We start from the raw sequence: 57,671 nt of genomic DNA, 5'->3' as shown, positions 1-57,671 counted from the left end.
TTCATTCGCTGCATTGATATTTACTTTCGAAGCGGAACTTTCAGACGAAGAAGTTGACGCCGCGGCTGGTTGCTCATATACCGGTGGTTCTTCTCCTGCGATCGGTACATAGACGACAGATTCATCCTGCAGTCTTTGCGCATGGTTCAACAACCTAGTGTCAGCGGCCTCCGTGTAACCTCCTGCTTTGTCGACTGCATCAAGCAAGCGATCACCTTCTTGCATCGAATAGAGTCCGGGATGTTTTACAGCACCTTTTACATCTACAAGAATAGCAACGGAGACCGCTTCAGCCACTAACTCGATCGGTGCTTCCACTTCTTTATTTTCTTCAGTAGTTTCAATTGGTTCAAATAGGGATTGTCCACGTTCTTCGGAAAGTTGGTCCGACGGTTCTCGGGGAAAGAACCAAACAGTGGAAAGTACAGCGAACGCTGCAATAGGAATGATCAATGTACGCCATTTTTCGGTAAAGAATGAACGGATAAACAACAATCCTTTCTTTCAGCACCGTATGGAGTCCCCTTCACTATACCCGATTGTGAAATACTATGGAAGACTTATTTCCGGACTTGGAAGAATATTCTTTCACTTTCTTCTTCAGGTGCTTCATCTTCCCAATCTGCAAAAATACGCTCAATATGAAATCCAACTTCTTCAAGCATTTGAACATATTCAGGTATCGCAAATGTTCGTTGCATATGTACTTCGTCAAAACGCTGATAAGAACCATCTTCCTGTCTTACGAAAAACGCCAACTCAGAATAAATAGAGTGAGTCTCGTCACCAGGAGCTGTTTGCCAAATATATGAAATACGTTGATTATCGAAAACAAAAGGACCTTCAAGGAAGATTTCATCCATTTTCTCTAACGAGTGCACATCAAATAGCAACACGCCACCTGTAGCAAGCGATTCATATACGCGGCGGAATGTTTCTAAGACATCTGCTTGTTTAATTACATAGTTTATGGAATCGATCGATATGACAGCTGCATCAAATGTCTCTTCTACGTCTAGTCGCTGCATCGGTTGCTCGATCAATGTAATATCAAGAGAAAGTGATTCTGCACGACGCGAAGCAACTTCGAGCATATCAGCGGAAAGATCGATACCGGTGACATGTGCTCCTTTTTTTGCGAGCATGGCGGACAGCAAGCCAGTTCCGCAACCAATATCCAATACTTTTTTCCCTGAAACGCCAGCAGACGCCAAATCGAGTAACTCGACATAGGCGTCATACGGGATATCATTCATTAGTTCGTCATAAATAGATGCGAACGCTGAATAGGAAGAACTCATACTTCATCCTCAACGTTTAATAACTGTGCGTCTCCCCATAACTTTTCTAAGTTATAGAATCCACGTTCATCTCTGTGGAATACATGAACGACTACATCTAGAAGATCGACTAAAATCCAACGACCTGCGTCGAATCCTTCTAAACGCTTCACTGGATAGCCTTCTTTTGAAGCTGCATCTGCTACTTCACGCGCGATCGCTTGTACTTGTCTTTCAGAGTTTGCATGACAAATGATGAATTGATCAGCAATTAGTGAAATTCCCTCCATGTTTAATACTACGATATCTTCTGCTTTCTTACTATCTACTGCTTCATAAGCTAATTCTAATAATGTTGGCATACTTCACTGTTCCTTTCTTCTACGTACATGGTCATTATAACAATCAAATGAATGAGGAAAAATGACTGCGTATCGCTGAACTAAAAATTTAAATGTGTGCTGGATACATTCGGTCATTTGATCTTCCAGCGGTTCTCCGTCAATACGTTGGCGAAGTTCTTCGATCCCCGGAAACTTTCTTCCTGGTTCAATTAAATCTGCAATATAAATTACTTTCTCTAGGTCGCTCATCCCAGCACGTCCTGTCGTATGGAAACGGACTGCCTGCAAGATGTCGTGATCTTCTACTCCGTAACGCTCTTTCGCAAGCATAGCTCCAACTGGCGCATGCCATAGTTCAGAGTGATACTGCGCATAGAGCTCGTAGTCTTCGTCACGCTTTAATAATTCGAGTAACTCGTCTTTATCCATAAATTTGGCATAATCATGAAATAGGCCAGCAATTTCAGCCTTTTCTACTGATACACCCACTTCTTCCGCTAACTTCTTTGCAGTTTCCGTGACACGTAACACATGTTCATAGCGTGCTTTTGGTAAGCGTTGTTCCAGATCAATTCGAACTTGTTGAAGATCCATATAATCTCTCCTCTCGAATATAAGCTTCGACAGAGGAAGGAATCAAAAGTTGCACAGTTCCTCCTTCTGCAAAACGCTGGCGGATCAATGTGGATGACAAATCAAGTTGAGGTGTTTCCACTAGTTGTACCGGGATTGCAGAAGCGTTAGTAGCACCTGGGCGCTTTACACCGACAAACGTAATAATATCGAGTAAATCTTCAATCCGATACCATGTCGGCAACTGATCGATCATATCCCCACCAATGATAAAATGAAAGTGAACATCGGGTTCGTCCAAAACTAATTGAGACATCGTATCGTATGTAAATGATACTCCGCCACGCTCAATTTCATACGAAGATGCACGCAAGCCTTCCACTTCATCTGCCGCTAGCTTCACCATTTGTAGACGTTGCTCTGCTGTTGCATCGCCCGTCGTAAGCTTATGCGGCGGGACTGCAGTAGGCATCAGCCATACTTCGTCCAGCTGCAGTGCATGACGCACTTCATTGGCGATCATTAAATGTCCAGTGTGCGGCGGATTGAAAGTTCCGCCCAAAATGCCAATTCGCTTCATCTGATTCTCCTTACGGTAATTGTATGCGTTTTTTCTCTGTCGATTCTCTGTATAAAACAATTGTGCTGCCGATGATTTGAACTACGTGAATACCCTTATACGCGCCAATCTTTTCAGCAATTTCTTTTTTGTCCTCGTCGCAGTTCTGAAGGACGCTTACTTTGAGTAGTTCACGTGCTTCTAGCGCTTCATCGATTTGAGCGAGGATTGCATCTGTCAGACCACTTTTCCCAATTTGGAATAATGAATCTAAATGATGTGCTTCGCTTCTTAAAAAACTTTTTTGTTTACCTGTTAACATGTTTACCCGCCAACTTTCATTGTAATCGTATCTGTCATTCTTTTCGTGTCAGGATAGACGCCTGTCCACTTGTCAAAAGCTAACGCGCCTTGATGGACGAACATTCCTACGCCATTCATCGTCTTGGCACCTGCTTGTTTTGCTTGTCGTAAAAATTCGGTTTCAAGCGGATTATAAATAATATCCGCCACTACGACACCACTTGCGATATTCTTTGGATCAAGTGGAATCCCTTCTTGCGCAAAGTTCATACCGACTGAAGTAGTTTGGACGACCAGTCCGAACTCCCCAAGACGTTCTTCTGCATCTTCAATAGATAGCGCATGACCGTCATCCATCGCTGTCGCCAGTTCTGCGGCCCTTGAAGCGGTCCTATTCGTGAAATAGAGTGGTCCATAGCCAGCTGACTGCAAAGCAAAGGCGATACCTCTAGCCGCTCCGCCAGCTCCTATAAGTAATACAGGACCTGTAACTGATTCGGAAAACTCCTCCAAAGACTTCACAAAACCTGCACCATCTGTATTGGCACCGATTAGTTTACCTTGATCGGTTTGGTAGACTGTATTCACCGCATTCATGACCCTCGCTGATTGATCCACTTCATCAAGGAAAGGAATAATTGCTTGTTTATGGGGTACTGTCACATTCCAACCGCTGCATCCGAGTGTACGCAAACTGTTGATCGTTTGTTCCAAGCTTCCCGCTGTTGCATGAATCGGTATATACGTCGCGTCCAAATCGTTTTCATCAAACCACTGATCGTGCATGACCGGTGACATCGATTGCGCGATCGGATCGCCTACTACCGCATACCATTTTTTCAATTGGTCATTCCTCCTAGCCCTATTAAATCAATGAAGGTCTGATTACGACATTCACACCTTTTGGTGCATGTACAGCCACTTTTACATTCGCATGCTGAATCGTAATCCAGCCAAGACCTGAAATAACTATGTCTGTCTTTGCTTCCTTAATCGAAAATTCATGGCGCACAAGTGGCGGCAAATTTTCGAGGGATGCAGGTCCAGGTGGAGAAAGCATGTCACCTAGATGATTTTTAAATAGCTCATCTGCATTTTCAAGCTTTGTCCGATGAACCGGTAATGCATTCGCTGCGTAAATATTGAATGAAGAACGTCCACCTTGAATGAAATCAAAACGTGCCAGTCCACCAATGAACAAAGTCTGTTCCGCATTCAGTTGATAGACTTTCGGCTTCAACTCTTTTTTCGGTGTAATTAATTTTAAATCGTGCGCATCTAAGTGATGGGCCATTTGGTGATCATTGATGATCCCTGGTGTATCCATCAGCATTTTTCCATCGTCCAATGGAATTTCTACTACATCAAGCGTTGTTCCAGGGAAATAAGACGTCGTAATGACATCCTCCATACCCGTCGCATCTTTGATGATCCGATTAATAAACGTAGATTTCCCTACATTCGTACAACCGACTACATAGACGTCTTTACCTTTACGGTATTTCTCGATTGCGTCGAGTGCTTCACTCATGCCGTTCCCTTTTACAGCAGAAACGAGCAAGACGTCAATCGGTTTTAAGCCAAGCTTTGCCGCTTCTGCCTTCATCCAATTCTTCACTCGTTGCGGATTAATCGCTTTCGGCAAAATATCTGCTTTATTACCGATCAACAAGATGTCTTTCTTGCCTACAAAGCGATGCAGGCCATTAATCCAGCTACCGTTGAAATCAAAGATATCCACGACTTTGACGATTAAACCTTGTTTCTCACCGATTCCATTTAGAATCGCTAAAAAATCGTCTCCTGATAAGGAAACTGGCTGTAGTTCATTATAGTTCCGTAATTTAAAACAACGCTGGCAAATAACATCTTCCTTCTCTAAAGAAGCAGGTGGTGCATAGCCTTCTGCAGTTTTATCGGTTGTTTGGATTGTAATACCGCATCCAATACATTTGATCAATTCCAAATTTAGTCCTCCCACGTAAGTAATCCTTTTCTTCTAAACCTTGCCATAATCCGTCGTTCAATCGCGCGGTTGAACTTCGTGATTGGCGCATCGGAACTTGCCACAGGGACGACCAATATCGTCTGTAACCCCACTCGATTCGCACCCAAGACATCTGTCAATAATTGATCACCAATCATAACGATTTCTTTTTTAGGCAATCCTAACGTAGCCATTGCTTGATAAAATGATCTCTTCAACGGCTTTCGCGCTTCGCAAATATACGGGATGCCTAACGGGTCACAAAAGTGACTAACGCGCTCTATATGGTTATTGGAAACAACTGTAATTTGTAAACCGGCATCGCGCATTGATTTGAACCATGCCATAATATCTTCCGTGGCATCTGCACGATCCCATTCAACGAGTGTATTGTCTAAATCCGTAATGATGCCCTTAATACCATTTTCAATCAGGTCTTCCGGTTTGATCAAAAATACTGATTTAACATATGCGCTCGGTAAAAAACGATTTAACACATTATCCTCTCCGCCCTACAACAAATTCTTGTCTGATTATAACATAGTTGTGTACTATGCACGCACAACTATGTCTGATTTTATCGCTTTTCTTGTCAGTGATAGACCATCCGTTGTTTGCATAGAGTAAACTACCAATAATCGGAGGTGGTCACATGAGCGGGTTTTTCCTGGCCGTCATGCAATTATGGTTAGAGATCCCCGCGCTAATCGGATACATCAGAGGTCAAGCTTTCCTTCGTCCGTTGTCCAAGAAGGAAGAAGCCGAATGCCTGAGACGATTAGCTGAAGGCGATGAAAGTGCACGAGATGAACTTATCGAACACAATATGCGTTTGGTCGCCCATATCGTCAAGAAGTTTCAACCGAAGCATGAACTGCTTGATGATTATATTTCAATCGGGGCGATTGGTCTGATGAAAGCCGTCAATAGCTTTACGCCAGACCGTAAAACAAAGCTTGCTACGTATGCTGCGCGCTGTATCGAAAATGAAATACTTATGTATTTACGAACACAGAAAAAGGTACAAAAAGATGTCTCCCTCTACGAACCAATCGGCATGGATAAAGACGGCCAATCCTTGGAAATCGCAGACCTCCTTCAAACAAACGACATACCTCCACAAACAACCGTAGAACAAAACGAACAAAAAGAGCGGCTATACCGACATTTGAACAAGCTAGATTCACGGGAGCTCGAAATCATCCAAAGACGATACGGCTTGTTAGACGATCAGCCGATGACCCAAAAAGAAATCGCAGAGCAATTAAATATTTCCAGAAGTTATGTTTCACGAATCGAGAAGCGGGCAATCGTCAAATTGTATCAATCGTTCAAGCATGAATATCAATAATACAAAAAGCGTTTCCGATCGTGCAACCTTGGGCCACAGCCCCCGCACACCGGAAACGCTTTAATTTTATTCTTAGTCAGCTTTAACCTCGCGTAAAATAATTAGTGCCAATAGTGCAGTGACGATAAATACTCCACCCATTAAGAATCCCATTGAATGTCCCTCCTCTCAACCAAACGAACTGCTGGTCTGTCTACTTAGTCATTTTATCATAGAACGATCAAAGTTTCGAGATGACACGCAAAACTATCTGTGACGAGTGTTTGGCAGCAAGCGGTAGAAATTCTTCGAAACTGACTGTGGATTCTTTTCCGGCAATATCAGATAGTGCACGGATTACTACACAACGTGTATTGAATTGATAACAAACTTGAGCAACAGCCGCAGCTTCCATTTCTACTGCGATCACTCGTGGAAATCTACTTTTAACTTGTAACACTTTTTCAGGATCATCCATGAAAGTATCAGCTGAAGCGATCGTACCTACACAATGTTCATATGTATCTAATTCAATGACGGCTTCTCTAGCGAAACCAATTAGTGTAGAATCTGAAGGGAAACTTGCAGGAAGTTGTGGTACTTGTCCTAGCTCGTATCCGAATGCGGTTACATCGACATCATGATGCAGGACATAATCCGATATGACAATCGTTCCTACTTCGAGTTCAGGATTTGTTCCACCCGCAGAACCTGTATTCAAGACTACGTCCGGTTTGTAGTTTTGTAGTAGGATTGTTGTTGCCATGGCAGCGTTTACTTTACCAATGCCACTCTTCGTCACAATCACTTGGTGCTTACCTACCTTACCTTCGATAAACTCACAGTTGCCGATCGTTGTAATCTTCCCAAGACCGATTTCTCTGCGCAATATTTCAACTTCTTCCTCCATTGCTCCTACGATTGCTATTTTCATTTATGCCCTCTCCTCTTTTTCACTAACTAGAATGTGCTGCAAAAAAGCAGCACATCGGTAGTTTGATATCCTTACTTCAATACATCCATTTTCACTGGTTTCCAGCCTTGACCGTCAACCCACTCTAGATATACTTTATATTTTTTGGAATTATCTTTACTTCTGACAATACCTTCTGATTTTTGAGGACTTCCTCCATTTTGAATGCGATCAAAATATAACTGATCTTCAGACAGTCCTGTCGCATAGGAGATGGCTTTCTTTTTTTCATTCCAATCGTCGGATTGACCATCGTACTTCGAGACGTGCTCGCCTGTTTGCTTTGTACCAACAGGTTTCCAGTCAGGATTTACAATAGCTTTCTTACCGGAATCAGAAGAAGTTTCTTTCTTCGGTTGCTCTTTTTTTGGTTGTTCCTTTTTCGGCTGTTCTTTTTTCGGTTCTTCTACTTTAGGTGCTTCCGGTTCTTCCACAACTTCATTTACCACTTCGTTAGTTTCTTCAGGAGCTTGAACTTCTGGCTCTTCCACTTCTGTTGGTTCAGAATCTTCCGTATCAGGCTTGTCCGTATCATCTTCATCATCTAAAACAATAGGTTCAATTGGTGCTGTATCGGACTGAGTAGATTCTTCGGGCTTTTCAATCGCTACTTCATTTTTGTCGTCATCACCTGTTATAAAAATAATAGCAACCACTGCAATCAGAAAAACTACGACGCCTATTGAAATATTCAATGCTCTATTCACTTTGTTTGCTTTACTACCTTGTTTTCTTGATGATCTTGAATACTTTGGACCTTCATCTGGCATTTTTGACGACTCCTTTACTATGAAATGAAACACAAATCCCGTAGTGGGAATTGATCAAAATAAGCAATACCGTCTTCTACAAATAAGAAGACGGTACGTGTGTCACTTTATCTCGAGTATCTCTACTGACATTTCACCGCCGGGAGTTTGAATCCTAACTTTTTCGTCTTTCTTACGACCAATTAATGCTTTTGCAATTGGTGAGTCGTTTGAGATCATACCTTCTAGAGGATTCGCTTCTGCTGATCCTACAATTGTATATGTCTCTTTGTCACCGTCAGGAATTTCTCTGAATGTGACCGTCTTACCTAATTGAACTTCATCCGTATTTAATTCATTTTCAGTAATAATGACTGCATTGCGAATCATTCCTTCAATAGAAGAAATCTTCCCTTCGACAAATGCCTGGTCTTCTTTCGCTGAATCGTACTCGGAGTTTTCCGATAAATCACCGTAACTACGTGCGATTTTGATTCTTTCTACTACTTCCACACGTTTAACCGTTTTCAAATACTCTAATTCTTCTTCTAACTTTGCTTTACCTGCAGCTGTCATTGGAAACTTTTTTTCTGAAACCATTTAATAACACTCCTCAAATTTCTGTTCATAAAAAATACTATGCCACACTAACTTTAATTATGTGACATAGTGGAACTATTTTAGTTTTAACTTTTCTTCTTTTCATTCCTTTTACTCGTCTGAACGAAAAAAAGCCCTTGCATGTCTTGCGCACATCCTCATTTACTTATATAAACAGGCGGATGTTGAATTGATTTAAAATTATGTCATCATCATATTATACTTCATCGACAGATGCAAGAATTGTTTTTATCTTCGTTACCATTAAATCAATCGCAACCGCGTTCTCGCCGCCTTCGGGAATGATTATATTAGCATACTTTTTTGTAGGTTCAATGAATTGATTGTGCATAGGACGAACAACCGTCATATATTGTTCTACGACAGAATCTACCGTCCGTCCACGATCATGGATGTCCCGTAAAATACGACGAATAATTCGTATATCTGAATCGGTATCAACAAACAACTTAATATCCATAAGATCACGCAAACGTTCATCTTCTAAGACTAATATTCCTTCAAGAATGATAACGTCTTGTGACTCTACCACTTCTTTTTCAGTCGCCCGTGTGTGCAAAGTATAATCATATGTCGGCTTTTCGATTGACTGTCTGTTGATCAACTGATGGATATGTTGAATCAGTAAATCTGTATCGAACGCTAGCGGATGATCATAATTCGTTTGTAATCTTTCATTAAATGCCAAATGTGATTGATCTTTATAGTAATCGTCTTGTTCAATGACAACGACTGAATGACCTTGGAATACTTCATGTATCTTTTTGGTGACACTAGTTTTTCCGGATCCTGAACCTCCGGTAATACCGATCACGACAGGTTTTTTCTTCACAACTATTCCCCTTTACGGTCTACTCTTCACTACTTTTTCACGGCTATCAAAATGCCGTCACCTATTGGTAACAATGACGTTTCATACTGTTCATTGCGCATCGCCCAGCTCGTGAATTGCTGCAAATTTCGAATCATTGTTCGGTTACGTTTTGGTATGTCTGCATCTTCCAACAGCACCATACCATGCATAAACATATTATCACAATAAATTACACCTAACGCACCAACAAGAGGACTGTATTTGTCGAAAAACTTTCGATATTGTCCTTTTGCTGCATCTATGAACAGTGCATCAAATGGTTGCTGTTGTAATGTCGTTTCATCCAGTTCCAGTGCATCTGCATGAATGATTGTGATGCGCTCTCGCAATCCGCTACGCTCAATGTTCTCGACTGCTTTCTCATAACGTTCCGTGTCGCGCTCGACTGTATAAATGATTGCGTCCGGAAACGCTTTTGCTAATCGAATAGCCGAATAGCCGATCGCACTTCCGATTTCGAGTATACGCTTAGGTTGCTGGATTTTCAGCAACCCGATCAACGTATAAAGACCTGCATCATCCATGATTGGCACACGGTGTTCTTCAGCGTAGCGTTCCATTTCAAGGATGAGCGGCTCTTTTCCTTCTGCAAAGCGGCTAATGTACGCAGTGTAGTCCGTCATATACACTTCCCCTTTACAACGTATTATTTATACTGGCTATCAATAAATTCGGCTTTGTTTTTCAAGTGTTCTTCATACGTTTTGGCATAGTGATTGTTACCGTCTTTATCTGCTAGGAAGAATAGATATCCTGTTTTAGACGGTTCAACTGTCGCCTGTAAGGAAGCTGTTCCAGCATTTGCAATCGGGCCGGGCGGTAATCCTTTATTTTTATACGTATTATAGACATTGTCCACTTTTAGATCTTCGTTCATCACGCGGGCTTTGTGTTCGCCCAGTGCATATAGAACGGTTGGATCGGTCTGCAATGGCATACCTTGTGCAATGCGGTTATTGAAGATACTCGCAATCGTTTGACGATCCGTTTCGCCTGTTGCTTCTTTTTCCAACAATGAAGCAAATGTCAGCATTTTATGGACTGAACGACTTTTCTTCAGTTCTTCATCTTCTGGTGCCCAGTAGGCTTTATACGGAATGACGTTCTGTACAGTCGCATCTACCATCGTATCCACAACTTCTTTTACAGTCGGTTTTTCTTCATAGAATGGATAAGTAGCTGGGAATAAATAACCTTCTAGAGCATAGCGGATATTTTCATTTAGAATTTCATCCGTTATCACTTCTGGATACTTCGTCATATATTCTGCAATGACTTGTTCGTCCGTCACGTACTTCATAAACTGTTCTGAAGTAATTGTCGTCTTTTCACTCGTTTTTTCTGCAATTTGATCAAGTGTTAAACCTTCCGGAATCACAAGCGTAAATGCTGGCGTTCGGTAGACTACACCTGTTTTTAGACTCTCGATTAATTCATCAGGCGTCATCGACTGTGACAAGCCATATGTTCCTGCTTGGAAATCTGCTTCGTTATTTACTTTTGCGTAGTATTTAAAGATCCGTGCACTTTTAATAATACCCGACTTTTCCAGTTTTTCAGAAATTGTATCCAAACCTGAACCTATTGGAATTTCTACTTCTATTACTTTTTCCGAATACGGATCAACGGGTTGCAACGCGCCTTTTATGTATGTATAGACTGAAAAGCCTCCTACTATCCCTACAACCAATACAATCGCAACAATCCAAAGTACTATTTTTCTAACGGTTCTCACTTCTTCCTTTTGCTCCAACATTCGTTCAAACATGACATCTTTTTTTCTTTGGGGCTCTTTTTCCACAAGCCTCACCTCTTCTTCCGCTATGGATCAATTAACTAAAAAAGACGGAACGGTCAGCACCATTCCGCCCGTCACATACTATTATCGTTTACTCGTCTTCTTCTTCAAGGAATGTGTTCAAAACTTCTTCGATCATATCCCATTCTTCATCGGACTCAATTTCAAGAAGTGAACCACCATCTTGTCCTTCTTCAGTCGGAATGAATGCGGACGCGTGGATTTCAACTTCCTCGTCATCGTCTCTCTCTTCGCCGTCTAAAATATGATACAGGACGTATGATCTTTCATATTCTTTTGAATCAAATGTTAAAATTACTTCACATACGTGCTCTTCGCCGTTCTCATCTACGATTGTCATGTTCTCTTGTCCGTGTTCCATTGTGTAATCACCTCTAAATTTTTTGTGAATCTAAATATCCTTGCAAAATCATAACTGCTGCCATTTTGTCTATGACTTCTTTACGTTTTTTTCGACTCACATCGGCATCGATTAAAACGCGTTCTGCAGCCATAGTCGTTAATCTTTCATCCCATAATACAACAGGTAAACCGAACTTTTCTCGCAATTTCTCTGCGTACTGTTCGGAAGCTTCGCCGCGGGGCCCAATGGTATTATTCATATTCTTCGGGTACCCGACGACAAATTTTGTCACTTCGTATTCTTCTATTAGCTGTTTGACTCGTTTCATCCCGAAAGAACCTACCGCCTCATCAATTTTGATCGTTTCGATTCCTTGGGCTGTCCAACCGAGACTGTCACTTATCGCAATGCCGACTGTTTTTGAGCCGACATCCAATCCCATAGTTCTCATTCGGATTTGCCTCTATTCTCCCGAATGTAGAACTTGACTAATTCTTCTAGAATTTCATCTCGTTCCAGTTTCCGAATCAGACTACGAGCGTCTTCGTGGCGTGGAATATAGGCTGGATCTCCAGATAGTAAATAGCCGACCATCTGATTAATCGGGTTGTACCCTTTTTCTTCTAATGATTTGTAAACGTGGAGCATGACTGATTTGACTTCTTCCTCCATTGACTCCTCAGGAAAGTTGAACTTCATCGTTTCATCTGATGAACTCATACTCGACACCCCGCTTTCCGATTTCCATTTATGTGTATAACGAATTAACTTCTTACTATAAAAAGGTCGTATAGATTAAACATCGTACATCTTATCTATTTCCCTAACATAATCGCTCTACATAATGGTTAAACAGATTTTACATAATCATACACGGATTGAAGCGCATCATCAAGTTTTGACGCATCTTTTGCTCCAGCCATTGCCATGTCTGGGCGACCGCCACCTTTTCCGCCACAGAGAGATGCAACATGGTTGACGATTTTTCCTGCGTGGTAGTTGCTACCTTTTAAATCATCGGTAACTCCCGCTGCCAGCATGACTTTCCCATCCGTTACTGTACCAAGTACAATGACGCCTTTGGAAGTTTTTTGTTTCATTTCATCGATTAATTGACGTAAACCGTTGTTGTCTTTCACTTCTACATTTGCAGAAATAACTGTGACGTCTTCGATTTGCTGAGCTGTTTCCATAACGCTTGCCAATTGACTGTTGCCCATCTTCGCTTGCAGTGATTCGTTTTCTCGCTGAAGTTCTTTAAAGTCTGCTAGAATCGATTCAACTTTTGTGACGACCGTTTTTGGAGTTGCTTTAGCCGTTGTTGCTACTTGATCGATGACCGCTTGATCTTCTTTGAATGAACGGAAAGCTTGTCCACCCGTAAATGCTTCAATGCGTCGAGTACCTGCACCGATTCCGCCTTCAGAAACGATTTTGAATACGTTAATATCGGACGTATTGCGAACGTGGCATCCTCCACATAGCTCGATTGAGTAATCTCCGACTTTGACGACGCGTACGATATCACCGTATTTCTCGCCGAACAATGCCATCGCACCCATTTCTTTCGCTTCAGCTATCGGTGATACCATTGTGTTGACTGGCGTACCTGCCCAAATTTGTTCATTGACTTGGAATTCGATGCGCTCTAGTTCTTCTTTTGTAACTTGTCCAAAATGGGAGAAGTCAAAGCGAAGACGATCCGGGCCAACATATGATCCTGCTTGATTGACGTGTTCACCAAGGACATCTTTTAACGCACGATGTAATAAGTGTGTAGCTGTATGATTCTTCACTGTCAGATTGCGGGAGAACTCGTCTACTTTAGCGACGACTGTTACTCCTTCATTCAATTCACCTGAACTGATAAAGACGGTGTGCAAGTTCTGTCCATTAGGGGCTTTTTTGACATCACGAACTTCTGCCGTGAACGACTCGTTTGAGATCGTGCCTTTATCCGCTACTTGACCGCCACTTTCTGCATAAAACGGTGTCTGATCCAAAATAATTTGTACCGTTTCACCTTCAGATGCATGTGCGATACGTTGACCGTCTTGCACAAGTACACTGACGATCGCATTCGTTTCTAGTTGACTATAGCCAATGAACTCACTTGCCTCATGCACTTCACCAAGCACGCCGGATTGAACATGCATGGAGTCAGACGTTGCACGCGCAGCACGTGCACGATTTCGTTGTGCAGCCATTTCTTCGTCAAACCCGATACGGTCAACTGCCACATTTTCTTCTAAAGCAAATTCCTCTGTTAGTTCAAACGGGAAGCCATATGTGTCATAAAGTTTGAACGCGTCGCTGCCTGAAACGATTGGCAAATCTGAAGCTTTTGCTTTTTCAATGATTGTCGTTAAGATCGCCATTCCGTCATGCAATGTTTCGTGGAAACGATCTTCTTCGTTTTTCACGACTTTCATAATGAATGCTTGTTTATCATGGACTTCTGGGTAGAAGTCTTTCATGATATCTCCGACAATCGGTACGAGCATGTACATGAATGGCTTATCGATGCCTAATTGTTTCGCGAAACGAACCGCTCTTCTCAATAGACGACGCAGCACATATCCGCGACCTTCATTGGACGGAAGTGCGCCGTCACCGATTGCGAAGGCTACGGTACGGATGTGATCTGAGATGACTTTAAACGCAATATCCGCTTGCGTCGTTTCACCATATTTTCTGCCTGATACATTTTCAACCGCTTCAATAATCGGTAAGAACAAATCTGTATCGAAGTTTGTAGGTACATCTTGAATTACGGATGCCATACGCTCGAGACCCATTCCTGTATCGATGTTTTTCTTTGGAAGCGGTGTATACGTGTGATCAGGATTATGATTGAACTCAGAGAATACTAAGTTCCAGATTTCTAAATAGCGTTCATTTTCTCCACCTGGATATAATTCTGGATCTGAGAAATCGTCACCGTAACTAGGTCCGCGATCATAGAAGATTTCAGAGTTCGGACCACTTGGGCCTTCGCCGATATCCCAGAAGTTTCCTTCAAGACGAATGATACGCTCTACTGGAATGCCAATTTGATCTTTCCAAATAGTGTATGCTTCTTCATCTTCTGGATGGATAGTTACAGATAAAAGTTCCGGATCAAAACCGATCCACTGTTCATTAGTCAGGAAGTCCCACGCACGGATGATAGCTTCTTCTTTGAAATAATCACCTATTGAAAAGTTGCCGAGCATTTCAAAGAACGTATGGTGGCGCGCTGTGTAGCCGACGTTTTCAATGTCGTTTGTACGAATCGATTTTTGCGCATTTGCAATCCGTGGGTTCTCAGGAATTACTCTTCCATCAAAATACTTTTTCAATGTTGCGACTCCACTGTTGATCCATAATAGTGATGCGTCATCAACTGGTACTAATGCAGCTGATGGTTCTACATTATGTCCGTGCTCTTTAAAATAGTCTAAAAACATTTGGCGGATTTCAGCTGCCGTAAGTTTCTTCATCGTTTTACTCCTCCTAAAATTAAAAAAACTCCCCCCCTTGTATAAAGGGGCGAAGGTTTCATTGATCGCGGTACCACCCTAATTACCGCATGAAGCGGTATCTCGAGTTGCCTTAACGCGGCAAGACGGCAGGGATTAGCCTGCAACTTCGGAATAGCGTTCGCCGTAGATCTGAGAGAGCCTTTTCAGCCAAGAAGCTCTTTTCTTTTGCACAGAATAAACAGGTACTTGTTCCTTCAACGTTTTTCATTATTTCTAAACGAATTATAGGAAAGTTCTCTCGCTTTGTCAATCAGTCACTTCAAGAAAGTCGAGTGGTGACACATTGTTCATACCTATGAGCGGATCAATTGCAGTAAAATTGTCCATCGTTAACTTCGCTTGTGACATATCTTGTGGTTCAGCCGTCACTTTTGCAGGTGCTGTATCGAGTGAGATTGTTTCCACGGTTTGTGTAGTCTGAACTTCTTGTGTTTCCCCAGTTATGCGTTCTTGAAGTGTCGTCTGTCGCTCGGTTTCGTCGGTGCGCGCAATGCCTGCTTTAAATTCTTCTGCTTCACCGCAAAGTATTAAGAAGTTCTTTGCACGCGTAATCCCTGTGTACAGCAGATTACGCCGTAACATTTTCCGCTGACTTCTGACGATCGGCATGACAACGATTGGAAATTCACTACCTTGGGATTTATGAATAGAACAACAATACGCAAGTGTCAGCTGATTCAAGTCGCTTCGCTCGTATTGCACTTCATTGCCGTCGTACGAAACGACCATGATCGCTTTTTTGTCAGTCGTTTCTTTCGCTAGCATGATCGCAACGACTTCTCCCATATCCCCATTGAAAACATTACTTTCCGGCTGATTGACGAGTTGCAGAACTTTATCCCCGACACGATACGTCGTTTCTCCGAAAACCATTTCTTTTCTTCCTTCGGCAGGTGGATTCGTGACTTCTTGTATCATCTTATTCAAACCATCTATGCCTGCTGGACCTTTGTACATCGGCGCTAGCACTTGAATATCTTTAATGGAATGCCCTTTGGATGTGGCGTTTTGAATGATTTGTTTAACTGCAGGCAAAATTTGATCACTCGACGCTTTAATAAACGACCGATCCGACGTCTTCTTTGTAACATCCATCGTCCATTCTTTTTGTTTGATCATATGGGCCATTTCGATGATGGTTGAGCCTTCACTTTGCCGGAAAATATCGGTCAGTTCAACGACCGGAATTTTTCCTGACTGCATGAAGTCATGCAACACTTGTCCAGGTCCTACAGAAGGTAGTTGATCCTGATCTCCAACGAATAATAACTGTGCATCGTTGCGGACAGCTTTTAACAGCTGATGCATGAGCCATGTATCGACCATGGACGTTTCGTCAATGATGATGAGATTGCCATCCACTTCTCGCTCCGTCTCTTCTTCGGCGTCCTGACCCGTAAATCCGAGTAGACGGTGGATCGTCATGGCAGGTAATCCGGTTGATTCGGACATCCGTTTCGCCGCGCGTCCGGTAGGGGCTGCTAAGATGATCGGAAACGGTTCTTTTTTACGTGCATACTCTTCAATGTCAAGTGAGATGCCATGCAGTTCTGCGTACGCCTCAACTAAACCTCTTATGACGGTCGTCTTACCTGTCCCGGGTCCACCTGTTAGCACGAGCAATGAAGAATGAAGGGCGCGTTCAATCGCTTCTACTTGCGTTTCGGCATACTGTACTTCCAAACGTTCCTCTATTTCACCAATAGCTTTTCGTATTTCAGAAGCGGGAAATTGTTCCGCGACTTCATTTTCGAGAATTTTATTGACTTTAGCGGCAATCCCAATTTCCGAAAAATAAAGAGAGGGTAAATAGAGTCGCTGCATTTCAGCAGACAGTGTGCCTTCTTCGACGAGTTCAATCACGGCTTGGGTGATCGATTCGTACGAGATAATATGTGCCTGACTCGATTCAAGTAGCTGCTTCGCTTGCGGCAAGATCACCTCTGACTCTACGTAGACATGTCCTGCTGTCTGTACTTCACTATGTACGCTGTAATAAACAGCTGCTTTAATACGCGCAGGATGATCTCCTACGAGCCCGAGTTGCTTCGCGAGATCATCTGCACGTTGAAAGCCGATCCCTTCAATTTCTTTAATTAAACGATATGGATTTTCCGTCAGAATCGTGATGGCATCATCTTGATACGCTTGGTATATACGCATAGCCACTTGCGGACCGAAGCCCCATTCATTGAGTTGCACCATAGTACGTTCAAGACCTAGATTCTCCTGCAAGACTGAAACGAGCGTATCTTTCCGTTCGTCACTCAAACGCGGAATCTGATCCAGTACACTGCGGTCTTCAAGGACTTTCTGGATGACGTTATTGCCGAGTGTCTTCACTATATCACTAGCTGTTTTCTTGCCGATTCCAGGAAATAAATCACCAGATAAGTACAGGATCAGACCCGCCTCTGTCGCAGGCAACTCTTTTGAGAATGTCTGCACGTCGAACTGCTGTCCATGTACTGGATGGTTAACGAGTCGTCCTGTGAATTTGTAATCTTCTTCCGCGACGAGAGGAGGGAAAGAGCCTTTGATCACTATTTCACTGTCGCGGTAATCAGTATTGGTGGAAGTGACTTTTAACTTGACGATGGAAAATAGATTCGTCGTATTATGGAAAATCGTCACGACCGGCCTACCGATTAAATATGGTGCTGTTTCACTCATCGAAGGGTTCCCTCCTTTTTCTACAAATATATTACTCGCCTTGTTCTCCAAGCTTGATCATATCGAATAAATAACGCGCTTGTGTATGGTCTGGTTCAGCAATGAAAGCTTGTTCCAAATGAGACAATGCAGTCGCTTTATCTTCCGTGGAAACTGCGTACAATACACCTAAATTATAGTGAGTATCCGCATGATCTGGTGTGACTGCTAAAATAGCTTCGAATACAGGCTTTGCTTCTTTAAACAACTCCAATTTCGCTAATAAAATCCCGTAGGACAATGCGATTTCTTGATCGTCTTGATTCAGCTCTACCGCACGCTGTAAGTACGGCAATGCTAAACGGTCATTACCTGCTTGCTCCATACTTTTACCGAGCATGAAATACGCATCGGCAGAGTCCAATCCTGTATTGATCGCTTTTTCATATAATTTTGCTGCCTCTTCAAAGCGTTCTTGATTGTAATATAGATTCGCCAGTCCATAAAAAGCCGTTCCTGCATTCTCGTCAAGCGTTAATGCTTTTTGGAAAAACGGTTCCGCCTGCTCAGCATCTCCAAGCGACGCAAAAATATTTCCGATATTAATATAGCCTGTAGGCTCTTCTGGATTTTCTTCTACCGCTTTCATGAAAAGCTCGATCGCTTTCTCATAATTGCCTTCTTGCATTTCTTTAATCGCATTTTGATGAATCGACATGCTATTGCCTCCTTATCCTACGTATGTCAGTTTCTTGCCGTCTTTAAATACTTCATTGATTGTTCCGCCACCTAGGCACTCATCACCGTCATACAGCACGACAGCTTGTCCTGGCGTGACTGCACGAACAGGCTCATCAAAAGTCACAATGGCTTCGTCACCAGACAACTGTACCGTTACTTTAGTGTCCGGTTGACGATAACGGAACTTAGCTGTACAAGTGAATGTCTCCGGTAATTCTTTCGGTGAACAAATATTCATATCCGTTGCTTGTAAGCTCGTTGAAAATAGTGTGTCGTGATAGAAGCCTTGTTCAACTAGCAACACATTGCGCTCCAAGTCTTTACCGACCGCAAACCAAGGTTCTCCAGCTCCGCCAATTCCCAGACCATGACGTTGTCCAATTGTGTGGTACATGAGTCCGTCATGCTTGCCCATCTTCACTCCGTCCATCGTCTGCATCTCGCCTGGACGTGCAGGTAAGTACTCCCCAAGGAATTCTTTGAAATTGCGCTCACCGATGAAACAGATTCCTGTTGAATCTTTTTTCTTCGCTGTTGCGAGCCCTGCTTGTTCTGCGATTTCACGGACTTCACTTTTCTCCATATGACCTAGAGGGAACATTACTTGCTGAAGTTGTTCCTGTGTCAATTGATTCAAGAAGTATGTTTGGTCTTTATTATTGTCTACACCACGGAGCATCGCTACACCGTTTTCGCGTTCTACGACTTGTGCATAATGTCCGGTCGCCAAATAATCGGCACCTAGACTTTTTGCGTGTTCGAGGAATGCTTTGAATTTGATTTCTTTATTACACATGACGTCTGGATTCGGTGTGCGACCTTTTTTATATTCATCCAAGAAATACGTAAATACTTTATCCCAATATTGCTTCTCAAAATTCACAGAGTAATACGGAATGCCGATCTGATCACAAACACTGCGTACGTCTTCAAAATCTTCTGTCGCGGTACAATGTCCGGATTCGTCGGTGTCATCCCAGTTTTTCATAAAGATTCCGATCACTTCATAGCCTTGCTGTTTTAAGAGTAATGCCGCAACCGAAGAGTCCACTCCGCCTGACATTCCAATGACTACACGTGTATCGGCAGGTGCTTTTTTCGTTGTCATATTGTTCATCCTTTACTGAATTCATTTCACTAGTCGTTTGACTACTTTTGAGATTCGATTGGCTGCTTCTTCTATAATAGATTCATCTAAGTCATAGCCGAAACTGATGCGGATCGAGTTTCTAGCTTTATCTGATTCCGTGCCAAACATAGCCATTACGACATGTGACGGTTCAAATGATCCTGCAGTACAAGCAGAACCACTTGATACGGCTACCCCTTCTAAATCCAAGCTCATCAAAAACGTCTCCACATCGGTACCCGGAAACGATACATGATAAATATGTGGTAAAGATTGTACTGCGTGGGGAATAGTCGGTTGGAAATCGATTTGATTTGTTTCAAAGACATCCGCCATTTTTTGTTTATACATAGAATACGTTGTTTGCTTTTCTAGTTTCGTTTGCTCAGCAATCGAGACTGCTTCTGCAAATGCAAGTATAGCTGGCACATTTTCAGTACCTGCGCGACGTTTTTTCTCTTGTGACCCACCGAGTACTTGACTCGACAACAACTTGCCATTTCGTTGATACAGGAAACCGATCCCTTTAGGTCCATTCACTTTATGAGCTGAAACTGATAAGAAATCGACTTGCAGTTCTTCGACGTCCAGTTGGCATGTACCGTAAGCTTGCACTGCGTCTGTGTGAAAAGCAGCCGGATGTGTAGAGAGCAACTCGCCGATTTCTGCAATCGGTTGAATCGTTCCTACTTCATTATTACCGAACATAACGGACACTAAAATGGTTTCATCTGTTAACGCATCTTGAACTTGTTGTGCTGTAATGACCCCATTACGGTCGGGTGATAGATACGTCACTTTATAGCCTTGTGACTCCAGTTGTTTACAAGGGTTTAATACCGCGTGATGTTCAATTTCTGTCGTAATAATATGTTTGCCGTCTGTATTCAACGACTGTACGTACCCAAAAATCGCCAAATTATCCGCTTCTGTACCTCCAGAAGTAATAATGATTTCATTCGGGGATGCATGGATTGAAGAAGCTAGCGTTTTACGTGCTTCTTCTAGCACTTTCTTTGCGTGTCGGCCAAATTGATGCGTACTTGAAGGATTACCATATGTATCATGTAGCGCAGTAGTAAATCTCTCCAATACAGCTGGATGCATCGGTGTCGTAGCGGCATAGTCTAAATATATAGCTGGTTTCATAACTAAACTCCTTTAAATATAGAACATGTATTCATCAGCAGTCGACGTATCTTCAAATTCAATTAAGTCTCTAATCGTCGTATGATCCAATACCCCTCGGATGGCGTCTCCGATTCGTTTCCATAGTTCGCGTTGCGGAATATCATCGTCATCGAGTCCTTCGACTAATTGGATTGGCCCTTCAAGCAAACGAATGACGTCCCCTGCCATAATCTCGGATGGATCTTTTGCGAGTTTATAGCCACCGTAGGCACCGCGAACACTTTTCACCATTCCGCTGTTGCGTAAAGGCGGGATCAGTTGTTCCAGATATGCTTCAGAGAGATTTTGTTCTTCTGCGATTTTACGCAAAGGCACAGGACCCTCTCCATATTTCCGTCCTAATTCTACTATTACTGTAAGTCCGTATCGTCCTTTAGTGGATATTTTCATTGGGCATCGTCCTTTACTAAAATTGCTGAAATCAGTATAGCATAATTGTATCACTGGTTCTTGCAAATGACTTCACTAATGTTTTACGGTATAATGAAAGAACAAACGTACGCTAGGAGGATGTACATGCATAATGAACCTTTGGCTTTTCGTATGCGGCCTGAGACGATTGATGAAGTGATCGGACAAGACCACGTCATCGGCAAAAATACTCCCTTATATCGGATGATCAAGAACGGGCATGTCCCTTCTCTTTTATTATATGGTGAACCAGGTATCGGAAAAACGTCGTTAGCCTACGCAATTGCGGGTACTTCGAAACTTCCTTTCATTGCGCTGAATGCGACTGTGGCTGGCAAGAAAGATGTAGAAGATGTAGTGAAAGAGGCACGAATGACAGGTAAAGTATTGTTATTCTTAGATGAAATTCATCGTTTCAATAAATTGCAACAAGATACACTGCTTCCTCACGTAGAAAGCGGTTCGATCGTCTTGATTGGTGCGACAACGGAAAACCCATTCCACGATGTCAATCCCGCTATTCGTTCGCGCTGCGGGGAAATCGTCCAATTGAAACGATTGCAGCCAAAAGATTTACTGGAATTACTCGAGCGCACGTTGAAAGACGAGAAAAAAGGACTCGGTAAGGAAACAATCGACATCACTACAGAACAACTGGAGAAAATCTCAGAAGGCGTGAATGGGGATGCACGAAAAGCTTTAACGTTTCTCGAATCATTACTTGCTGCTAGTGACGAAGAAGACGGCAAGATTATTATAGAAGATGCATTGCTCGCACAATTATTAACTAGAATTAGTTTACTAGGTGATAAAAAGGGATCGCATCACTTTAATTTATTATCCGCTTTACAAAAAAGTGTACGCGGAAGTGATGTCGATGCGGCGCTTTATTATTTGGCACAATTACTTGAAATCGGCGACTTGACTGCTGTTACTAGACGCATGCTCGTCATGAGTTATGAAGATATTGGATTGGCAGCGCCGGAAGTTGGGAGCCGAGTTCTCGCGGCTACAGATGCCGCACAGCGTCTCGGCATGCCTGAAGCACGCATTCCACTTGCAACAGCCATTATAGAGATGTGTTTAGCTTCGAAGTCAAACTCTGCTTATAAAGCGATCGATGCTGCCACGAAAACATTGCATGAAAAACCAACCGGTGAAATCCCCATGCATTTACGCGACACACACTACAGCGGATCTGCTGCACTCGGTCATGGTGGCTATGTTTATCCACACGCAACACCAGTTGGCACATTCGGTGGGTGGACAGACCAACAATACTTGCCTGACAGCTTAGTACATTCTAAGTTCTACACCCCTGTAGAAGCAGGTGACGAAACAAGAATGGCGGCCATTCACAAACGTCTTCAATCATTCAAGGGAAAAAAGAATCCACGTTAGGGATATAGCTCGAAACGACAAAAATCCACGCCAACCTGTAGTAGGTCAGCGTGGATTTTTTTATCTTACTCGAACATAGCTGCATCTTTCGGTGTGGAAATCGCATCGATATCATTAAAATAACTATACTTTGCATCGAGTTTTTGTTTATAACGGATATAATCTCGCTCGAAATAACTCGTGACATTTGCTGACATCTTCATCCCTGTGACAAACATCGTCTTTTCATTAACCGTTAGCTCCACGTCGAGCTTCTCCACCACAGGAAACCCTCCATGCGTATGGACAAATTTCTCAGGTTGTGGACTATTCACGGATACGATTTCCATCAACTGACGATAATCAGCAGGCGATAAAGAAAACTGTATAGCATAGCCGTAATCAATCTCTTCTAGTTCTGCGTCATGCAGGAACGGTTCTAATAGCGAGAAGTCCATTACTGGAGAGACGAACGGCACCCACACACCGAGCAATTCTGCACGCTGCGCTTCTGTTAACTCTAGCCATTCGCTTTTCTCTTCTTCAAATGTCTCTTGCATAGCCAATTGAGTACCTTGGCGGAATAATTGAATGTTTTTCGCGCCTTGTTTTGGAATTTTCCAGACGACTTCCTCTGAACTCTTCAGTGGATTCTGTTCAATATCCGCCTGTATTTGTACATTTTTGCTTGTACGTTTTGCAGGATCGGATGTGACGCTACTTTCATCATACGCGATATTGGCATGAACTGATTGCAACTCTTCCATCGCTTGTTCTGCTTTCTTCATTAAATCTTCCGCACTCGACGGGGCAGAAGACGTTTTTCCGCATCCTGTCACTGTAAATAGCAGTACTGCCAGGAATAGAACGATCAAACTTTTGTTCATCAGGAAACTCCCCTTCAATCAAAACTATTAACAGTGTACTTCACAGCAACGCAGTTGTCACGGACCATTCCACCTTATTTGTGAGGAAACTTAGTCTACTGGCACGACCCAGTTAAACGGATCTTCCACTTTGCCTGTCTGAATGCCTGTAATCGTCTCGTACAACTTCAATGAAAGCTCACCGATTTCATTATGATTGATCTCGCATTTTTCACCTTCAAAGAACAGTTCACCTATTGGAGAAATAACAGCGGCCGTTCCTGTACCGAATGCTTCTTCCAATGTGCCTGCTCGATTAGCTTCCATAATTTCCTCGATCGACACTTTGCGTTCTGTTACTGGGATATCCCAATCTATCAATAATTCGATAACTGACTTACGCGTAATACCTTCTAAAATACTACCGTTCAGGCTTGGTGTAATGATTTCGCCATCGATCTTGAAGAATACGTTCATCGCTCCTACTTCTTCGATATAGCGATGTTCTTTCGCATCTAGCCATAGCACTTGCGAATATCCTTCCGCTTCTGCCACTTCCTGCGCTTTCATCGCGCCCGCATAGTTACCAGCCGTTTTCGCAGAGCCTGTACCACCAACTGCCGCACGAACATACTGTGACTCCACTGCAATTTTAACAGGATTGACTCCTTCTTTATAATACGGTCCTACTGGAGATAAAATGATCATAAGACGATACGTTTTAGAAGGGGCTACTCCTAAATACGGCTGTGTCGCGAAAATGAATGGTCGCACATAAAGTGATGTTCCTGGTCTGTCCGGAATCCAGTCTTTATCAAGAGAAATTAACTCTTTCAGTGCACTTAACACAAATTTCTCGTCGAACATCGGCATGCATAATCTATCATTTGAACGGTTCAGACGTTTCATGTTTTCCTCTGGACGGAATAAAACTACTTCTTTGTCTTCATTCAAATAGGCTTTTAATCCTTCGAAAACAGTTTGTCCATAATGCAAGACGATAGCGGCTGGGTCCAGTAGAAACGGCTTGTACGGCTCAATACGTGGATCATGCCATCCCGTTCCATCTGTATAATCCATCACAAACATATGATCAGTAAAAATTGTTCCGAAAGCAAGTGGATCATCTGCTGCCGGCTTGTCTTTTGGTGCGGTCGTTTCATAGTGTAAAATGTTTTTTTCAGTTGACATAAATAAACCCTCCTACATATTATCTAATTTGTCCGGTCCCTCGAATCACAAATTTGGAAGAAGTCAACGCTTCTAATCCCATCGGTCCTCTTGCATGAAGTTTTTGTGTACTTATACCGATTTCTGCACCATAACCGAACTCAAAACCATCCGTAAAGCGAGTGGAGGCATTCACATAAACAGCTGCCGCATCTACGCTATTCAAAAACTGCTCGGCATGTGCATCCGTTTGTGTAATAATGCACTCCGAATGCTTCGTGCTATATGTGGCAATATGATCAAGTGCTTGCTGTACATTTTCCACGCTCTTGACGCGTACTGTCAAGTCCAAGTATTCACTTGACCAATCATTTTGTTCAACCGCTTCGATAGTTGAGTCAAATGCCTGTAGCTGATCGTCACCTTGTATTTGAACATCTTGGTCCTGTAATGCTTTGATCAAACTCTTCCCATGTTGCGTCAACCAGTTGGAATCAATCAAAACCGTTTCGATCGCGTTACAAACCGAAGGACGTTGCGTCTTGGCATTAACGACTATATCGATGGCCATTTTCTCGTCAGCGGATTCGTCAATAAATACATGGCAATTCCCGGCACCCGTTTCGATTACGGGTACTGTAGATTCTCGAATGACAGTCTGAATCAATTTGGCACCGCCACGAGGGATCAAAACATCTAAATAGTCATTGAGTGTGAACAATTCTTTCGCCGTTTCTCGGCTTGTATCTTCAATTAATTGAACAGAATCCACTGGCAATAAACTTTTTTCAAGCCCGCGTTGAATGACACGCCATAGTGCTAAATTGGAATGTTTAGCAGAAGAGCTTCCGCGCAAGACGACCGCGTTTCCTGTTTTTAATGCTAGGGATGCCGCATCAATCGTCACATTCGGACGCGCTTCATATATCATGGCGATGACACCGATTGGCACGCGCTTCTTGACAATATGTAAGCCGTTTTCCTTTTGGATTTCTTCCAGTGTTTCCCCAATCGGATCTTTAAGATCAACTAATAGACGAACACCTTCCGCCATAGCTTCAATGCGCTCAGGCGTCAATAAAATACGGTCAAGAACTGCTGATTCGATTCCTTTTTCGCGGCCTTCTTCAATATCTTTTTTATTCTCAGCGAGTAATTGATCTTGTTCTTGCAATAGTTGATCGGCAATCAATTGCAATGCCTGATTTTTCTCTTCAGTCGTGGCCACGTTCAATAAAACACTTGCTTCTTTTGCAGCTTTTCCTTTATTTCTAATCTCACTCATCATCTATTCTCCCCTTTGATTACACTTGTACCCAGCGGTCACGGTGAATGACTTCTAGCATAGGCTTGAATTCTTCCAGTTGATCTTTATTGGAAATCGTTTGTTTTAGTTGTTCAGACGAATACGTGACTTCCCCTTTACCGATTAAACCATTTAAACCGAACACTTCTACTACTTGGCCAATCTCAAAGTCACCTTGCACTTTAAAGACACCTGCTGGTAATAAACTGCGCCCATTATGCACAATTGCTTCTTCGGCGCCTTGATCGACGTATAGACGTCCAGTAGATTCGGAATGAAGGGCAATCCATTGGCGGTTTGTATTGATCGTGTTGGCAACGGGGCTAGAAATATATGTGCCGTCTCCATGACCTTTTAAAATATCCAGCAATTTTGATGGACCATGTCCTGTTCCGATGAAAAGCGGCACGCCTAATGTGTGAGCCGTTCTTGCAGCTAGTAGCTTCGAACGCATACCACCCGTACCGACTTTCGAGCCTGTATCATCCGCCCCACCGAGCAATTCATCTGAAATTTCATCCAACTTAGTCAATCGTACAGCGTCTGGGTCTGTTCGCGGATTGCTTGTGTAGATCCCGTTGACATCGGTTAAAATAATCAATTGGTCCGCATGTAGGAAACCACTGACTAATGCAGATAACATATCATTATCACCAAACGTCAATTCATCGATGGATACGGTATCATTTTCATTAATGATCGGCATAATACCGCGATCAAGCAATTCAGACATTGCTGCAAATGCATTGCGGTATCGATCACGATCCGCGAAGTCATGGCGCGTCAATAAAATCTGTGCCGGTATGACTTTATGTGCACTAAACCTTTCAATATAGGACTGAATTAATAAGCTCTGACCTACTGCCGCAGCAGCTTGTTTACCTTTAATCGTCTGTGGACGGGAGGAATAGCCGAGACGCGCAAAACCTGCCGCCACCGCTCCTGACGAGACAACAATGACTTCATGCCCGATGTTTTTCAACATCGCCAACGCATCGACATGATCATTGAATTTCACCTGATCGATTTCTCCATGATCATTTGTTAACGAACTGCTACCGATTTTCACAACGATTCGTTGTCTTTTCATATGGATTCGCCTACCATTTCTACATATCATCTACTTTTATACAATAAAAAAGCCCAATCGTCCCGATATAATCAGGACGAAAGGACGTAACTTCCGCGGTGCCACCATCATTGGATTCATTTTCACGAATCCCGCTTTCCTTCTAACGCCAAGGTGCGCGCCTGTATTTTCACAGGACTCAAAAGGCAGGTTCGACAAGGCATTGCGACGGAAACTTCCAGCCGATGGATTCCGCTCTCTAACACATGCTATTTATCTACTGGTCCTTCTTCAACGTTCCATATCATTTCCCCAATCATACAATATTCAGAGTAATTGTCAAGCACTGCTACGTTACTTTCGCTGTAGCATACGGTCTAGCGCATCTATCGCATCTGCAGATGTCGTTGCATCCACTTTGATGATGTTTTGTTCTTTACCTTCCACAATACTTTCAAGACTCCATAATAAATGCGGTAGATCGATACGGTTCATTGTCAAACAAGGACACATTAACGGATTTAATGAAATGATATCTTGATCAGGATGATTTTCTATCAACCGGTTGACTAAATTCATTTCCGTGCCGATCGCCCATTTCGTTCCAGGAGCCGCGGCTTGAATTTGATCAATGATATACTTTGTGGAACCGTCGTCATCGGACTTCATTACGACTTCATGTGAACACTCGGGATGAACGATAATTCGGCGCCCGGGATCATTTTCACGTAACTGACGAATATTTTCTACCGTGAAGTTTTCATGAACGGAGCAATGTCCTTTCCATAAAATCACTTGACACTCTTCGTCTTCACCAGCGTATTCTAGTGTATCTGTAATGGGATTCCAGACCGCCATATGATCGAGTGGCACGCCAAGTCCGTATGCAGTGTTACGCCCTAGATGTTGGTCAGGTAAAAATAGTATCCGCTTTTTCTGAGTGAAAGCCCATTGGACGATTTCTTTGGCGTTTGACGAAGTCACCGTCGCACCACCATGACGACCGACGAACGCTTTGATCGCTGCCGTCGAATTTACGTATGTCAATGGAAGAATCGTATCTCCAAAACGCCTTTGCAAGTCTGTCCATGCTCTTTCCGTCTGGTAAATGTCTGCCATGTCTGCCATTGAACAACCCGCACGCATATCGGGTAAATAGACGTGTTGATTTTCCGTCGTTAAAATATCTGCAGTTTCTGCCATGAAGTGTACCCCACAAAACACAATATGTTCTGCTTCCTCGTTCGCTGCGCAAATTTGTGCTAATTGTAAAGAATCTCCCGTCGCATCCGCAAATTGAATCACTTCATTTTTCTGGTAGTGGTGGCCAGGGATAAATAATTTAGTTCCTAACATCTGCTTAATCGAGCGAATTTTTTCTTCCATTTCAGTCACTGTGTAGTGTTTATACCGTTCAGGCAACATAGCATTTGCTTGTTCTTTTACAAGATCCATCATCGACATATTCTTCAGTCCTCCTGTGGTGTAAGTTGTATAGTTGCGCTAATATCCGCCGCAATAACGGAATGCGTCAGCGCGCCAACCGATATGTAATCAATTCCTGTCTTGCCGTAAGAAGCAATCGTTTCTTCTGTAATCATGCCTGAAGCTTCGGTTACGATATGTGGAGGTACGAGTGGTAACCAGTCCGTAATTTCTTTCGGTGTGCGGTTATCAAACATAATAATATCCACATTGGCTTCAATAGCTTCTTGTAGCTGTGCTAGCGATTCTATTTCTACTTCTATTTTCACCGTATGACCTAACTGTGATCTAAGTAGTTGCACGGCTTGTGTAATAGAACCTGCGTATGCCAAGTGATTATCTTTTAGCATCACTGCGTCGTATAAGCCGTTGCGATGATTAAATCCGCCACCGGTTCGAACTGCATATTTATCTAGCATACGAAGTCCAGGAGCAGTTTTTCGCGTATCACAAACTCTTGTGTTTGTTCCGGACAATAATGCAGTTAGATCCGCAGTTTTCGTTGCAATCGCGCTCATTCGCTGGATGCAATTTAGTACTACGCGCTCCGCCGTCAATAGACTTCTAACCGGTCCTCTAACACGAGCAAGTATTTGCTTCTCTTCCATTCTTTCACCGTCTTGTAGGAGGCACGTCACTTTAATAGAAGGATTCATGAGTTGAAAACCTGTTGTCATGATATCGGAACCGCAAAATATGCCTGGCGTTTTGGCGATAATTTGCATTTCACCCATTACATCAGCTGGAAATAATGTATTTGCGGATAGATCCCCATCCCCTACGTCCTCTATGAAAAACTGCTCTAACATGGATCTCAATTTGATTGTATTCATCTGTGTTTCTTACCACCTTTATTTATTCTGGGTGTCTTTACATCTATCTTTACATACACGCGGATATATGACAAGATGAATATATTATTTATTGCAGGAGGTCTTTTCTTTGCATTACTTTGATTACGCTGCAACTACCCCTCTTCGTGAGGAAGCCGCTTCGGTATTCGTGTCTGTCTCACAGCAACATTTCGGCAACACGACGAGTCTCCATGACGCAGGAGGTGCTGCGCAAAACATATTAGCATACAGCAGAAACAATTTATCGAAAATGCTCGGTGTCCGTCCTGAAGGATTGTATTTCACTTCAGGTGGAACAGAAAGTAACTCTCTCGCTTTATTATCGCTAGCACAGTCTGCCAAGAAAAAAAGGTCAACATATCATTCTTTCAGCGGCAGAACATCCTTCCCTTCATTCAGCAGCAGCCTATCTTGAAGGACAAGGCTTTCGAATTTCACTCATACCTTTCACAGCCAATGGCATAGTCGATCTACATGCACTTGAAGAAGCGATTACTGAAGACACGACTGTAGTATCCATTCAGCATTGCAACCCGGAAATCGGCACTATTCAACCTATTCATGCGATATCTGAACTAGTGAAGCCTAAAGGAATTTATTTGCATAGTGACTGTGTCCAATCTTTTGGCAAGCTATCCATACGCGACATCAGTCCAATCGTAGATAGCTTGTCGATTTCTAGCCATAAAGTGTACGGACCAAAAGGTGTCGGTGCCGTGTATATTGATCCACGCATTCGCGTCGTTCCTCTATTTCCAGGCGCTACACAAGAGAAGGGTTTTCGGGGAGGAACAGTGAATGTGCCAGGCATCGCTTCATTCGTAACAGCAGCCGAACTGGCAGATCCGAGTGAAGTAGATTACGTGGAATTGCGCTCTGTTTTTCTTAATAAATTGAATGAACATAAAGAGCTATTTACTATTTACGGTAGCCAGCAACAATCGGAACAGCTTCCACAAATCGTCGGACTATGCGTCAAACACTCGGAAGGACAGCTCATTATGTTAGAATTAAATAGAAGAGGATTTGCAGTGTCGACAGGTAGCGCATGCCAAGTAGGTCAACAACAATCTTCCACGACGATGAGTGCGATGAAGATACCTGCACATTTGGCGAAAGGGCTCGTTCGAGTTTCATTTGGAAAGACATCGACTAGTGAAAATGTTACGGAGCTAGCAAACGTATTGCTTGAGGTCGCCGTTTCAACTCAAACTAAAGGCATTCTCTTAGATATTATATAGATAGCAGGTGAGAACTTTGCGACATAAATCAAAAGTGTTAGGTGAACAGCGTCGTGATTTAATACTACGGACGCTACAAGAAGCAAATCATCCTGTAACAGGTGGAGAGCTCGGAGATTTGACGAATGTCAGCAGACAAGTCATCGTCAGTGATATTAATCTTTTAAAAGCAAAAAACGAACCTATTATGGCAACGAATCAAGGGTATTTATACACTCGGGCAAACGAAAGGGTGCGTGCTATTGAAAAAATCATTGTCTGTAAACACGCTCCTGAACAAACCGCAGAGGAGCTAAACATTTTAGTCGATCATGGCGTGACGGTGAAAGACGTCCGTGTAGAACACCCTGTGTACGGCGATGTACGTGCATCGATCATGGTGTCCAACAGGCAAGAAGTAAAAGCGTTTATAGAACAGATCGAGCAAGCGCAAGCCCCTTATTTATTAAATTTAGACGATAGTGGGATTCACTTGCATGCTATTTCTGCTCCTAAACAAGAACAATTACATGATGCAGAAGAAGCATTAAAAAAAGCGGGATTCCTAGTTGAATAGGAATCTCGCTTTTCTATGGAAATAACCAAATACCGAATAACGGACCAGCTAGCGCACCGATAATCGCAGATAGTGTCATCGCTACCGAACTCATAGAAGCTGTTTGTTCTCCGTATTCGAGCGCTTTAGAAGTTCCGATCGCATGCGCCCCCACTCCAAGACCAATGCCCTGGCCAATCGCTGTATCAATCTTGAACCAGCGATTGATCCATGGACCCATGAGGATTCCAGCGAGTCCGGCGATAATGACCAATACCGTCGCTAGCGAAGGAATGCCACCAAGCTCTTCTGCTATTTGCATGGCAATGGGAGAAGTAATGGACTTCGGTAAGATGCTCGCTAACAGATCATTCGAAAATCCAACAAGTCGCGCTGCTAAGACACCAGTCAACATCCCGACAATTCCTCCCACGACAACGCCACCGAAGATCGGCAACAGGTTTTTCTTAATGATATCCCGTTGCTTATAAAGAGGAATACAAAGTGAGACAATGGCGGGACCTAGCAATGCATCGATCCACTTCCCCCCTACCATATACGTTTCGTAGGAAACATTGAATAACGATAACACGACGATAACTGCAATAGTCGTTGTTAGAATAGGTACTAGAAATGGCGAACGCAGCCTAACGTATACAGCGTTCATCAAAAAGTACAGCATAACTGTCAACATTATCATCGTGAAGGCAAGTGCTAGTGTATTCATGAAAGAGTCCCCTCCTCTTTCACTTGACGCTTGGCCATAGATTGGCTAACTAAACTAGCGACGACCATCGTGATGAATGTACTGCCGATTGTGATAACGATCAGTAAGCTACCTTTGCCGGCGAACACATGGCCATAATCCATGACACCAACCGTAGCCGGAATCAGATAAAGCGGCAAAGTCGATAGAAATACATACGCCCCTTTTTCTACCCAGCGAAGCGGGACGACTTTGATCGATAACAACGCCCACAACAACAGCAAACCAATAATGCTTCCTGGCAAAGGAATAGATAATTTCGCACGTAAAAACTCTCCTGCTAGAAATAGTATGTATAAAAATCCTACTTGCAAAAGTGCGATGACAATTTTCACTTCAACACTTCCTTACATAATTCTTATAAATAAAATGAATACTTCCTCATTATAGGGAATAGTCAGATAAAAACCAATACTTTCCTCATTATTAGTAAATAGTAATCTGAATATTCGACTTACCGTTGACACTGTTGTCCTACTCATGTATAGTGTAAGAAGCCGTATTGGGTAAGTTTGCAGTAATAGACTTACACGTTACGTGTGGAGATGGATTTCTAATTGCCGAGGAGGAATTATTATGCACCAAGGTAAAGTGAAGTGGTTCAGCAGTGACAAAGGATATGGATTTATCGAAGCAGACGATGGTGAAGATATATTTGTACATTTCACAGGAATTGCAACCGATGGATTTAAGACACTGACTGAAGGTCAAACAGTTTCTTTTGAAGTAATTGAAGGAAATCGTGGTCCACAGGCGGCTAACGTATCGACTCTTGAGGATGAAGTGTAACCTCATCTCGGCGCAAACAGCTGAATTTACAACATAAACAAAGCATCCACGCAGTTGCGGGATGCTTTTTCATTATTTATTTGGAGGCCGTACTGATCTTGTTGATTTCTCTTCCAAGGAATTGCAGTTGGTCTCCTACGGTACAGTCGGAAATACAAAATTGGTGAGCGCCTGTTTTACCGCGTTCGTTTGTTAGTTGTTTTTTGACGTAACAACCTTCACAATATATATCGAGCAATTGATTAATTTCTTTCATGACAACTACTTTATCCATTAGAAAAGAACTCCCACCTTTCTTCCTTCTATTTTAAGTTGACTGACGGGATGATGCAAGTGTTTTCACGTTTTTTACAATTCATTACCAGATCGGAGCGGAAAATTTCATGTTGGAAGTGTACATAGATGGTGCTAGCGCAGGGAATCCTGGGTTGAGCGGAATTGGTGTGTATATAAAAGGAGAAGGGCAGGATGTGCGGATTAGTGAGCCGATTGAGCCAACGAATAATCATCACGCGGAATTTCAAGCGCTTGTAAGAGGTCTTGAGGAGGCGTCTAAGCTGACAACAGGTATGGTGTCGGTGAGGTCTGATTCGACGGTAGTCGTGCAGTCGATGGAGAAGGAGTTTGTGAAGAACGAGCAGTATGCACCTTATCTGAAACAGGCGTTGCGACTGGCGGCGACGTTTGACTTTTTCTTTATAAAGTGGATTGCCGACAGCACAAACAAGACCGCAGATACACTTGCCCGGCAAGCGATTTTGATGCAGAAGAAGCAAAAGGAATAGCCTGAGCGAACTGTTTTATTGTCTATTATAACCGTCACTAAAAGAGTGTACTGCTACTGTTCTATTTTTATTCGGAAAAGGTCGTGCTTCATGACGATCTTTTTTGCACGAGGTTAAGTGGTTGTGACTTGTCGCTATAGCCAGACGTGTATCTTACAGGCGGAGAACCCCGTCCCTCGTTCCCATCAACTAAGTGAGTGCGTTATGGTGTATGCCAAAATAAATACATCACTACGAAGAACAAGAAGTAGATGACTATAATTATTGGGAAAGCGTAAAGTGATACTCTCCCGAATTTGTCTTTTCTGCTAAACAAGGATAAAACGAATGAGAATACAAGAAGGATAAAACCAAGTGGCATTGTAATGAATAATCTACCCGAAAAAATAAACAGGCAAAGAAAAGTCAGTCCTATAAGTAGACTAATAAAAGAAATCATGCCTACTCTCTGTGTACTTTGCAAGTGTATGACCTCCTAATTCTCGACAAGAGGATAGCCCGTTACATGTTTTTTATTCCACATATCAACCTTATTACACGCGATATCCCATTGCCGAGAATTTGATTAGGTTCAATAAATGATCTTCATACTATTCGTATCCATTACCTTCCACTCTAGTCGATTGATTCATTCCCCAAAAGCTTCAGCCACTTGATTTTTTAAATCTAAGCGATCTATTTCGGAAAAGCTGTATAATGTGTTATTTAAAAATTATGCTTGGTCGTATACTTCTCCTATGAAATATGGGCACTAATCTGTGTGAGAGATCAGTACCCATTATATTATTCAACGTATTGAATCGTTTCCAAGAACAACTCTCTTATGGACTTTAAATCAGTGACAGATTGAATCATAGCATGTAGGAAAATCCGGATAGTTCTCCCATTCCCTTCACGAAGAGGATGCAACATATTTAATTCTGCTTTACAGTAAGCTAAACGATCCGCAGCTTCATTCAGTGAATTCCAATGAGGTTCCTCTTATAACTCCATAAACAAGTCACTTGCATAGCTATTCAAGAATTGAACTTGACAGAAACGAGTAGCACCTTTCATGAGTTGAACATCTCTAAAGTCCCCTGCAAACGGGTAAATATCTTGAAATAGATAATGATGCAACTCTTGAAACTTTTTCAAGCTAAATGATTCGAATATGAAATCGTTTTGTTCCAGTGCTATTGCACGAAGAGAAAACGCCAATGCTTCTGCTCTTTCGAGTTCTTTATGAGAATTAATCTCCAATAAATTGTGTCTTATTAGGTAATCATCATTTTCTTCATCATTATACTTTCCCATGCCGCAATATATCCTTAATTAAAGTAGGGGTAATTGAAGTCTTTGTATTTATGAGTTCTAAGACTTTTTCCTGCATATCAGAAGAAATATTTAAATTTTCGAGATGAAGATTATGCATCACTCGTTTAAATTCTTTTGAGTCCAGATCCAATGCCTTCATATAAACAACCCCCTTATCAGTATAACCTTACCTTATATTATACAGTTCTAATTGGGTAATTACTAATTAGACGTATGACCCAATCCTTCTTACGGGATCGTATCCGATTGCTGGTTGAACAACCCATTATCTAAAAACACTATCAATCTTTAGTAAGTTCCATAGTTCTTTTATTTGTTTCCCATCGAGAATAACTTTTCGAAGTAAATCCTTGCTGTCTTCTCCTATAATTTCACTTGCGGAATCATAGAACTTCCAAAACATAAATCTACCTGTTCCAGCACCCATATAGTAATTTTCATTTTTATAAACAAAATGAATCTCTCTTCCTGCATCTAAATCTTCAAGAAATTCCTCGTAGCTGTAATCCATTCGTTTGAGCTCCTTTAAATAGCCCAATATAGGGATTGGGTGCAAAACTCTTATACAAGAATCGCACCCATTGTTAAATAAACCACTATTCCGTTGTCTTTGATATGTCTATATAAGGTTTCAATTCTATTGTAAAAAAACCTCAATACATTGTTTCTTAAAAATTACTCCCCAAGCGACTGGTACTCTGCTGCAAGGCCTCTTTGAACGCTTGGTCGTTTCGCAATGCGATGAGACCATTCCAAGAGATGAGTATATTCATCCATGTTTAAAAATTCATAAGAGCCTTCATACAATTTCCCCAAAGCTAACCGTCCGTACCAAGACCATATTGCAATATCTGCAATGGTATAAGTGTCACCCGCAATATAAGAACGCTGAGCTAATATATTATTTAGTAAGTCTAATTGACGTTTCGTTTCCATAGTAAAACGATCAATAGGGTATTTCATAGGTTCTGGCGCATAAGCGAAAAAGTGACCAAACCCTCCACCAATATAAGGACCCGCCCCAATTTGCCAGAAGAGCCAATTAAGGGTTTCTGTCCGTCCATGTATATCTGTCGGAATCAGTTTATTAAATTTCTCAGCCAAGTAAAGCAAAATCGATCCTGATTCAAAAATTTCCAAACGTGGACTTTGACTTTGATCGACTAGGGCTGGGATCTTAGAATTAGGATTGATCTTGACGAAATCTGAACCAAATTGTTCCTCGGCTCCAATATTGATTTCATACAAATCATAATCTACACCCTTGACATCCAACTCTTTTAATTCTTCCAGCATAATCGTCACTTTCATTCCGTTCGGTGTTCCGAGTGAATAGAGTTGGAACGGTGCCTCTCCGACCGGTAGTTTTTGTTCAAAACGTTCACCGGCTGTCGGACGATTTCCCCATCTATTTGAATTCTCTTCTTCCCACTTCCACACGGTTGATAATTCATATTTTGTCATCTGAACACTCCTCCTACTATCTATTTAGTAACTCCATCATACTAACAGTACAAAATTATTCCTAATATTTAGTTTATAATCTATAATTCTTTAACCTTCAACACCATTACACCAAAGATATCCAAATATATAAAATAAAGAAAAGCACCGCAAAATGCGATGCTTCACTTACTAGTTCACTATTCACTTCTCAACTAAACGGGTTAGACACAAACCCATTTAGCGTTGTGACACTTTCATAAATCTAACGGTTTGTTCTTCAGAATCATACAACACCCATTCTCTAGAGCCCACTACAGCCCCTACGTTAACAACCGTTCGTGAACCCCTCACTGACATCTCTTCGTTCCAGTTAATCGCTATGTGTTTTCCATCGCTTGTAATGCCTGACCGATGGGTATGTCCGTGAAACACTACGCGTGATTCTGGAAGATGCTCAGCAAGCCACGCCGCCGCTTCGTTATGTGGCCATTGGTGGCCATGGATGATGATTGCCTCATCTATCTTCAAAGTCTCCGGTAAGTCGTTCAAGAAGTCCCGTTTAGGTTCTGTTTGCTTAGTCAGCAACAGAATGCGTTGTTCTTGATTGCCGTAAATTGAAGGAAAAATGAATAGCTCATCGATGCCATCCGGATGTCTGATCACTTCTTCGACAGTAGGATAAATCTGGCCATGAAGGTCTTTTTTGCTGACCGTGCATTCGTATAAATCACCCGTCCCAATAAGAGTCGCTTCAGGTGCTTCATTAGCAATTTGCGCCAGTACGGCTTGCAAATCTTCTTTTGATGAATGAATATCTCCGAGCAATGCGAATTGCATCGTGTTTCAACCCCTTATTGCGGTTTCGATCGGTGCGTCGTCTTTTGAAATCCAGTCGCTGAAACTACCTACATATAGTTTTACATTTGGATAGTCCAGTTCGTTAAGTGCTGCGAATAAAGGGGAAGCCGTTACACCACTGCCACAGTAGACGATGACATCATCTTCAGGTGTCACAACTTGTTGTAATTGTTCTTTCGCTTGCTGCACATCATACTGTCCATCTTGCTTTAATTGTTCCCAATCAAAGTTCCGAGCTGTCGGTATATGGCCAGCTTTATGGTAGAGCGGTTCTTTTTCTCCGCGATAGCGAACTTCAGAACGTGCGTCGACAAGTTGTGACGCTTGATTGCCCGCCACCACTTCTTCGACTTCACTTCTACTTGCATATAGGTGATCTTGCCACTGCGGTTCCACTGTTGAGCGTGCAGGCGTAACAAAGTCACTTGTTACGTCTACGATTTCGCGTAATTCAGCATATCCTTCTGTTACGACGTGCACATTCGTGAAACCTCCATATTGCAACATCCACCAAGCACGTGTTGCAAAAGGATTCCCACCATCGTCGTAAATCAAAATTGCATCTGTACGTTCCAGTCCACTTTTACGGAATAGCTCAGTCAACTGTTCAGTAGAAGGCAACGGATGACGTCCACCTTCTACTGATGTGCCCGATAGATCTTCCGCTAAATCCCAATGAACGGCGCCTTTTACGTGTTCTTTTTGATAATCAAGTTTGCCACGTTCTTCATCTTGCAATGAAAAACGCGCATCGATCCATTTCGCATGACTTGTCTCTATATCGTGAATAGATACGAATACTTGTGTCATTGAACCAGCTCCTCTTGACGGATTTTTTCATACGTTTTCTGCCATTGCTCTAGCTGCTCCGAACCATCAAGCAATGTACGCTCCGATTCGATTTGTACTAAACTTTCTTGCAATAAATGAACGCGTAATGCTTCTGCTTCATCGTCAATCCATAAGTCTGCCCACTTCTCAATGCGTTCTTTTTGATCACCAAGATAGCTCGACGCATCTTTTTTCAATATTTCTTCCAGCTTCGCTTTCAAGATATCACGATCACCGCGCTCAAAGAACGACTTTTGATTTTTAAATGATTTATTAACTGCACTATATTTCATAGGATCTTCATACGGCGTCTCAAATGACAGCATGTCTTTGTCATTTGGCTCATATGGTGAAGGCACGATCGATTGATCCATTTCGGACAAGGAACGGACTTCCATACGTTGACGTTCTAGCAATTGTTTCTTCATGTACTGGAGAATACGCAAATTCGTTACTTTTAATTCCTGTGTTAAGTCAAAGCCTACCATATTGACTGTTTCCGCCAACGCGATTTTTAATGCTTTATCCGATGAGTTCTTCGCGAACGTGGACGGACTATAGCCTTCTTTAAAGAAATCGCCGAAACGCAAGAAGACGCGTTGTAAAATATAGTAGACAAGTTCACTCAATTCATCTTGAGTGGATTTCACTAAAATCTCACTTGCGCTCTTTTCGAAGCGCTCTTTAATTGCCTTTTCAGCAGTCGCGAGTTCCTCTAGTCTTTCTGCTTTACGTGAACGGTTTTGAATCGTTCTGTCAATTAACGAAGCTAGACGATCAATTGTTTTCGTCGTTTCTTCTTCTAGAGCTTGAACAACTTGCGCGCGTAAATCATGCTCAAGGAATGAATAAAACTTCTCTTCAAAATCGACCATTAATGGATTCGGTTGTTCTGTTAACTTACCTTCCAATGCCTCAAGGCTTGAAATACCGTGCACTCGTGGATTACGGATTCCAAATTTCTGCAATTCATTCGCAACGAAGCCTTTTACTTCTTCTCCTTCTTCTTCATTCGAAGCAAGGTCGATTGCGTTGACGATAAAGAACATTTTATCAAGTTCGAACGCATCTTTTACACGGCCCAACTGAATAAGGAATTCACGGTCGGCACGTGCGAATGCGTGGTTATAGTACGTTACGAAAAGAATCGCATCGGCATTACGAATATATTCGAATGCTACGTCGGTGTGACGCGCGTTGATCGAATCCGCTCCCGGTGTATCTACTAACGTAATACCGTGACGAGTTAACGGACAGTCATAGAAGAAGTCGATCGAATCGACGAAACAACTACGTTCTTCTTGCGCAACAAATTTCGTGAATTCTTCACGCTCTACTGTCAACGTCGTACCAAGAGCAGGCGTATAGAGTGGATACCCTCTCTGGAATGCGCTGATGAACGACTTATGGATATGCAAATTCTCGTCTTCAAGTGGTTGCTTCATCGCAGCATCCGTTTTATTGAAGGCATCTTCAAGTGACGAAATATCGATACCGAGCGCACCGAATGACAATGCTACGTCTTCTGTCATCGTAGCAACATCTTTCAAGTGGATATCTGCCGTATTATGCACGTGCGTTTCACTCACTGGGCGGATTCGGTTGATCGCAGCGGTTGTCGGGTTCGGTGAAACGGGTAACACTTTCTCACCGATCAACGCGTTAGAAAATGAAGATTTCCCTGCACTGAATGCACCAAACAATGCGACTGTGAATTCTTGCCCTTTTAAGCGATCTGCTTTCGTCATCAAATACGCTGCCGTTTCTGCAAACCCAGGAATCGCTTCAACTGAATTAGCGATGTGCTGTGCATGAATGATAGCTTTTTCCGAATCGACCACTTGACGTTGTTCTTCGACTACTTCTTCTACTTCTTCAGCAGTCGTTTCTTGCACTTCTTCTTTCGCTACATATTCGATCGTTTCAATCTTTTTAGGTTGTTCCCACTTAGCAATGAGTTGATCACGGCCCATACGCGTCGGCGCTGATGGATTGGCGATTTCTTTATCGACCCACTTCATACGTTCTAGCCATTTATTCATTTCTTTCAGTGCATCTACCTTTTCCTGTAACATCGCAATCGTTTCAACAAGAGGTCCTGATTGCTCGCCACCGGATTCTTTCGCGATCACGGACATCTCTTGTTTCCACTTGTCCGTTTTACGTTTATATACTAAATGAATGGCTCGTTTCATTTGCTCTGCGTAATTCAAAATAGTTTCGCCTGTAATCACTTCTTGAACATGTAGTTGTTCATCGACTTCGTCAAACGGCAGTGTCAGATCTATATTATCAATCGCAAGTGAACGCTCATCGGTTAAAATTCCTGCTTGTTTCAATGAACTCTTCATCAAAGACTTCATATAAATTTCGATTTGCGTGTGAGCTAAACCTGAAATATTATCCTCTAGCTTTTGACGACGTCTTTCGCGCTCTTCTGCGGTCTTTTTCGCGCCAAATAGTAAGCCGACTTTGAATTTCGGTGACTTTGCTTCCAAATGACCTTTCAATAATTCTCTTGTTTCAAACGGTGCAAGTCCCGCGTTAGATAATAATTCATTTCGTTCTTTCTCGAAATTCACATAGAATTCGTCGCCTGAGACTAGTTCTAAACGTTTTTTCGCATCCTTTAGATCTTGATTTAGCTCTTCAAACTGATCCCACTCGGATTCGCTTAAGATTTCCGAATGGTTCTCTTTCAAATCATCTACTTGTTGCTGAAGATATGTCATATGCTCATCTTTTAATTTCAATAATGATTGTTCGATATTCTGTTCGAAATTTTCTTCACGGTGTTCGATCGAACCATCAACGATCGCTTTGACTTTTTCAAAATCATTATGTGGATGATCCAGCTGCTTCAATGATGTGTAGAAAATCCCTTTTGGCTCTACACCCCATAGCTTGAATGAATCTTCCACCGACTTTTTGAACTCGTCGAATGATAATTCACTGTCACGGTGCTTATCGATCTGATTGATAATTAAGTACACATTACTGTTATAACGCATTAATTCTTTTGTGAAACGGAAATTCATTTCAGATTGTACGTGGTTATAGTCCATCGTATAAAATACAAGATCTGCCAAGTGCAATGAAGACTCCGTAGATAGTCTATGGGCATCATCTGTTGAGTCAACACCCGGTGTATCCATTACCGTAATGCCTTCAGGTAAATTGGATTGTGTATGGCCGATTTCAACTAATGAAACTTCAGCCCCGTCCTTACTGTACGCTTTGACACCTTCAGAGAAACCATGGCCGCTGAATTTAATGGCACTCCCGTCTACTCGGTGGATAATGGCATAATCCTCATCCGCCTTATGTACCTTTACAATGTTCGCACTTGTCGGAATCGGGCTTGATGGTAAAAGATCATCACCTGTCAATGCGTTGATTGTCGAAGATTTTCCTGCCGAAAAGTGTCCGGCAAAAGCAATCGTATATTCTTTGTCGATTATTTTATTAGCAAGTAACGTCGTTTTTGCTTTACGTTCATCGTCTTCATTATTTGAGAAAATTTGTCCATATGTAGCAGTTTGCTGTAAAAATTCATGGTTTGTAGACATAATCGTCGTCCTTTCAATTTAAACTCATCTCATCATACCATTAATGCGTGAAAAAATAGATAGTTACTTTAGAAGATTGATTATTTAGAGGGCGAAAGCAATAAGTACCTCATTTGCTATAAAACGAAAAATAGATAAACAGGAAGAATCATAAGGAATCATGACAGTATGACTATCTCCGTCAAATTCTTCTAGTCTTTTAGGTATGTTTAGTGATATGATTGAACTACTAACGCATTTGTGAAAGGGTGTTTCTTTAGATGGATACAGCAACAAACGTACAAAAAGTTTTGAACGCGACGATTTCATCACTCACTACTGTCGTCCCACTGAAATTCCAAGTCCTCTCTCCCGCCCTTATACAACAACCATACGAACAACGTGAAATCAGTGTATTAATTGGACTGATCGGTGATATCAAAGGCCGTTTAATTGTAGAACCTACTCATTCGATTATTAGCGAAATCGGTCAAGCGATGTTTGGCATGCAAATCGAAGGAGAAATGGCCGAATCCTTCACTGGCGAGCTTGGCAATATGATTGCAGGAAATCTATGTACCGTTTTGGAGAAAGATGAGCTGACGCTAGATATTTCTCCACCTACTGTCATGACGGGCCAAACGAAATTTTATGGCTTTAAACAAGCATTTAAAATTCCAGTTAAATTTGAAGATGACCAGATCCTCAATTTATTGCTTACAATTGACGAAGAACGATAATATAAAAAAACGTGTAGATGCCGGAATAAACTCCGACGTCTGCACGCTTTTTCTATTGTGATCAAGAGAACGGTACAGGGAGTACACGCTCAATGACCGGTAGCAATTCTGTATTCTCAGGTTTCATAAACATATGAATTGAGCCATGATCATCGCTCGTTCGGATCAATCGACCAATCCCCTGTCGCAAACGTAACAGCATAAAGGGTAGATCGACTTCGTCAAACGGATCTTCCGCGAACTCTCTTCTCGCTTCAAACAATGGGTCATGTGGCGGGAATGGCAAGTCGAAGATGATGACACGCGTCAACGCATCATTCGGCAAGTCCAGACCTTCCCAAAGATGATAGGAGAAGAAAACATTCACTTTGCGTTGCTGGAAGTCTTTCACCAATGAAGAAAGTGAACGCTCGCCTTCATACGTCACCATAACGCTCTGTTCAAGCGGTAATTGGTCGTAAGCATCCATCATCGATTGCTTGGAACTAAATAATACCAATGTCTGCTCCTCAACTTCTAATAACTCGGAAAGACGTGTGACATTCTCTTCAGTAGTTCCTTGTTCCAAATGAATTTTCATAACGTTTTCATAATCAAATGGTGAAGCGATGGAGAAGGATTGATAATCAACGATACCTAAACTGTACGCCAAATAATCAAATGATTCCTCAACGGATAGTGTGGCAGACGAGAAGATGATCGGCATAGTCCCCGTAAATAACTTTTCTTTCAAGATAGACGTTACAAGTCTTGGCATAATAAGTAATGTACTTTCGTCACGTCGATTTTCAAGCCAATCCACTGCGTCATTGTCGCCAGCAAACAATTCCATGGAATAAATATATTGCTCCAAATACTCTTCAACAATTTTTAAATCATATTCCGGAATGACATACAATTCACCTTCAAAGACAAACTCTTCAAGCAGTTCATGAGATAATGAAACAGCAGTTGCAGCGAGACTCATCATTTCTTGGTTCTTTTCGATTGTCAAGCGCTCATTGTCATTTTGAATTGCATTCGTTTTCAGCTGGGTGAAAAATAGTTCATGTGTTTCAAGCAATTGCTCCATTAGTTGCAATGTTTTCTCACGAATTCCATCGACCATAATACGCTCCAGCAAATTGATAATCGTTTGCTCTTGCACTTCATATGTCAATGCACGCTGAGCGGAATACTCAAGCAAATGTCCTTCATCAAAGACCACCATCGACACTTCAGGTAATAAAGGTAACTGCCCTTGTCTGACGCGCGATTCCTTAGTCCACAAATGTTCCATATAAAAGTCATGCGAGCAAATGATCAAGTCCGCAGCTTCGCGGTAATGATTACGATGAATAGTTTGCCCACAACGGTTACGAATATCACAAGCCGCACACTGCATGATCGGATGATAATTGATCATTTCCCATTCTTCATCAGCCAAATAAGGATAATCCGAACGCTCACCGTAAGGATATACCGACTGCAATGAACGCTCGGCATGAACGAATTCCGGTATTTGATCTTCAACCAAATCGACAAAATCTTCATTCGTCTTCATGCTAGTTTCTTCTAGACGCTTCAAACAAATATACTGATTTCGTGCTTTAGCTAAACGGACGTCCACTGTCATATTCAGAGCGGTACTCAATTTTTGAATATCGCCTTCTTCTTTGATCAATTGATCGATCAGTGTTTCATCTGCACAGGAAATTACAGCTGGCTTCCCTGTATAACGCGCATAGGCAATAGCTGGCAATAAGTACGCAATCGTTTTTCCCGTACCTACTCCCGCTTCCGCAAGCAACACATTCTTTTCTTTCAGTGCTTTTTCTATTTGAAATGCCATATAAATCTGCTCATCACGGCATTCGAATCCTTTTTCTGTTAAATCATCATATAGCGTATCGCCGAGCCAATCGTTGAGAGATTCAAAAAATGTTTGACCTTTATCCAACTCAAATGGAATTTTTGTATTCATACTGACTCCTCCTGAATGCAAGCGAAAGGAAGAGGCATCTCTTCCTCTTCCTGCTCGTTTAATTATGAACGTTTTCCCCAGAACTGATACAAATCCGTCCGAATGAATCCGTTGAATAGTTTACGTTTTTTCGTTGCACGTTTGCCGTACATCGTTTCATAGTTTTCAAGTGAAGATAAAATATATACGGACCATGATGGATATTGTGTCATAATCTCACCAAGAACTTCTGCAATATCTTCTGCTTCTTCCACTTCACCGAGTCGTTCACCATACGGCGGATTGGCAATCAAGACGCCGTTTTCTCCTTCAAGTCTCAGGTCACGCACGTCCCGTTGCTCGAATGAAATCAAATCGGTGAATCCTGCTTCCATCGCATTACGTTGTGCCACAGAGACGATGTTATGATCTACATCAAATCCACGAATATCAAGTTGTAAATCATACTTCGCAACGTCTTCTACTTCTTCGCGAATACGATCCCACACATCCGCTTGCATCCACGGCCACTCTTCACTTAAGAACGAACGGTTATAACCTGGAGCTAGATTTTGTCCAATCATTGCCGCTTCGATCGCAATCGTACCCGATCCACAGAACGGGTCAACAAATGGACGATTCGGGCTCCATTTTGAAAGTTTAACGAGTGCAGCAGCCATCGTTTCTTTCAATGGTGCATCCCCTTGAGCCAAACGATAGCCGCGTTTATGCAAGCCTTGACCACTTGAGTCTATCGTCAATGTTACGGTATCTTTTAATATAGAAACTTCTAATTTAAAGAGCGGACCTGATTCGCTTAAGAAACCAGTACGTTTATAGGCGCTATTCAAACGTTCCACTATAGCTTTTTTCACGATTGCCTGACAGTCAGGTACACTGAATAATTTGGACTTGACCGATTTACCAGACACAGGGAACGCCGCATCTACTGGCAAGAACTCTTCCCATGGCAAAGCTTTTGTGCGTTCGAATAACTCATCAAATGTGAAGGCTTTAAATTCGCCCACAATAATTCGTACACGGTCGCCCACGCGCAACCACATATTCGCTCTTGCGATTGCTTCTTCGTCTCCCGAAAAATAGACTTTTCCGTTCTCTGTCTGACATTCATAGCCAAGATCTTTTATTTCAGATGCTACGATGGATTCGAGTCCCATGGCAGCGGTTGCTACTAAATTGTATTTACTCATGTTTCAACACTCCATTCTCTTGTTTCGGTCAATATGTTCCTTCTATCTGTAGAAAGGTATATGTATACGTTCGCTTCTATAAAAAGAAAAACTCTCCCAAAACTGTAGGAGAGCAAATTGTAAGATAAATGCCATAGAATATTCTGTAAGCCATGTTTTGTTCTTCGGTACTCAAACGGCTCGCGCCTCGTACTTGAAGTGGTAATCATCTATCTACAGACAATTGCCTGTTCCTTCCTCCATTGAATTCTTTCGGAAGAACGCCCCTACCATAATTTGGGTTTCTCACTCGTGGGGTTTACCCGTTCCACTCGACATGTTTCCATGCCGACTACGTCACTGTGGCACTTTCAGAGAATCTAGTCCATATCCGAAGACTTAGGAGTTATTCCCGCCATCAATGCAAATGCATTGCCCCGGCTTATTTTTTCACCGAGCACGAACACTACGGTCATCTCAGATCCGTGTGAGCATGGACTTTCCTCTACAACCGAAGTTGCAGCGATTACCTGAATACTCTCTATGGCACTCCTGAGTATACACCAGAACTCGAATTTACACAATGGATTCGTTTGGAAAGTGTTAGATTTAATTGTTGTTGTGAAATGTTACCGAAATGGAAAGTGAGTTGGGAGTAGTTTTGAATTGAAGCCCCTGCATACTCCTACTTATCAATTCTTCAAATTACATAGTGTAACTTCTGTAATTTAGGGAAATCAACTAGCAGAACTACTTTTTACTGTGTAGAGGAGGGCTCTTATATGAAGGAAAACAAAGATGAGATTGTTTTACGTGGATTACGAGAGAATAATTTGAAAAATATAGATATAAATTTACCAAAGGAACAGATAACGGTGTTTACTGGCTTGTCGGGATCGGGCAAGAGTTCGGTAGTGTTTGATACGCTGGCAACGGAGAGTAGACGGCAAATGACATTGAATTACCCACTCTACGTACGAAACCAAATGCCTCGTTATGAACGACCGCGTGCTGATTTAATGCAGCATTTGAGCCCCGTTATCGTAGTAGAGCAAAAGCCGGTTGGTGGGAATACTCGCTCAACAGTTGGGACGTATATGGACATTCATCCATTGATTCGTCTATTGTTCTCGCGTATTGGTACACCCGCAATCGGTTCGGCTACAGACTTCTCTAATCAAAGTTCATTCGGTAAATGTCCGCAATGTAATGGCTTTGGCGAAGTAGTGTATCCTGATTTGCATAAAATTATCGACTTGGACAAGTCGCTTCGAGAATACGCTGTGAAGTTTAAGCCGTTGTCGCCTTCTGGATGGCAAGGTAGATGGATGATGACAGGTGGGTTATTCGATCCCGACTTACCGATTAAAGAATACCCTGAAGATCAATATAATTTATTGATTTATGGACCTCCTGAAGGCGAAAGAGTGTTTGCGCCATTCCACACGAAAGATGGTCCGCATGATCATGAGTGGGATGGATTATTGCCTAGATTTGTACGTCTCTATATTAATCGGGATATTACGAAACTTAAACAAACGTCACAAGAAGATGTGCTGGCGGTGTCGACGCATACATTATGCCCTACTTGTGACGGTTCAGGATTAAATCCAGAAGTGTTGAAATCTAAAATTAACGGTTTCAATATTGCTCAATACGATAAATTGGAATTAACAGAGCTTTTGCCCGAACTGCAAAATATATCTGATCCCCTCGGCGAGTCTATCGCACGACAGGCAATTCCCAATGTACAACAACTGATTGACTTAGGTCTTGGCTATTTGAGCTTGTCTCGAAAAATGGGAACACTTTCGGGTGGCGAGGCACAACGAGTCAAAATCGCACGGCATTTAGGAAGTAGTTTAAACAATATTAGTTATATTTTCGATGAGCCGAGCGCAGGTCTTCATCCAGAAGAAGTGGATATGTTAATCGGCATGCTCAAAGGTCTGAAAGCTAACCATAATACCGTCATTGTGATCGAACATGATTTATCCGTTATAAAAGTGGCAGATGAAATTGTGGAAATGGGTCCCGGTGCAGGTGCAGCAGGCGGGGAAATCGTCTATCAAGGGAAACCCGATGGATTACAGAAAACTTCTGCACTAACAAAACTCGATCACAAATTAGAAATCAATATGCATCCATGCGAATCAAACGATCATTTTGTCGTGACGAAGGCGAATACTAACAACCTCAAAGATGTATCCATTGATATCCCTAAAAATGTTCTCGTTTCTGTCTGTGGTGTCTCAGGTTCAGGTAAAAGTTCTTTATTATTCGAAGCGTTTTCGGCAAAATATCCTGACATCATTAAAGTAAGTCAAGGACGTATTGGGATCTCAAGCCGTTCTACACTAGCTACGTATATGGGAATCATGGATGATATTCGGCAAATCCTAGCGAAAGAAACAGGACAACCCGCAGGACTATTTAGCTTTAACTCGTTAGGCGCTTGTCCTGTATGTGACGGAAAAGGTGTAACTACACCTGACGTTGCATTTGCGGATCCGGTAACTGTTGTATGCGAAGCTTGCGGCGGATTGCGCTATTCGGATGAAGCCCTTTCCTATGTGTACAAAGGGAAAAATATTGCAGAAATTTTAGAGTTAACAGTAGACGAAGCGAAAGAACATTTCGTTATGCCGAAGATATTAAAAAGAATGGATATGCTGGATGAAGTCGGGTTGAATTATCTTACGCTAGGACAAACGACAAGTTCATTGAGCGGCGGGGAAATACAGCGGCTTAAACTGGCGAGCCATTTACAAACCGAAGGACAAATCTATCTATTAGACGAACCGTCATTAGGATTGCATATGAGTGACAATGGCAAGCTACTGGAACTGTTTCAGAGACTTGTAAACAAAGGCAATTCAGTCATAATCATTGAACATAATTTAGATTTCATCGCAGCTAGTGACTGGGTAATTGAACTCGGTCCGGGCGGAGGAAAACGAGGAGGAACGATTCTCTTTGAAGGTACACCGCAAGAAATGCTTTCTGCTGATACATTGACGGCGAAATGGTTGAAAGATGGTGTCTGATTCTTTACAACTTGAATACTTGAGGTGAGCGCTTTGGAAATACTTCACATCACTACACAGGATCCAGCAGTCCAATCTCTTGGCGCAAAAGATCCAAGACTGAAACAGTTAATATCGCTCATTGGTGATATTGAAGTACCTTTACGAACAGATTATGTATCATCTATAGTGCGATCGATTATCGGTCAGCAAATCTCAGTAAACGCTGCGAGTGCGATCTACGCTCGTTTGCTCGATTTACTCGGCGGGCATATAACGGTGGACGGCTTAATCATGACGTCAAAAGAACAGTTGAGAGAAGTAGGCTTGACTATGAGAAAGTCTGACTATGTCAAAGATCTTGCAGACAAAATCGCAAATGGTGATCTTGATCTACATCATATCGCAACATATGACGATGACGAGATTCTGAAGCAATTAATCCACGTCAAAGGTATCGGTAAATGGACAGCAGAGATGTTTTTGATCTTATCACTTGGCCGACCAGATATACTCGCTGTAGATGATGTAGGAATTCAGCGATCTGCACAGTGGCTGTATGGAGTGGAAAAGGCGGAACGACGTCAACTACTCATTGAGAAATCGCCACTATGGGCGCCTGAACGTTCCATTGCGTCCCACTATTTATGGGAAGCCATTCATCTAGACTTCGTTCAAGAGTTTCAATCGCTAGAAGAAGTCGTCGAAACGAGAAAATGAATACATCGAAAAAGAACCGCCACTTTTTACTGTGGCGGTTCTTTCATTACACTATCTAATTTTTACTGCTCAGGCTGAACCAATTTGTCGCCAAATACTTCTCTTTCAAGATTCGCGATGCGCTGAATGATATCAATATTCGTCGTTTGAGGTGCGGGTGTTTGAGAGCGTCTCTGGGATGAATTGACTTCTGACTTCAATCTCGTGTTTTCTTCTTGTAGACGTGCGATTTCTTTTTTGAATGTTTCATAGTCTTGAATGACGTCATCCAAAAACCAGTCTACTTCTTCTTGTTTATACCCTCGAATAGCTTGCTTAAATTCTTTTTCCAAGATCGTTTTCGTATCTAGCTTTAATTCCATGACAAAACGTCCTTCCATCTATGATTCCATAAGGTCATTATAGCATATGTTGTCATTCTTTGTCTTACTGAAAAAGACTATTGTTCTTCTTGTGGCGCTTCTTGCGCTTGCCCAGGAAATAATTTTCTATTCACTCGCATTTCCCGCTTGGCTATCGATTTCTTCATGCGTTGACTAAAACGCATGGTCAATTCATTGGGTTTCTGCAAGAGTTGATCTGCACGTAGTATGCGCTCATATGCGAGCGAGTAATCCTTTATTTGATGTTCATATAGTTTCGCGAGTTCCTCGTAAGCTAGTACTTGTTCTCTGCCAGTACCGTGTGTTGCGACGATTTCAAATGATTGTATGGCTCGATCGAATTCTTTATGACGCTTTAGTAAAAAGCCTAAATGATAATGCGTTATAGGATAACTCGTCCCGTACTCTTTCGCAATTCGTTGAAGTTCCTTATAACTATGATCTTTCAAACCAAGGTCTTGGAACCACTTGGCAATATTTGTTGCGATTTGGGCGTTATGCTGACTAGTTTCATCCATAACAATATCCGTAGACAGACTAAACAGCGTCACCAGCGATAGAATATCCCATTCATTATGCCACATGACTTTCATTAAAATTTCAGCACGACCGTTTTTTACCGCGTCTTGATAAATAATAGGTGCCATATGGCCAGGTATATCATCCTTCCGATGAAAGCCTAGCTGCGTTCGCTCTACTTCCGTCAACTTGAATGATTCCATCTGTCCTTTCCGAATTCGGCGCGATCCATGTAATAAATCGACTTGATGTGGAACAGGCAGTGGCGGTAATAGTTTCCTATGCATTGACCAACGAGTTTGGAGTTGAGGGAAGTCAAAGCTTTTCCCGTTATAGGTGACGAGAGTGAGTCCTTCTTTCCATAATTCTGAAGCATAAAGAAATGCTGCTTCATGGTCGGGATTCGGTAAGACGTACTGCGTCATGACGAATTCATCGGATTGTAATTCCAATAATCCAATGAGAAAAATAACAGCTCCCGCGCCTTTTAAACCCGTTGTTTCCGTATCAAAAAACAGAAGCTTGCCCGCATTCGGAGCTAATGGATGCAGATAATCAGCTTCAGACCATTTCATCAACTTTTGCTTTACATCGCCCAAACAAAAATCACCGTGCATCGTATCTAGCGGATAATGAATTACACGCTTGTAGACGACTCCGAATTCATTTTCTATTTTCTCCATGCCCGTTGTCAACCAACGTTTTTCATAACTGGGTGCGGGTGGCGCCTTAAACGTCTCTTCCACTTCTTTAACTACTGTCGTCTTCTTCAACAGCGACTTCATCGCCATTAATTTCTGCTCATATGACATGACGATTCAACTCATCTATCTGTTCCCCTATTTGTTGGCTATCCACTATATGCTGAACCGTTTGTCTATAGAACGGATTCACTTTTATGTTCGGTACATTCTGGTTTATCATACCTTCACCTCAAAAATAATCGTTATTCTCTAAATTATACATGATTTATTTAGTTTTATATGAAATTTGATTTTCAGACGTAAATCAACAAAAAAGCGATGGATCCTGGCAAAGGGATGCATCGCGTGATTTCTTTCTATTACTATTTTTATTAAATAACAATCGCTTCTTTCACCTTTACAGGAACAACTGCCAGTACACGATCAATTAGGAAAGTCCGTTTGGAGTTACGCAAAAAACAATACGCTGTAAATGTTTTACCATGTATAGTCAGTACACGAATTTTCCGTTTGCTAATGGAACCATCTTTTGCTTCATACATCACTTCGAGAACTTCACCATATTGTAATGCCTTTTCTAATGAATACCGCACATTCGTTCCCTCCCTTTATTCAAGTATAAAGAATGTACGTTCGGTTGTAAAGTGTTTTACATATGTATTCTCACGTTTTTTATCATTCCTACGTGGGTAAATAGAAGTAAAAGGATGTGAGTATATGCCATTCGATTATGATTTGGATTACAGTACATTAGATTTACGCAAAAACCCTGAATTATATAGAGTCGGCAAAGGAGAACAAGGTGTGTTATTGGTCGAGCCTTATAAAAGTGAAATTTTACCTCACTGGCGATTTAAAACGCCTGAAATCGCAAACGAGTCGGCAGATCAAATTTGTGAACTCTTTGAAGAATATCGAAAACACGACGACTTTGTTGGCATGGATATGGCACGAAAATTCATTCAAATGGGTTATACCCGCGCACGACGTTATGCGAATCATAAAAGCGGACGAAAGTATAATGACGATGGTACCGTAAAAGAACGCGATTTGGATCCGATCAAGGCAGAATCTGCAAATATTTTCAAAGAACGATGGGATGCTATTCGTGCAGATGAAGATTATATTAAGCGTAAAAAAGCACATCAGAAAGCGTATGGATAATATCCAGTAAAAAGCAGTATATGCTTACTAGGCATGTATTGCTTTTTACTTCGTTAGTTCGTCTATTACTTGACGCTTCTCTTGCAGTCTTGCGCTGTCTAACGGTTCAAGTACTGAATGAGTGAAATGATTCCACGCATAATTGGTCATCAACTGAACGAGTTTTTTCGTTTTATCATCTTCCAAATTACGTGCAATATACAGAAGAGCGTCCAATAAAGCATTGAGAATGCTTGCATCTTCATTACCGTAATAACTAATTTGGCTGAACGCTGCATAAAAATAGTCTTCCGAACTTGGATACGCCGCCACCAAACACGGTTTGTTCTCCTCGGTATACGTCACCGCAATACCTCCTGGTAACAAAGCGGCTCGCTGTAACACTTCCCCTATCGAATGAATGCAGCGGATCGCCGTATTCGGATCGTTGATTCCTGGAGACAGCGCACGCAACGCAATTTCCACAATTTTTTCGATACCGTACTCTACATCTTGTAAAATCGAGCGTTCTTCACCTAATATGAAATGTGATGAAAGATTATCACTAGATAATTCTTTCTGAGAGTACACCGTGGCAATACTCGTATGTGTTCCACAAAATGCACCAATCGGCTTTACTATATCTATGATCGCTTGGTGTTCATTTGCCCATTTCGTCAATTTTTCATATTCGATGTATTGTATGTATCCAAAGTTTCCACTCTTTACTTCACTAACAAAAGTAAAACTCTGTGCGAAGAAAGGTTTCTCTTCGCTCCACACGACGCGATTTTCTTTCATTCCATCCTTTTCACTGTCAAGGGCAGTGAGTACATCATCCGTTAATTCACGAATAAGCCGACTTACTTGAACCGAAGTTCCGACATTATGTATGAAGAATGCGAAGAATGCTAAACAGATCACGGCAATCGCAACTCCGACAGAAGCAGAAATCACTTCATGATTGATCGATGCTTTACGCATGAATAGTAACGACAATATGGTGTAGACAAAGCCTCCCATAAAAATCCCTAACACACGTTGAGTAGATGATTTATTCAAGAAGTTCTGAAGTGCTCGAGGTGAAAATTGTGACGAGTACATCGTCAACACGACCATAATCGTTGAGAACGTGACGGTTGTCATAGTTAACAATGCGCCTGATAACGTACCTAAAATCGTTTGTGCTAAATCCACCGTTGTTCGGAAATAACTAGGTATGTACTCTTTCAAGGCGTTGTTATACTTTGTGTCGACTAAAACCGTGGCTAGCGCAAAAATGGATGCGAGAATCGTATAAATGCTTGGAATAAACCATATACTTTCACGCATCCTTACTACGAAACGCTTGAATATGGACATTTTCTTCACCCCTTGATTACTTTTTTATTGTATTCTGTTTTTCAAAAGGAGTAGCGACTTTTCTTATGTGTCATGATTACACTTGTTGACGATCTAAGATTTCTTTTAATACTACAGCTTGATTATTCTTTTCATCCTTCGCTCCAAACACTAACGTCATATTCTTCTCATGCTCTTTCGTCCAGTCTTTCAATTTCTCTAACTCTTCCTTCTGCTCTTCACTATTCTTTAATTCTTCTTTGTACTTTTTCTTGAATTCATCAAACTTATCGGGATCATGATCAAACCATTGACGAAGTTCTTTACTCGGGCCTATTTCTTTTAACCATTCATCCACATGCGCATCTTCCTTGCTCATTCCACGTGGCCACACACGATCAACTAGAACTCGCAGTCCATCTGCTTTCTTTGCTTCTTCATAAACTCGTTTAATTTGAACTGGCATACAGATCTCCTCCTGTTAGTCTCTCTTATTTCTTTTACCCTAAATTCTATGAATTAACATAGTATGTGCGTTAAAAAATAGTTTGTTAAAAAATGCAACGTCGAGATTCATCTCGACAATATCTTTATTCTTTACTTACTTAAAGTACATTGGTTATTGGTGTACCCAGTAAGGATGAATCCATTTGTCCATTTCGAGTGCATCCGTCGTTTCTTTTTGTGTTGCAGTCGTTTCAATCTGAAACATCCACCGTACCATTTTGAATTTGGAAGATCGGCTTCGTATAATCGATGCGATACCATTTCGTTCTATCAATTTTCATTTTATTATACGAAGAATTCGAAATTAGATACCCTTGAGATTCTAAGCTGTAAATAGTACGCCGAATTTTATTGAGTGACCAAAATGGTATCTCTTCCTTCCAATCCTCGTAAGTTTTGTACACCCACGTATATCCATCCCGTTTATTTTTTGATATGAGTGAACGATAATGCAGATGCTGCAGTAAAAAAGCTTCATTCAATCCCACTTCCAGAACTAAAGTTGTTTGCAATGTAAATGATGGTTCATTGAGTAATAAATACATATAGTTTCCTCCTAATGAAATCAAATGTAGGAGATACATTTTCATCTCCTCATATGCTATATAGAGGCATAATGCGGTAAAGGATACATCAACTAAAAATATTTTTAGGACATGTGATAATTAAGCGTCACTATATGAAGACAAGTCGCATGGAAGCATTCAGTGATGGTGTACTAGCAATCATCATAAGTTAAATGTTAAGTTTCGTATATGTGGGGATCTATTGGAACAACCACCATTTAGTTTATAAATTAAATCGTTTGAACGGTCGTGTCCTATGGAGTAATTTACATTGGTTATTTTGGATGTCGCTCATTCCGTTTTCGACCGCTTGGGTAGGAATGAATCCGTTAGAAGCGGTACCGACATTATTTTATGGTGTAATTCTTTTCCTTTGTGCTGTGTCGTACTTATTTTTACAAAAACAAGTCGTTCAATGCGAAGGCGGCGAATCAGATTTAGCGAAAGAAATAGGTTTTGACTGGAAAGGTAAAGTGTCCATGCTACTTTATATCACTGGGATCGTGTTTGCATTTTGGGTACCGGCTGTTTCGTATACTTTGTATTTAGTAGTTGCGATCATTTGGTTCATCCCAGATAAACGAATCGAAAAAACATTTGTTCAGTAACCAAAAATGGTTGATGTATGTACTATTTAATTCATATAAATGATCTTCTCGTAAACAAGTAGAAAAAACGGGGATACGTTGTAAAGTTTAATGTACAACGAGTATGGAAAGGTTTGGATACGGTGACGGTATCGATATAGACAGCGAGTGATTCAGCTACATGTGGAGAGACATTAAAAAATCGACTTGATTGTCGCCTCTCTGTCACCCAAACGATCCTATTCTACGAATAAAGTGAGTGACAGGGATACGATTGGGTACGGACTTGTACCCTAGTTTACCGGTGGTCGTCATATAAGTAATTTAACCCACTTAAGATTATTTCAACTGTTTTTTCTTTTAAGCCAATTTTCTTTTTCCAGTTTCATATTGATAGAATCTATCCATTCTCCTTCAAATTCAAGATCGTTTTTATCAATACTTTCTATTTGAAAGCCAACCTTTTCATACACATGCTTGGCTCTTGGATTAATATCAAAAACACTTAAAGTAAGTTCGTTCAGTGTCGTGTTATTAAATATATAATCAACTATAAGTTGGGTTGTTTCAGTTCCTAATCCACGATTCCTTCCCCTCGGACCAATAAGTATCCTGAAATTCATGCTGTGATTTTTTTCATCATATAAATTGACTACTACCTCTCCGACTAGAAAGCCTTGGGATTGGTCAACTATAGCCAAATCCAAGCGATCGGTTTGTTCATTTCTTGTATTGTACCAGTCGAGAGTTGATTCTCTATTAAAATCCGAACTGCTCCCAGTCAATTTTAATACTTCGGGATCCTTTAAGCATTCTTCTATAAAAGGAAAGTCTTCATCCTTAAAAGGTCTGAGAACGACTTTCTCTCCTTCTATTAGTGGTTTATGACCTAGATACACCATTTCTTTCCACACTCCATTAACTTAATTTAACATTTACCTTGTGATTCCTAACAGTATCGTCCGATTGCGTTTTAGAGCGATCGCCTATGGGAGGGCGGTAAATCACTCGCTTAGCTGCTCTTCTGAACTTCATTTCACAATTGCTCTAGATAATGGAATATGCTAATCCCAACAATTAAAAATAACTTCTCCATTTGTATTCGGTCTCCAATATTTCTCGTTTTTTAATTCAGTCTCTGATAGATCATGAAAATTGGGTTTAAAGGCTTCGTTAAGAAATGCCATTTCCAAAACTGTATAGTATGGTCGTAATTCGTGTATTACATATTCAGAATCAAAATAATGGATTTGAAGTTCATTTTCATATGAAGCGGTGGCAACATAAGGGAAATATTCATGAAGTAAAATGGACATTATATTTTCACCTATCTTTATATCTAGTCGAAAATAATTTAACGGATACTTAGGTAAAATATAACCAATTACTTCACCATGAAATTTCCTGGCAACTTCGTATCCTAACTTTTTAAATAAGCATCCATCCATCTTCTTTAAATCAATATTGTGATTTGCTATCCCTGTAATATACATGGGTAACCGCATTTGATTCACCTCACTCCACAAGCACTTTATACCTATAATCCATAATTCAAATTAGTATATTTCACAATAAAACGGCCCGATTGAAGCATAATCCTTATACAGCAATCGCACCCGTTACTTAGATAGCGGTTTAATACCGTTGATCTGCGCTGCAGCCGGACGCGTTCTGGAGGGCGGGCGGTGAACCACACCCCTCCGCTCCGCTTCGTTGGGTGTTTCACCTGTCCCGCTGATCCTCCCAGAGTCGCCGGCTTCCGCTCCGATCAACTAAGTAACTGGAAATAAATCTCGTTACTTTATCGCGCCTAATTATAAAATTTAATTAAGATTGGCGCTCAGCTTTAAGCATTATAACAGCACCAATAATAACAACAGCAAAGATAAATAGCATTAAAGTTATACCGAAGATATCTGGCTTGAAAAGTAATGCTCCAAGAACGAAAGGAGCAGCAATCATTGTGAATATAGACAAAGATTTAATATAACGCAGAACCCGTGGAGAAAAGTCATCATCCAAATCCTTTCTTCTTCGAAGAGAAAGGAACTCTTCTGGAGCGTTAAAAGCCCAAATCAAAAATAAATAGAGTACGAGTGCAAAAATAACGGCCAAAATTACTTCAGCTACTATCTCGATACCTCCCCGAAATTGATTAGGAATTTTTGTATCTGTTATACGGATAACTAAATCAATTTGTTTCAAAATCTGGCCCGATTGCGGTATGGGCACGATTATTTATGCAGCAATCGCGCCCGTTAACGGAAAATGTATCACTTATTAAATTCTTTAAAATTCATCAACATAGAATGCGACATAACCACAGTTTGGACATACGGCTGCTTTGGGCTTTGCAGAAACATTATTGAAAATCCCTTTACCTTTTTGACTTATTTTAATTCCATACATTCCACCATCAACAGTCACTTTGCAATCGTCTATCATTTCATTTTGGCATTGATTACAAACTCTTTTCATTATCTTTTTCCTCCAGTCAATCGCTAAACTCTTAAACAATTTGGCCCGTTTGATGCACTGTCCTTATCACGCAAACTCGTCCGATACTATAAGTACAACATTTCATAAACTTGATTTCTAATCTTTACAAGATTACATTGGGTAATTGGCTATGACTTTTCATATAGATAAGGTTA

General features: G+C 41.6%; 65 protein-coding genes and 1 other RNA gene (1 of these 66 running past the window's edge). 12 read left to right on the top strand and 54 right to left on the bottom strand.

Annotated elements, in window-relative coordinates; all coding sequences use genetic code 11:
- The 9 genes from CSV76_RS11485 to CSV76_RS11445 all read right to left on the bottom strand — a co-directional run.
- Positions 1–492: the 5' portion of a helix-hairpin-helix domain-containing protein gene (locus CSV76_RS11485; RefSeq protein ID WP_232319558.1), read on the bottom strand. 165 nt of this gene lie to the left of the window's left edge; the window shows 492 of its 657 coding nt (coding positions 1–492); it begins with the start codon at positions 490–492; its stop codon lies beyond the left edge, outside the window.
- A 68-nt stretch (positions 493–560) separates the two neighbouring features.
- The gene (locus CSV76_RS11480; protein ID WP_099625673.1) at positions 561–1,301 is read right to left on the bottom strand and encodes a class I SAM-dependent DNA methyltransferase; all 741 of its coding nucleotides are present in this window, start codon (positions 1,299–1,301) and stop codon (positions 561–563) included.
- Positions 1,298–1,642, bottom strand: coding sequence for a ribosome silencing factor (gene rsfS, locus CSV76_RS11475; RefSeq protein WP_085428898.1), 345 nt, complete (start codon positions 1,640–1,642; stop codon positions 1,298–1,300). Before rsfS ends, CSV76_RS11480 begins: the two co-directional genes overlap by 4 nt.
- A 3-nt stretch (positions 1,643–1,645) precedes the next feature.
- Positions 1,646–2,218, bottom strand: a complete 573-nt coding sequence (gene yqeK / locus CSV76_RS11470; protein ID WP_099625672.1) for a bis(5'-nucleosyl)-tetraphosphatase (symmetrical) YqeK — start codon at positions 2,216–2,218, stop codon at positions 1,646–1,648.
- Entirely contained in the window at positions 2,193–2,777 is a 585-nt protein-coding gene (locus tag CSV76_RS11465) for a nicotinate-nucleotide adenylyltransferase (protein ID WP_099625671.1), read from the bottom strand. Before CSV76_RS11465 ends, yqeK begins: the two co-directional genes overlap by 26 nt.
- 10 nt (positions 2,778–2,787) lie before the next feature.
- The gene (yhbY, locus tag CSV76_RS11460) at positions 2,788–3,078 is read right to left on the bottom strand and encodes a ribosome assembly RNA-binding protein YhbY (protein WP_085428895.1); all 291 of its coding nucleotides are present in this window, start codon (positions 3,076–3,078) and stop codon (positions 2,788–2,790) included.
- Between the two features lie 2 nt (positions 3,079–3,080).
- Positions 3,081–3,902: a shikimate dehydrogenase gene (gene aroE / locus CSV76_RS11455; protein WP_099625670.1), complete on the bottom strand. Its 822-nt coding sequence runs from the start codon at positions 3,900–3,902 to the stop codon at positions 3,081–3,083.
- Positions 3,903–3,924: 22 nt separating this feature from the next.
- Positions 3,925–5,025 carry a ribosome biogenesis GTPase YqeH gene (yqeH, locus tag CSV76_RS11450; RefSeq protein WP_199170406.1) on the bottom strand — a complete coding sequence of 367 codons (1,101 nt, stop codon included), beginning with the start codon at positions 5,023–5,025 and terminating at the stop codon, positions 3,925–3,927.
- A 2-nt stretch (positions 5,026–5,027) separates the two neighbouring features.
- Complete coding sequence (locus tag CSV76_RS11445) at positions 5,028–5,543, bottom strand: YqeG family HAD IIIA-type phosphatase (protein WP_099625668.1); 516 nt, start codon at positions 5,541–5,543, stop codon at positions 5,028–5,030.
- 155 nt (positions 5,544–5,698) lie between these two features.
- Here CSV76_RS11445 and sigK point away from each other — a divergent pair, with 155 nt between their 5' ends.
- The gene (gene sigK, locus CSV76_RS11440) at positions 5,699–6,397 is read left to right on the top strand and encodes an RNA polymerase sporulation sigma factor SigK (protein WP_085428891.1); all 699 of its coding nucleotides are present in this window, start codon (positions 5,699–5,701) and stop codon (positions 6,395–6,397) included.
- 220 nt (positions 6,398–6,617) lie between these two features.
- Here sigK and mtnN read toward each other — a convergent pair whose 3' ends face one another.
- The 15 genes from mtnN to cymR form a co-directional block, all read right to left on the bottom strand.
- Positions 6,618–7,310, bottom strand: coding sequence for a 5'-methylthioadenosine/S-adenosylhomocysteine nucleosidase (gene mtnN, locus CSV76_RS11435; RefSeq protein ID WP_085428890.1), 693 nt, complete (start codon positions 7,308–7,310; stop codon positions 6,618–6,620).
- Positions 7,311–7,381: 71 nt separating this feature from the next.
- Positions 7,382–8,119 (bottom strand): DUF1510 family protein, encoded by a 738-nt coding sequence (locus tag CSV76_RS11430; protein WP_099625667.1) that lies wholly within the window; start codon positions 8,117–8,119, stop codon positions 7,382–7,384.
- Between the two features lie 102 nt (positions 8,120–8,221).
- Positions 8,222–8,698, bottom strand: coding sequence for a transcription elongation factor GreA (greA, locus tag CSV76_RS11425; protein ID WP_085428888.1), 477 nt, complete (start codon positions 8,696–8,698; stop codon positions 8,222–8,224).
- A 217-nt stretch (positions 8,699–8,915) separates the two neighbouring features.
- Entirely contained in the window at positions 8,916–9,551 is a 636-nt protein-coding gene (gene udk, locus CSV76_RS11420) for a uridine kinase (protein ID WP_085428887.1), read from the bottom strand.
- A 29-nt stretch (positions 9,552–9,580) separates the two neighbouring features.
- On the bottom strand, positions 9,581–10,216 hold the full coding sequence (locus CSV76_RS11415; RefSeq protein ID WP_099625666.1) for an O-methyltransferase: 636 nt from the start codon (positions 10,214–10,216) through the stop codon (positions 9,581–9,583).
- Positions 10,217–10,239: 23 nt separating this feature from the next.
- Positions 10,240–11,361: an endolytic transglycosylase MltG gene (gene mltG / locus CSV76_RS11410; RefSeq protein WP_099625701.1), complete on the bottom strand. Its 1,122-nt coding sequence runs from the start codon at positions 11,359–11,361 to the stop codon at positions 10,240–10,242.
- Between the two features lie 121 nt (positions 11,362–11,482).
- Positions 11,483–11,773, bottom strand: coding sequence for a DUF1292 domain-containing protein (locus CSV76_RS11405; RefSeq protein ID WP_085428885.1), 291 nt, complete (start codon positions 11,771–11,773; stop codon positions 11,483–11,485).
- Between the two features lie 13 nt (positions 11,774–11,786).
- Complete coding sequence (gene ruvX / locus CSV76_RS11400; protein ID WP_099625665.1) at positions 11,787–12,206, bottom strand: Holliday junction resolvase RuvX; 420 nt, start codon at positions 12,204–12,206, stop codon at positions 11,787–11,789.
- Complete coding sequence (locus CSV76_RS11395) at positions 12,203–12,475, bottom strand: IreB family regulatory phosphoprotein (protein ID WP_085428883.1); 273 nt, start codon at positions 12,473–12,475, stop codon at positions 12,203–12,205. The genes ruvX and CSV76_RS11395 overlap by 4 nt, the downstream gene beginning before the upstream one ends.
- 128 nt (positions 12,476–12,603) lie before the next feature.
- Positions 12,604–15,237: an alanine--tRNA ligase gene (gene alaS, locus CSV76_RS11390; RefSeq protein WP_099625664.1), complete on the bottom strand. Its 2,634-nt coding sequence runs from the start codon at positions 15,235–15,237 to the stop codon at positions 12,604–12,606.
- Positions 15,238–15,525: 288 nt separating this feature from the next.
- Complete coding sequence (gene recD2 / locus CSV76_RS11385; RefSeq protein ID WP_099625663.1) at positions 15,526–17,952, bottom strand: SF1B family DNA helicase RecD2; 2,427 nt, start codon at positions 17,950–17,952, stop codon at positions 15,526–15,528.
- 31 nt (positions 17,953–17,983) lie between these two features.
- Positions 17,984–18,649 carry a tetratricopeptide repeat protein gene (locus CSV76_RS11380; RefSeq protein ID WP_085428880.1) on the bottom strand — a complete coding sequence of 222 codons (666 nt, stop codon included), beginning with the start codon at positions 18,647–18,649 and terminating at the stop codon, positions 17,984–17,986.
- 12 nt (positions 18,650–18,661) lie between these two features.
- A complete protein-coding gene (gene mnmA / locus CSV76_RS11375; RefSeq protein ID WP_085428879.1) occupies positions 18,662–19,780 on the bottom strand; it encodes a tRNA 2-thiouridine(34) synthase MnmA in 1,119 nt (372 codons plus the stop codon).
- A 21-nt stretch (positions 19,781–19,801) separates the two neighbouring features.
- Positions 19,802–20,950 carry a cysteine desulfurase family protein gene (locus CSV76_RS11370; protein WP_099625662.1) on the bottom strand — a complete coding sequence of 383 codons (1,149 nt, stop codon included), beginning with the start codon at positions 20,948–20,950 and terminating at the stop codon, positions 19,802–19,804.
- A gap of 12 nt (positions 20,951–20,962) precedes the next feature.
- Positions 20,963–21,382 carry a cysteine metabolism transcriptional regulator CymR gene (gene cymR / locus CSV76_RS11365; RefSeq protein ID WP_085428877.1) on the bottom strand — a complete coding sequence of 140 codons (420 nt, stop codon included), beginning with the start codon at positions 21,380–21,382 and terminating at the stop codon, positions 20,963–20,965.
- 126 nt (positions 21,383–21,508) lie between these two features.
- Here cymR and CSV76_RS11360 point away from each other — a divergent pair, with 126 nt between their 5' ends.
- A complete protein-coding gene (locus CSV76_RS11360) occupies positions 21,509–22,804 on the top strand; it encodes a replication-associated recombination protein A (RefSeq protein ID WP_099625661.1) in 1,296 nt (431 codons plus the stop codon).
- 65 nt (positions 22,805–22,869) lie between these two features.
- On the opposite strand, the gene CSV76_RS11355 is transcribed toward CSV76_RS11360, so the two are convergent.
- The 6 genes from CSV76_RS11355 to nadC form a co-directional block, all read right to left on the bottom strand.
- Positions 22,870–23,670, bottom strand: a complete 801-nt coding sequence (locus CSV76_RS11355; protein ID WP_099625660.1) for a DUF6612 family protein — start codon at positions 23,668–23,670, stop codon at positions 22,870–22,872.
- 90 nt (positions 23,671–23,760) lie between these two features.
- Positions 23,761–24,840 carry a branched-chain amino acid aminotransferase gene (locus CSV76_RS11350; RefSeq protein WP_085428874.1) on the bottom strand — a complete coding sequence of 360 codons (1,080 nt, stop codon included), beginning with the start codon at positions 24,838–24,840 and terminating at the stop codon, positions 23,761–23,763.
- 19 nt (positions 24,841–24,859) lie between these two features.
- The gene (locus CSV76_RS11345) at positions 24,860–26,104 is read right to left on the bottom strand and encodes a glutamate-5-semialdehyde dehydrogenase (protein WP_085429119.1); all 1,245 of its coding nucleotides are present in this window, start codon (positions 26,102–26,104) and stop codon (positions 24,860–24,862) included.
- Positions 26,105–26,123: 19 nt separating this feature from the next.
- Complete coding sequence (gene proB, locus CSV76_RS11340; RefSeq protein ID WP_085428873.1) at positions 26,124–27,215, bottom strand: glutamate 5-kinase; 1,092 nt, start codon at positions 27,213–27,215, stop codon at positions 26,124–26,126.
- A gap of 333 nt (positions 27,216–27,548) precedes the next feature.
- A complete protein-coding gene (nadA, locus tag CSV76_RS11335) occupies positions 27,549–28,658 on the bottom strand; it encodes a quinolinate synthase NadA (protein WP_099625659.1) in 1,110 nt (369 codons plus the stop codon).
- Positions 28,659–28,663: 5 nt separating this feature from the next.
- Positions 28,664–29,512, bottom strand: coding sequence for a carboxylating nicotinate-nucleotide diphosphorylase (gene nadC / locus CSV76_RS11330; RefSeq protein WP_099625658.1), 849 nt, complete (start codon positions 29,510–29,512; stop codon positions 28,664–28,666).
- A gap of 109 nt (positions 29,513–29,621) precedes the next feature.
- Between nadC and CSV76_RS17720 the strand changes: the two genes are divergently transcribed.
- From CSV76_RS17720 to CSV76_RS11320, 3 genes are read left to right on the top strand one after another with little or no spacing between them, the layout of a single operon-like run.
- A complete protein-coding gene (locus CSV76_RS17720; RefSeq protein ID WP_233204465.1) occupies positions 29,622–29,948 on the top strand; it encodes an aminotransferase class V-fold PLP-dependent enzyme in 327 nt (108 codons plus the stop codon).
- Entirely contained in the window at positions 29,869–30,774 is a 906-nt protein-coding gene (locus CSV76_RS11325; protein ID WP_369823329.1) for an IscS subfamily cysteine desulfurase, read from the top strand. Before CSV76_RS17720 ends, CSV76_RS11325 begins: the two co-directional genes overlap by 80 nt.
- A gap of 16 nt (positions 30,775–30,790) precedes the next feature.
- Positions 30,791–31,330: a transcription repressor NadR gene (locus CSV76_RS11320; protein ID WP_099625657.1), complete on the top strand. Its 540-nt coding sequence runs from the start codon at positions 30,791–30,793 to the stop codon at positions 31,328–31,330.
- Between the two features lie 13 nt (positions 31,331–31,343).
- On the opposite strand, the gene CSV76_RS11315 is transcribed toward CSV76_RS11320, so the two are convergent.
- Both CSV76_RS11315 and CSV76_RS11310 read right to left on the bottom strand, forming a co-directional pair.
- Entirely contained in the window at positions 31,344–32,036 is a 693-nt protein-coding gene (locus tag CSV76_RS11315; protein ID WP_099625656.1) for an LrgB family protein, read from the bottom strand.
- Positions 32,033–32,410 carry a CidA/LrgA family holin-like protein gene (locus CSV76_RS11310; RefSeq protein WP_085428867.1) on the bottom strand — a complete coding sequence of 126 codons (378 nt, stop codon included), beginning with the start codon at positions 32,408–32,410 and terminating at the stop codon, positions 32,033–32,035. Before CSV76_RS11310 ends, CSV76_RS11315 begins: the two co-directional genes overlap by 4 nt.
- A gap of 241 nt (positions 32,411–32,651) precedes the next feature.
- Between CSV76_RS11310 and CSV76_RS11305 the strand changes: the two genes are divergently transcribed.
- The gene (locus CSV76_RS11305) at positions 32,652–32,864 is read left to right on the top strand and encodes a cold-shock protein (RefSeq protein WP_085428866.1); all 213 of its coding nucleotides are present in this window, start codon (positions 32,652–32,654) and stop codon (positions 32,862–32,864) included.
- A gap of 76 nt (positions 32,865–32,940) precedes the next feature.
- Here the strand turns inward: CSV76_RS11305 and CSV76_RS11300 are convergent, their stop codons facing one another.
- Positions 32,941–33,138 carry a zinc-finger domain-containing protein gene (locus CSV76_RS11300; RefSeq protein WP_029054626.1) on the bottom strand — a complete coding sequence of 66 codons (198 nt, stop codon included), beginning with the start codon at positions 33,136–33,138 and terminating at the stop codon, positions 32,941–32,943.
- 109 nt (positions 33,139–33,247) lie between these two features.
- Here CSV76_RS11300 and CSV76_RS11295 point away from each other — a divergent pair, with 109 nt between their 5' ends.
- A complete protein-coding gene (locus CSV76_RS11295; protein ID WP_099625655.1) occupies positions 33,248–33,649 on the top strand; it encodes a ribonuclease HI family protein in 402 nt (133 codons plus the stop codon).
- Between the two features lie 783 nt (positions 33,650–34,432).
- On the opposite strand, the gene CSV76_RS17995 is transcribed toward CSV76_RS11295, so the two are convergent.
- The 8 genes from CSV76_RS17995 to CSV76_RS11250 form a co-directional block, all read right to left on the bottom strand.
- Positions 34,433–34,609 carry a Fic family protein gene (locus tag CSV76_RS17995; RefSeq protein ID WP_143560365.1) on the bottom strand — a complete coding sequence of 59 codons (177 nt, stop codon included), beginning with the start codon at positions 34,607–34,609 and terminating at the stop codon, positions 34,433–34,435.
- Between the two features lie 21 nt (positions 34,610–34,630).
- Positions 34,631–34,891, bottom strand: a complete 261-nt coding sequence (locus CSV76_RS11280; RefSeq protein WP_158232794.1) for a hypothetical protein — start codon at positions 34,889–34,891, stop codon at positions 34,631–34,633.
- A gap of 40 nt (positions 34,892–34,931) precedes the next feature.
- Complete coding sequence (locus tag CSV76_RS11275) at positions 34,932–35,105, bottom strand: Zn-dependent hydrolase (protein ID WP_085428861.1); 174 nt, start codon at positions 35,103–35,105, stop codon at positions 34,932–34,934.
- Positions 35,106–35,231: 126 nt separating this feature from the next.
- Positions 35,232–35,477: a hypothetical protein gene (locus tag CSV76_RS11270; RefSeq protein WP_085428860.1), complete on the bottom strand. Its 246-nt coding sequence runs from the start codon at positions 35,475–35,477 to the stop codon at positions 35,232–35,234.
- A gap of 164 nt (positions 35,478–35,641) precedes the next feature.
- Positions 35,642–36,430, bottom strand: coding sequence for a glutathione-dependent disulfide-bond oxidoreductase (yghU, locus tag CSV76_RS11265; RefSeq protein ID WP_099625652.1), 789 nt, complete (start codon positions 36,428–36,430; stop codon positions 35,642–35,644).
- A 219-nt stretch (positions 36,431–36,649) separates the two neighbouring features.
- Positions 36,650–37,249: a metallophosphoesterase family protein gene (locus CSV76_RS11260; protein ID WP_099625651.1), complete on the bottom strand. Its 600-nt coding sequence runs from the start codon at positions 37,247–37,249 to the stop codon at positions 36,650–36,652.
- A 6-nt stretch (positions 37,250–37,255) separates the two neighbouring features.
- A complete protein-coding gene (locus CSV76_RS11255) occupies positions 37,256–38,080 on the bottom strand; it encodes a sulfurtransferase (protein WP_099625650.1) in 825 nt (274 codons plus the stop codon).
- Complete coding sequence (locus tag CSV76_RS11250; protein WP_099625649.1) at positions 38,077–41,670, bottom strand: dynamin family protein; 3,594 nt, start codon at positions 41,668–41,670, stop codon at positions 38,077–38,079. Before CSV76_RS11250 ends, CSV76_RS11255 begins: the two co-directional genes overlap by 4 nt.
- A 260-nt stretch (positions 41,671–41,930) precedes the next feature.
- Between CSV76_RS11250 and CSV76_RS11245 the strand changes: the two genes are divergently transcribed.
- The gene (locus tag CSV76_RS11245; RefSeq protein ID WP_085428853.1) at positions 41,931–42,389 is read left to right on the top strand and encodes a chemotaxis protein CheX; all 459 of its coding nucleotides are present in this window, start codon (positions 41,931–41,933) and stop codon (positions 42,387–42,389) included.
- Positions 42,390–42,450: 61 nt separating this feature from the next.
- Here CSV76_RS11245 and CSV76_RS11240 read toward each other — a convergent pair whose 3' ends face one another.
- The 3 genes from CSV76_RS11240 to rnpB form a co-directional block, all read right to left on the bottom strand.
- Positions 42,451–44,352, bottom strand: coding sequence for an ATP-dependent DNA helicase (locus CSV76_RS11240; protein ID WP_099625648.1), 1,902 nt, complete (start codon positions 44,350–44,352; stop codon positions 42,451–42,453).
- 62 nt (positions 44,353–44,414) lie between these two features.
- Complete coding sequence (locus CSV76_RS11235) at positions 44,415–45,542, bottom strand: THUMP domain-containing class I SAM-dependent RNA methyltransferase (protein WP_099625647.1); 1,128 nt, start codon at positions 45,540–45,542, stop codon at positions 44,415–44,417.
- A 141-nt stretch (positions 45,543–45,683) separates the two neighbouring features.
- Positions 45,684–46,059, bottom strand: an RNA gene (gene rnpB, locus CSV76_RS11230) — RNase P RNA component class B.
- A 244-nt stretch (positions 46,060–46,303) separates the two neighbouring features.
- On the opposite strand from rnpB, the gene CSV76_RS11225 reads away from it, so the two are divergent.
- Together CSV76_RS11225 and CSV76_RS11220 are read left to right on the top strand one after the other, a co-directional pair.
- Entirely contained in the window at positions 46,304–48,568 is a 2,265-nt protein-coding gene (locus tag CSV76_RS11225; RefSeq protein ID WP_099625646.1) for an ATP-binding cassette domain-containing protein, read from the top strand.
- A gap of 33 nt (positions 48,569–48,601) precedes the next feature.
- Entirely contained in the window at positions 48,602–49,267 is a 666-nt protein-coding gene (locus CSV76_RS11220) for a DNA-3-methyladenine glycosylase family protein (protein ID WP_233204464.1), read from the top strand.
- Positions 49,268–49,329: 62 nt separating this feature from the next.
- On the opposite strand, the gene gpsB is transcribed toward CSV76_RS11220, so the two are convergent.
- The 3 genes from gpsB to CSV76_RS11205 all read right to left on the bottom strand — a co-directional run bounded on the left by gpsB (position 49,330) and on the right by CSV76_RS11205 (position 51,466).
- Positions 49,330–49,629: a cell division regulator GpsB gene (gene gpsB, locus CSV76_RS11215; RefSeq protein ID WP_083036176.1), complete on the bottom strand. Its 300-nt coding sequence runs from the start codon at positions 49,627–49,629 to the stop codon at positions 49,330–49,332.
- Positions 49,630–49,706: 77 nt separating this feature from the next.
- Positions 49,707–50,981 (bottom strand): ribonuclease H-like domain-containing protein, encoded by a 1,275-nt coding sequence (locus CSV76_RS11210; protein WP_099625644.1) that lies wholly within the window; start codon positions 50,979–50,981, stop codon positions 49,707–49,709.
- Between the two features lie 263 nt (positions 50,982–51,244).
- On the bottom strand, positions 51,245–51,466 hold the full coding sequence (locus CSV76_RS11205) for a transcriptional regulator (protein ID WP_085428847.1): 222 nt from the start codon (positions 51,464–51,466) through the stop codon (positions 51,245–51,247).
- Between the two features lie 124 nt (positions 51,467–51,590).
- Here CSV76_RS11205 and CSV76_RS11200 point away from each other — a divergent pair, with 124 nt between their 5' ends.
- The gene (locus CSV76_RS11200; RefSeq protein WP_099625643.1) at positions 51,591–52,037 is read left to right on the top strand and encodes a DUF4385 domain-containing protein; all 447 of its coding nucleotides are present in this window, start codon (positions 51,591–51,593) and stop codon (positions 52,035–52,037) included.
- 45 nt (positions 52,038–52,082) lie between these two features.
- Here the strand turns inward: CSV76_RS11200 and CSV76_RS11195 are convergent, their stop codons facing one another.
- The 3 genes from CSV76_RS11195 to CSV76_RS11185 form a co-directional block, all read right to left on the bottom strand.
- A complete protein-coding gene (locus CSV76_RS11195; protein WP_085428845.1) occupies positions 52,083–53,378 on the bottom strand; it encodes a DUF2254 domain-containing protein in 1,296 nt (431 codons plus the stop codon).
- A gap of 76 nt (positions 53,379–53,454) precedes the next feature.
- Positions 53,455–53,823 carry a DUF488 domain-containing protein gene (locus CSV76_RS11190; protein WP_085428844.1) on the bottom strand — a complete coding sequence of 123 codons (369 nt, stop codon included), beginning with the start codon at positions 53,821–53,823 and terminating at the stop codon, positions 53,455–53,457.
- A gap of 232 nt (positions 53,824–54,055) precedes the next feature.
- Positions 54,056–54,409, bottom strand: coding sequence for a hypothetical protein (locus CSV76_RS11185; protein ID WP_085428843.1), 354 nt, complete (start codon positions 54,407–54,409; stop codon positions 54,056–54,058).
- A gap of 194 nt (positions 54,410–54,603) precedes the next feature.
- Between CSV76_RS11185 and CSV76_RS11180 the strand changes: the two genes are divergently transcribed.
- Complete coding sequence (locus CSV76_RS11180) at positions 54,604–55,038, top strand: TMEM175 family protein (RefSeq protein ID WP_232319555.1); 435 nt, start codon at positions 54,604–54,606, stop codon at positions 55,036–55,038.
- Between the two features lie 323 nt (positions 55,039–55,361).
- Here CSV76_RS11180 and CSV76_RS11175 read toward each other — a convergent pair whose 3' ends face one another.
- The 4 genes from CSV76_RS11175 to CSV76_RS11160 all read right to left on the bottom strand — a co-directional run bounded on the left by CSV76_RS11175 (position 55,362) and on the right by CSV76_RS11160 (position 57,495).
- Positions 55,362–55,931 carry a GNAT family N-acetyltransferase gene (locus CSV76_RS11175; protein ID WP_233204463.1) on the bottom strand — a complete coding sequence of 190 codons (570 nt, stop codon included), beginning with the start codon at positions 55,929–55,931 and terminating at the stop codon, positions 55,362–55,364.
- Positions 55,932–56,081: 150 nt separating this feature from the next.
- On the bottom strand, positions 56,082–56,522 hold the full coding sequence (locus CSV76_RS11170; RefSeq protein ID WP_099625642.1) for a hypothetical protein: 441 nt from the start codon (positions 56,520–56,522) through the stop codon (positions 56,082–56,084).
- Positions 56,523–56,844: 322 nt separating this feature from the next.
- Complete coding sequence (locus CSV76_RS11165; protein ID WP_099625641.1) at positions 56,845–57,222, bottom strand: hypothetical protein; 378 nt, start codon at positions 57,220–57,222, stop codon at positions 56,845–56,847.
- An 84-nt stretch (positions 57,223–57,306) separates the two neighbouring features.
- Entirely contained in the window at positions 57,307–57,495 is a 189-nt protein-coding gene (locus CSV76_RS11160) for a nucleic acid-binding protein (RefSeq protein ID WP_099625640.1), read from the bottom strand.
- Between the last annotated feature and the right edge of the window lie 176 nt (positions 57,496–57,671).

It is taken from the genome of Sporosarcina sp. P17b, assembly GCF_002743115.1.
In the GTDB taxonomy this organism is placed as follows: Bacteria; Bacillota; Bacilli; order Bacillales_A; family Planococcaceae; genus Sporosarcina; species Sporosarcina ureae_C.
This window is presented reverse-complemented; position numbering and strand designations above follow the sequence as displayed.

Coding starts and splice junctions, on each gene's coding strand:
- CSV76_RS11480 (WP_099625673.1), bottom strand. CDS start 1,301: ATGAGTTCTTCCTATTCAGCGTTCGCATCTATTTATGACGAACTAATG.
- rsfS (WP_085428898.1), bottom strand. CDS start 1,642: ATGCCAACATTATTAGAATTAGCTTATGAAGCAGTAGATAGTAAGAAA.
- yqeK (WP_099625672.1), bottom strand. CDS start 2,218: ATGGATCTTCAACAAGTTCGAATTGATCTGGAACAACGCTTACCAAAA.
- CSV76_RS11465 (WP_099625671.1), bottom strand. CDS start 2,777: ATGAAGCGAATTGGCATTTTGGGCGGAACTTTCAATCCGCCGCACACT.
- yhbY (WP_085428895.1), bottom strand. CDS start 3,078: ATGTTAACAGGTAAACAAAAAAGTTTTTTAAGAAGCGAAGCACATCAT.
- sigK (WP_085428891.1), top strand. CDS start 5,699: ATGAGCGGGTTTTTCCTGGCCGTCATGCAATTATGGTTAGAGATCCCC.
- mtnN (WP_085428890.1), bottom strand. CDS start 7,310: ATGAAAATAGCAATCGTAGGAGCAATGGAGGAAGAAGTTGAAATATTG.
- CSV76_RS11430 (WP_099625667.1), bottom strand. CDS start 8,119: ATGCCAGATGAAGGTCCAAAGTATTCAAGATCATCAAGAAAACAAGGT.
- greA (WP_085428888.1), bottom strand. CDS start 8,698: ATGGTTTCAGAAAAAAAGTTTCCAATGACAGCTGCAGGTAAAGCAAAG.
- CSV76_RS11415 (WP_099625666.1), bottom strand. CDS start 10,216: ATGACGGACTACACTGCGTACATTAGCCGCTTTGCAGAAGGAAAAGAG.
- mltG (WP_099625701.1), bottom strand. CDS start 11,361: ATGTTTGAACGAATGTTGGAGCAAAAGGAAGAAGTGAGAACCGTTAGA.
- CSV76_RS11405 (WP_085428885.1), bottom strand. CDS start 11,773: ATGGAACACGGACAAGAGAACATGACAATCGTAGATGAGAACGGCGAA.
- ruvX (WP_099625665.1), bottom strand. CDS start 12,206: ATGAGAACTATGGGATTGGATGTCGGCTCAAAAACAGTCGGCATTGCG.
- CSV76_RS11395 (WP_085428883.1), bottom strand. CDS start 12,475: ATGAGTTCATCAGATGAAACGATGAAGTTCAACTTTCCTGAGGAGTCA.
- alaS (WP_099625664.1), bottom strand. CDS start 15,237: ATGAAGAAACTTACGGCAGCTGAAATCCGCCAAATGTTTTTAGACTAT.
- recD2 (WP_099625663.1), bottom strand. CDS start 17,952: ATGAGTGAAACAGCACCATATTTAATCGGTAGGCCGGTCGTGACGATT.
- CSV76_RS11380 (WP_085428880.1), bottom strand. CDS start 18,649: ATGTCGATTCATCAAAATGCGATTAAAGAAATGCAAGAAGGCAATTAT.
- mnmA (WP_085428879.1), bottom strand. CDS start 19,780: ATGACAACGAAAAAAGCACCTGCCGATACACGTGTAGTCATTGGAATG.
- CSV76_RS11370 (WP_099625662.1), bottom strand. CDS start 20,950: ATGAAACCAGCTATATATTTAGACTATGCCGCTACGACACCGATGCAT.
- cymR (WP_085428877.1), bottom strand. CDS start 21,382: ATGAAAATATCCACTAAAGGACGATACGGACTTACAGTAATAGTAGAA.
- CSV76_RS11360 (WP_099625661.1), top strand. CDS start 21,509: ATGCATAATGAACCTTTGGCTTTTCGTATGCGGCCTGAGACGATTGAT.
- CSV76_RS11355 (WP_099625660.1), bottom strand. CDS start 23,670: ATGAACAAAAGTTTGATCGTTCTATTCCTGGCAGTACTGCTATTTACA.
- CSV76_RS11350 (WP_085428874.1), bottom strand. CDS start 24,840: ATGTCAACTGAAAAAAACATTTTACACTATGAAACGACCGCACCAAAA.
- CSV76_RS11345 (WP_085429119.1), bottom strand. CDS start 26,104: ATGAGTGAGATTAGAAATAAAGGAAAAGCTGCAAAAGAAGCAAGTGTT.
- proB (WP_085428873.1), bottom strand. CDS start 27,215: ATGAAAAGACAACGAATCGTTGTGAAAATCGGTAGCAGTTCGTTAACA.
- nadA (WP_099625659.1), bottom strand. CDS start 28,658: ATGTCGATGATGGATCTTGTAAAAGAACAAGCAAATGCTATGTTGCCT.
- nadC (WP_099625658.1), bottom strand. CDS start 29,512: ATGAATACAATCAAATTGAGATCCATGTTAGAGCAGTTTTTCATAGAG.
- CSV76_RS11315 (WP_099625656.1), bottom strand. CDS start 32,036: ATGAATACACTAGCACTTGCCTTCACGATGATAATGTTGACAGTTATG.
- CSV76_RS11305 (WP_085428866.1), top strand. CDS start 32,652: ATGCACCAAGGTAAAGTGAAGTGGTTCAGCAGTGACAAAGGATATGGA.
- CSV76_RS11300 (WP_029054626.1), bottom strand. CDS start 33,138: ATGGATAAAGTAGTTGTCATGAAAGAAATTAATCAATTGCTCGATATA.
- CSV76_RS11295 (WP_099625655.1), top strand. CDS start 33,248: ATGTTGGAAGTGTACATAGATGGTGCTAGCGCAGGGAATCCTGGGTTG.
- CSV76_RS11275 (WP_085428861.1), bottom strand. CDS start 35,105: ATGAAGGCATTGGATCTGGACTCAAAAGAATTTAAACGAGTGATGCAT.
- CSV76_RS11270 (WP_085428860.1), bottom strand. CDS start 35,477: ATGGATTACAGCTACGAGGAATTTCTTGAAGATTTAGATGCAGGAAGA.
- yghU (WP_099625652.1), bottom strand. CDS start 36,430: ATGACAAAATATGAATTATCAACCGTGTGGAAGTGGGAAGAAGAGAAT.
- CSV76_RS11260 (WP_099625651.1), bottom strand. CDS start 37,249: ATGCAATTCGCATTGCTCGGAGATATTCATTCATCAAAAGAAGATTTG.
- CSV76_RS11255 (WP_099625650.1), bottom strand. CDS start 38,080: ATGACACAAGTATTCGTATCTATTCACGATATAGAGACAAGTCATGCG.
- CSV76_RS11250 (WP_099625649.1), bottom strand. CDS start 41,670: ATGTCTACAAACCATGAATTTTTACAGCAAACTGCTACATATGGACAA.
- CSV76_RS11245 (WP_085428853.1), top strand. CDS start 41,931: ATGGATACAGCAACAAACGTACAAAAAGTTTTGAACGCGACGATTTCA.
- CSV76_RS11240 (WP_099625648.1), bottom strand. CDS start 44,352: ATGAATACAAAAATTCCATTTGAGTTGGATAAAGGTCAAACATTTTTT.
- CSV76_RS11235 (WP_099625647.1), bottom strand. CDS start 45,542: ATGAGTAAATACAATTTAGTAGCAACCGCTGCCATGGGACTCGAATCC.
- CSV76_RS11225 (WP_099625646.1), top strand. CDS start 46,304: ATGAAGGAAAACAAAGATGAGATTGTTTTACGTGGATTACGAGAGAAT.
- gpsB (WP_083036176.1), bottom strand. CDS start 49,629: ATGGAATTAAAGCTAGATACGAAAACGATCTTGGAAAAAGAATTTAAG.
- CSV76_RS11210 (WP_099625644.1), bottom strand. CDS start 50,981: ATGTCATATGAGCAGAAATTAATGGCGATGAAGTCGCTGTTGAAGAAG.
- CSV76_RS11200 (WP_099625643.1), top strand. CDS start 51,591: ATGCCATTCGATTATGATTTGGATTACAGTACATTAGATTTACGCAAA.
- CSV76_RS11195 (WP_085428845.1), bottom strand. CDS start 53,378: ATGTCCATATTCAAGCGTTTCGTAGTAAGGATGCGTGAAAGTATATGG.
- CSV76_RS11190 (WP_085428844.1), bottom strand. CDS start 53,823: ATGCCAGTTCAAATTAAACGAGTTTATGAAGAAGCAAAGAAAGCAGAT.
- CSV76_RS11185 (WP_085428843.1), bottom strand. CDS start 54,409: ATGTATTTATTACTCAATGAACCATCATTTACATTGCAAACAACTTTA.
- CSV76_RS11180 (WP_232319555.1), top strand. CDS start 54,604: ATGTTAAGTTTCGTATATGTGGGGATCTATTGGAACAACCACCATTTA.
- CSV76_RS11170 (WP_099625642.1), bottom strand. CDS start 56,522: ATGCGGTTACCCATGTATATTACAGGGATAGCAAATCACAATATTGAT.
- CSV76_RS11160 (WP_099625640.1), bottom strand. CDS start 57,495: ATGAAAAGAGTTTGTAATCAATGCCAAAATGAAATGATAGACGATTGC.